General features: G+C 73.0%; 50 protein-coding genes and 1 pseudogene (1 of these 51 only partly in view). 28 read left to right on the top strand and 23 right to left on the bottom strand.

Annotation, left to right across the window (positions count from 1 at the left end):
* Together ACZ6KO_RS08595 and pgi are read left to right on the top strand one after the other, a co-directional pair.
* Positions 1–296, top strand: the 3' portion of a protein-coding gene (locus ACZ6KO_RS08595; RefSeq protein WP_007263454.1) for an RNA polymerase-binding protein RbpA. Its footprint begins 40 nt before the window's first position; the window shows 296 of its 336 coding nt (coding positions 41–336); the start codon falls outside the window, past its left edge; the stop codon is at positions 294–296.
* Positions 297–449: 153 nt separating this feature from the next.
* Entirely contained in the window at positions 450–2,102 is a 1,653-nt protein-coding gene (pgi, locus tag ACZ6KO_RS08590) for a glucose-6-phosphate isomerase (protein ID WP_469303768.1), read from the top strand.
* A gap of 10 nt (positions 2,103–2,112) precedes the next feature.
* On the opposite strand, the gene ACZ6KO_RS08585 is transcribed toward pgi, so the two are convergent.
* From ACZ6KO_RS08585 to tkt, 6 genes are all read right to left on the bottom strand, one after another.
* On the bottom strand, positions 2,113–2,409 hold the full coding sequence (locus ACZ6KO_RS08585; protein WP_469301882.1) for a LysR substrate-binding domain-containing protein: 297 nt from the start codon (positions 2,407–2,409) through the stop codon (positions 2,113–2,115).
* Between the two features lie 82 nt (positions 2,410–2,491).
* Entirely contained in the window at positions 2,492–3,274 is a 783-nt protein-coding gene (gene pgl / locus ACZ6KO_RS08580; protein ID WP_469301868.1) for a 6-phosphogluconolactonase, read from the bottom strand.
* Positions 3,275–4,087: 813 nt separating this feature from the next.
* The gene (opcA, locus tag ACZ6KO_RS08575; protein WP_469301866.1) at positions 4,088–5,125 is read right to left on the bottom strand and encodes a glucose-6-phosphate dehydrogenase assembly protein OpcA; all 1,038 of its coding nucleotides are present in this window, start codon (positions 5,123–5,125) and stop codon (positions 4,088–4,090) included.
* Positions 5,122–6,651 carry a glucose-6-phosphate dehydrogenase gene (zwf, locus tag ACZ6KO_RS08570; protein WP_469303766.1) on the bottom strand — a complete coding sequence of 510 codons (1,530 nt, stop codon included), beginning with the start codon at positions 6,649–6,651 and terminating at the stop codon, positions 5,122–5,124. The genes opcA and zwf overlap by 4 nt, the downstream gene beginning before the upstream one ends.
* Before the next feature lie 2 nt (positions 6,652–6,653).
* Positions 6,654–7,772 (bottom strand): transaldolase, encoded by a 1,119-nt coding sequence (gene tal / locus ACZ6KO_RS08565; protein ID WP_469301863.1) that lies wholly within the window; start codon positions 7,770–7,772, stop codon positions 6,654–6,656.
* Between the two features lie 33 nt (positions 7,773–7,805).
* Complete coding sequence (gene tkt / locus ACZ6KO_RS08560; RefSeq protein ID WP_469301861.1) at positions 7,806–9,893, bottom strand: transketolase; 2,088 nt, start codon at positions 9,891–9,893, stop codon at positions 7,806–7,808.
* Positions 9,894–10,191: 298 nt separating this feature from the next.
* Between tkt and ACZ6KO_RS08555 the strand changes: the two genes are divergently transcribed.
* From ACZ6KO_RS08555 to ACZ6KO_RS08545, 3 genes and pseudogenes are all read left to right on the top strand, one after another.
* A complete protein-coding gene (locus ACZ6KO_RS08555; protein WP_401448240.1) occupies positions 10,192–11,139 on the top strand; it encodes a heme o synthase in 948 nt (315 codons plus the stop codon).
* A 24-nt stretch (positions 11,140–11,163) separates the two neighbouring features.
* Positions 11,164–11,475 (top strand): annotated as a pseudogene (locus ACZ6KO_RS08550) (hypothetical protein); the annotation flags it as partial.
* A 531-nt stretch (positions 11,476–12,006) separates the two neighbouring features.
* A complete protein-coding gene (locus ACZ6KO_RS08545; RefSeq protein WP_469301859.1) occupies positions 12,007–13,161 on the top strand; it encodes an amidohydrolase family protein in 1,155 nt (384 codons plus the stop codon).
* A 43-nt stretch (positions 13,162–13,204) separates the two neighbouring features.
* Here the strand turns inward: ACZ6KO_RS08545 and ACZ6KO_RS08540 are convergent, their stop codons facing one another.
* The 4 genes from ACZ6KO_RS08540 to ACZ6KO_RS08525 all read right to left on the bottom strand — a co-directional run bounded on the left by ACZ6KO_RS08540 (position 13,205) and on the right by ACZ6KO_RS08525 (position 17,110).
* Entirely contained in the window at positions 13,205–14,194 is a 990-nt protein-coding gene (locus ACZ6KO_RS08540; protein WP_469301857.1) for a COX15/CtaA family protein, read from the bottom strand.
* Between the two features lie 4 nt (positions 14,195–14,198).
* Positions 14,199–15,347, bottom strand: a complete 1,149-nt coding sequence (locus ACZ6KO_RS08535; RefSeq protein ID WP_469301855.1) for a hypothetical protein — start codon at positions 15,345–15,347, stop codon at positions 14,199–14,201.
* 72 nt (positions 15,348–15,419) lie between these two features.
* Positions 15,420–16,187 carry an ABC transporter permease gene (locus ACZ6KO_RS08530; RefSeq protein WP_469301852.1) on the bottom strand — a complete coding sequence of 256 codons (768 nt, stop codon included), beginning with the start codon at positions 16,185–16,187 and terminating at the stop codon, positions 15,420–15,422.
* Positions 16,184–17,110 (bottom strand): ABC transporter ATP-binding protein, encoded by a 927-nt coding sequence (locus ACZ6KO_RS08525; protein WP_469301848.1) that lies wholly within the window; start codon positions 17,108–17,110, stop codon positions 16,184–16,186. Before ACZ6KO_RS08525 ends, ACZ6KO_RS08530 begins: the two co-directional genes overlap by 4 nt.
* 339 nt (positions 17,111–17,449) lie before the next feature.
* Between ACZ6KO_RS08525 and ACZ6KO_RS08520 the strand changes: the two genes are divergently transcribed.
* From ACZ6KO_RS08520 to ACZ6KO_RS08475, 10 genes are all read left to right on the top strand, one after another.
* Entirely contained in the window at positions 17,450–18,208 is a 759-nt protein-coding gene (locus ACZ6KO_RS08520) for a helix-turn-helix transcriptional regulator (RefSeq protein WP_469301845.1), read from the top strand.
* A complete protein-coding gene (gene sufB, locus ACZ6KO_RS08515; protein WP_469301842.1) occupies positions 18,205–19,620 on the top strand; it encodes a Fe-S cluster assembly protein SufB in 1,416 nt (471 codons plus the stop codon). Before ACZ6KO_RS08520 ends, sufB begins: the two co-directional genes overlap by 4 nt.
* Positions 19,621–19,697: 77 nt before the next feature.
* Positions 19,698–20,876, top strand: coding sequence for a Fe-S cluster assembly protein SufD (gene sufD, locus ACZ6KO_RS08510; protein WP_469301840.1), 1,179 nt, complete (start codon positions 19,698–19,700; stop codon positions 20,874–20,876).
* Positions 20,876–21,193 (top strand): bifunctional 3-phenylpropionate/cinnamic acid dioxygenase ferredoxin subunit, encoded by a 318-nt coding sequence (locus ACZ6KO_RS08505; protein ID WP_401447390.1) that lies wholly within the window; start codon positions 20,876–20,878, stop codon positions 21,191–21,193. Before sufD ends, ACZ6KO_RS08505 begins: the two co-directional genes overlap by 1 nt.
* A gap of 7 nt (positions 21,194–21,200) precedes the next feature.
* On the top strand, positions 21,201–21,965 hold the full coding sequence (sufC, locus tag ACZ6KO_RS08500) for a Fe-S cluster assembly ATPase SufC (RefSeq protein WP_401447388.1): 765 nt from the start codon (positions 21,201–21,203) through the stop codon (positions 21,963–21,965).
* Positions 21,962–23,218: a cysteine desulfurase gene (locus tag ACZ6KO_RS08495; protein ID WP_469301837.1), complete on the top strand. Its 1,257-nt coding sequence runs from the start codon at positions 21,962–21,964 to the stop codon at positions 23,216–23,218. Before sufC ends, ACZ6KO_RS08495 begins: the two co-directional genes overlap by 4 nt.
* A gap of 27 nt (positions 23,219–23,245) precedes the next feature.
* Positions 23,246–23,707: a Fe-S cluster assembly sulfur transfer protein SufU gene (gene sufU, locus ACZ6KO_RS08490; RefSeq protein ID WP_469301834.1), complete on the top strand. Its 462-nt coding sequence runs from the start codon at positions 23,246–23,248 to the stop codon at positions 23,705–23,707.
* Complete coding sequence (locus tag ACZ6KO_RS08485) at positions 23,704–24,075, top strand: metal-sulfur cluster assembly factor (protein WP_469301831.1); 372 nt, start codon at positions 23,704–23,706, stop codon at positions 24,073–24,075. The genes sufU and ACZ6KO_RS08485 overlap by 4 nt, the downstream gene beginning before the upstream one ends.
* 114 nt (positions 24,076–24,189) lie before the next feature.
* Positions 24,190–24,510 (top strand): DMT family transporter, encoded by a 321-nt coding sequence (locus ACZ6KO_RS08480; protein WP_469301829.1) that lies wholly within the window; start codon positions 24,190–24,192, stop codon positions 24,508–24,510.
* Positions 24,510–25,064 (top strand): TetR/AcrR family transcriptional regulator, encoded by a 555-nt coding sequence (locus ACZ6KO_RS08475; protein ID WP_469301827.1) that lies wholly within the window; start codon positions 24,510–24,512, stop codon positions 25,062–25,064. The genes ACZ6KO_RS08480 and ACZ6KO_RS08475 overlap by 1 nt, the downstream gene beginning before the upstream one ends.
* 3 nt (positions 25,065–25,067) lie before the next feature.
* On the opposite strand, the gene ACZ6KO_RS08470 is transcribed toward ACZ6KO_RS08475, so the two are convergent.
* Positions 25,068–25,955, bottom strand: a complete 888-nt coding sequence (locus tag ACZ6KO_RS08470; RefSeq protein ID WP_469301825.1) for a winged helix-turn-helix transcriptional regulator — start codon at positions 25,953–25,955, stop codon at positions 25,068–25,070.
* 93 nt (positions 25,956–26,048) lie between these two features.
* Between ACZ6KO_RS08470 and ACZ6KO_RS08465 the strand changes: the two genes are divergently transcribed.
* Together ACZ6KO_RS08465 and dapD are read left to right on the top strand one after the other, a co-directional pair.
* Entirely contained in the window at positions 26,049–27,275 is a 1,227-nt protein-coding gene (locus ACZ6KO_RS08465) for an MFS transporter (RefSeq protein ID WP_469303762.1), read from the top strand.
* Positions 27,276–27,284: 9 nt separating this feature from the next.
* Positions 27,285–28,265 (top strand): 2,3,4,5-tetrahydropyridine-2,6-dicarboxylate N-succinyltransferase, encoded by a 981-nt coding sequence (gene dapD / locus ACZ6KO_RS08460; protein ID WP_469301822.1) that lies wholly within the window; start codon positions 27,285–27,287, stop codon positions 28,263–28,265.
* 116 nt (positions 28,266–28,381) lie between these two features.
* Here the strand turns inward: dapD and ACZ6KO_RS08455 are convergent, their stop codons facing one another.
* Together ACZ6KO_RS08455 and ACZ6KO_RS08450 are read right to left on the bottom strand one after the other, a co-directional pair.
* Positions 28,382–28,639 carry a hypothetical protein gene (locus ACZ6KO_RS08455; RefSeq protein WP_469301820.1) on the bottom strand — a complete coding sequence of 86 codons (258 nt, stop codon included), beginning with the start codon at positions 28,637–28,639 and terminating at the stop codon, positions 28,382–28,384.
* Between the two features lie 255 nt (positions 28,640–28,894).
* Positions 28,895–30,739, bottom strand: coding sequence for an endonuclease/exonuclease/phosphatase family protein (locus tag ACZ6KO_RS08450; RefSeq protein ID WP_469301817.1), 1,845 nt, complete (start codon positions 30,737–30,739; stop codon positions 28,895–28,897).
* A gap of 202 nt (positions 30,740–30,941) precedes the next feature.
* Here ACZ6KO_RS08450 and ACZ6KO_RS08445 point away from each other — a divergent pair, with 202 nt between their 5' ends.
* On the top strand, positions 30,942–32,477 hold the full coding sequence (locus ACZ6KO_RS08445) for a hypothetical protein (RefSeq protein WP_469301815.1): 1,536 nt from the start codon (positions 30,942–30,944) through the stop codon (positions 32,475–32,477).
* Positions 32,478–32,624: 147 nt separating this feature from the next.
* The gene (locus tag ACZ6KO_RS08440) at positions 32,625–34,067 is read left to right on the top strand and encodes an alkaline phosphatase PhoX (RefSeq protein WP_469301811.1); all 1,443 of its coding nucleotides are present in this window, start codon (positions 32,625–32,627) and stop codon (positions 34,065–34,067) included.
* 83 nt (positions 34,068–34,150) lie between these two features.
* Here the strand turns inward: ACZ6KO_RS08440 and ACZ6KO_RS08435 are convergent, their stop codons facing one another.
* From ACZ6KO_RS08435 to ACZ6KO_RS08420, 4 genes are all read right to left on the bottom strand, one after another.
* Entirely contained in the window at positions 34,151–34,336 is a 186-nt protein-coding gene (locus ACZ6KO_RS08435) for a hypothetical protein (protein ID WP_401447363.1), read from the bottom strand.
* Positions 34,337–34,439: 103 nt separating this feature from the next.
* Positions 34,440–35,627: a TerD family protein gene (locus tag ACZ6KO_RS08430; protein WP_469301807.1), complete on the bottom strand. Its 1,188-nt coding sequence runs from the start codon at positions 35,625–35,627 to the stop codon at positions 34,440–34,442.
* Between the two features lie 61 nt (positions 35,628–35,688).
* Entirely contained in the window at positions 35,689–35,916 is a 228-nt protein-coding gene (locus ACZ6KO_RS08425; RefSeq protein ID WP_401447357.1) for a hypothetical protein, read from the bottom strand.
* Positions 35,917–36,088: 172 nt separating this feature from the next.
* Positions 36,089–37,612, bottom strand: coding sequence for an aldehyde dehydrogenase (NADP(+)) (locus tag ACZ6KO_RS08420; RefSeq protein WP_469301805.1), 1,524 nt, complete (start codon positions 37,610–37,612; stop codon positions 36,089–36,091).
* Between the two features lie 125 nt (positions 37,613–37,737).
* Here ACZ6KO_RS08420 and ACZ6KO_RS08415 point away from each other — a divergent pair, with 125 nt between their 5' ends.
* The 7 genes from ACZ6KO_RS08415 to ACZ6KO_RS08385 all read left to right on the top strand — a co-directional run bounded on the left by ACZ6KO_RS08415 (position 37,738) and on the right by ACZ6KO_RS08385 (position 45,269).
* Positions 37,738–38,574 carry an IclR family transcriptional regulator gene (locus ACZ6KO_RS08415; protein ID WP_469301803.1) on the top strand — a complete coding sequence of 279 codons (837 nt, stop codon included), beginning with the start codon at positions 37,738–37,740 and terminating at the stop codon, positions 38,572–38,574.
* A 109-nt stretch (positions 38,575–38,683) separates the two neighbouring features.
* Positions 38,684–39,715: a hypothetical protein gene (locus ACZ6KO_RS08410; RefSeq protein WP_469301801.1), complete on the top strand. Its 1,032-nt coding sequence runs from the start codon at positions 38,684–38,686 to the stop codon at positions 39,713–39,715.
* Between the two features lie 65 nt (positions 39,716–39,780).
* The gene (locus ACZ6KO_RS08405) at positions 39,781–41,022 is read left to right on the top strand and encodes a sensor histidine kinase (RefSeq protein WP_469303759.1); all 1,242 of its coding nucleotides are present in this window, start codon (positions 39,781–39,783) and stop codon (positions 41,020–41,022) included.
* Positions 41,019–41,684: a response regulator gene (locus ACZ6KO_RS08400; RefSeq protein WP_469301799.1), complete on the top strand. Its 666-nt coding sequence runs from the start codon at positions 41,019–41,021 to the stop codon at positions 41,682–41,684. Before ACZ6KO_RS08405 ends, ACZ6KO_RS08400 begins: the two co-directional genes overlap by 4 nt.
* A 62-nt stretch (positions 41,685–41,746) precedes the next feature.
* Complete coding sequence (locus tag ACZ6KO_RS08395; RefSeq protein ID WP_469301797.1) at positions 41,747–43,198, top strand: peptidoglycan D,D-transpeptidase FtsI family protein; 1,452 nt, start codon at positions 41,747–41,749, stop codon at positions 43,196–43,198.
* Between the two features lie 206 nt (positions 43,199–43,404).
* Positions 43,405–44,112 carry a DsbA family oxidoreductase gene (locus tag ACZ6KO_RS08390; protein ID WP_469301795.1) on the top strand — a complete coding sequence of 236 codons (708 nt, stop codon included), beginning with the start codon at positions 43,405–43,407 and terminating at the stop codon, positions 44,110–44,112.
* A 101-nt stretch (positions 44,113–44,213) separates the two neighbouring features.
* Positions 44,214–45,269, top strand: coding sequence for an aminotransferase class V-fold PLP-dependent enzyme (locus ACZ6KO_RS08385; RefSeq protein WP_469301793.1), 1,056 nt, complete (start codon positions 44,214–44,216; stop codon positions 45,267–45,269).
* Here ACZ6KO_RS08385 and ACZ6KO_RS08380 read toward each other — a convergent pair.
* Positions 45,259–46,392 carry a pyridoxal-phosphate-dependent aminotransferase family protein gene (locus tag ACZ6KO_RS08380; RefSeq protein ID WP_469301791.1) on the bottom strand — a complete coding sequence of 378 codons (1,134 nt, stop codon included), beginning with the start codon at positions 46,390–46,392 and terminating at the stop codon, positions 45,259–45,261. The genes ACZ6KO_RS08385 and ACZ6KO_RS08380 overlap by 11 nt on opposite strands.
* Positions 46,393–46,458: 66 nt before the next feature.
* On the opposite strand from ACZ6KO_RS08380, the gene ACZ6KO_RS08375 reads away from it, so the two are divergent.
* Positions 46,459–47,544 (top strand): amidohydrolase family protein, encoded by a 1,086-nt coding sequence (locus ACZ6KO_RS08375; RefSeq protein WP_469301788.1) that lies wholly within the window; start codon positions 46,459–46,461, stop codon positions 47,542–47,544.
* Between the two features lie 313 nt (positions 47,545–47,857).
* On the top strand, positions 47,858–48,829 hold the full coding sequence (locus tag ACZ6KO_RS08370) for an SCO1860 family LAETG-anchored protein (RefSeq protein WP_469301786.1): 972 nt from the start codon (positions 47,858–47,860) through the stop codon (positions 48,827–48,829).
* A gap of 101 nt (positions 48,830–48,930) precedes the next feature.
* On the opposite strand, the gene ACZ6KO_RS08365 is transcribed toward ACZ6KO_RS08370, so the two are convergent.
* The 5 genes from ACZ6KO_RS08365 to ACZ6KO_RS08345 form a co-directional block, all read right to left on the bottom strand.
* On the bottom strand, positions 48,931–50,148 hold the full coding sequence (locus ACZ6KO_RS08365) for a CapA family protein (RefSeq protein WP_469301783.1): 1,218 nt from the start codon (positions 50,146–50,148) through the stop codon (positions 48,931–48,933).
* Between the two features lie 183 nt (positions 50,149–50,331).
* The gene (cobC, locus tag ACZ6KO_RS08360; protein ID WP_469303757.1) at positions 50,332–51,783 is read right to left on the bottom strand and encodes an Rv2231c family pyridoxal phosphate-dependent protein CobC; all 1,452 of its coding nucleotides are present in this window, start codon (positions 51,781–51,783) and stop codon (positions 50,332–50,334) included.
* A 97-nt stretch (positions 51,784–51,880) separates the two neighbouring features.
* Positions 51,881–53,296, bottom strand: coding sequence for a cobyrinate a,c-diamide synthase (locus tag ACZ6KO_RS08355; RefSeq protein ID WP_469301781.1), 1,416 nt, complete (start codon positions 53,294–53,296; stop codon positions 51,881–51,883).
* A 5-nt stretch (positions 53,297–53,301) separates the two neighbouring features.
* A complete protein-coding gene (gene cobO / locus ACZ6KO_RS08350) occupies positions 53,302–53,901 on the bottom strand; it encodes a cob(I)yrinic acid a,c-diamide adenosyltransferase (protein ID WP_469301779.1) in 600 nt (199 codons plus the stop codon).
* A complete protein-coding gene (locus tag ACZ6KO_RS08345; RefSeq protein WP_469303755.1) occupies positions 53,901–56,030 on the bottom strand; it encodes a putative cobaltochelatase in 2,130 nt (709 codons plus the stop codon). Before ACZ6KO_RS08345 ends, cobO begins: the two co-directional genes overlap by 1 nt.
* Positions 56,031–56,289: the final 259 nt, after the last annotated feature.

Below are 56,289 nucleotides of genomic sequence, written 5' to 3'. Positions count from 1 at the left end.
CGGGGCCGATGGGCGAGGCCGAGCGCGGCGAGTCCGCGCCCCGTCTGCGCATCTCCTTCTGGTGCTCCAACGGGCACGAGACCCAGCCCAGCTTCGCCAGCGACGCGCAGGTGCCGGACACCTGGGACTGCCCGCGCTGCGGGTTCCCGGCCGGCCAGGACCGGGACAACCCCCCGGCGCCGCCGCGCACCGAGCCGTACAAGACCCACCTCGCCTATGTCCGTGAGCGGCGCACCGACGCCGACGGCGAGGCGATCCTCGCCGAGGCGCTCGCCAAGCTCCGGGGCGAGATCTAGCCACGCTGTCGCACGAGCGGACCAAGGGCCCGGCCCGTGGGAGACCATCTCCCGCGGGCCGGGCCTCTTTGTGTGCGATGCCGGGCACCGGATCCCTTAGGTTTGGTCCTTGGCGGGGCACGACAGGACGGAAGAAGTGGGTTGATGTCCGAGATGAACGCAGAAAGCCGTGTGAAGCTCAACCGGACGCCCGAGTGGCTGGCACTCGGCAAGCACCGCGAAGAGCTGGGCCGGACCCATCTGCGGGAGCTGTTCGCGGCGGACCCGGACCGCGGCGCCGGCTACACCCTGCGGGTCGGGGACCTGCACGTCGACTACTCCAAGCACCTCGTCACGGACGAGACGCTGGCGCTGCTGCGCGACCTGGCGGCGGCCACGGGCGTGGCGGAACTGCGCGACGCGATGTTCCGCGGAGACAAGATCAACACCACTGAGGACCGGGCGGTTCTGCACACCGCGCTGCGCGCCGCCCCCGAGACGGTGGTGGAGGTGGACGGCGAGAACGTCGTCCCGGACGTGCACGCCGTCCTGGACCGGATGGCCGCCTTCTCCGACCGCGTCCGGTCGGGGGAGTGGAAGGGCTTCACCGGCAAGCGCATCCGCAACGTCGTCAACATCGGCATCGGCGGCTCCGACCTCGGTCCGGCGATGGCGTACGACGCGCTGCGCGCGTTCACCGACCGGGATCTGACGGTGCGGTTCGTCTCCAACGTGGACGGCGCCGACCTGTACGAGGCCGTGCGCGACCTGGACCCGGCCGAGACGCTCTTCATCATCGCGTCGAAGACCTTCACCACCATCGAGACCATCACCAACGCGACGTCGGCGCGCACCTGGCTGCTGGCGGGCCTGGGCGGCGACGAGGCCGCCGTCGCCCGGCACTTCGTGGCCCTGTCGACGAACGCGGAGAAGGTCACCGGGTTCGGCATCGACACGGACAACATGTTCGGGTTCTGGGACTGGGTCGGCGGCCGCTACTCCTTCGACTCGGCGATCGGGCTGTCGCTGATGATCGCGATCGGCCCGGACGCGTTCCGGGAGATGCTGGCCGGCTTCCGGCTCGTGGACGAACACTTCCGTACGGCGCCGCCGCAGGAGAACGTGCCGCTGCTGATGGGCCTGTTGGGCATCTGGTACGGCGCGTTCTTCGACGCGCAGTCGCACGCCGTGCTGCCCTACAGCCACTACCTCTCGCGTTTCACCGCGTACTTGCAGCAGCTGGACATGGAGTCCAACGGCAAGTCGGTGGACCGGGACGGCAACCCGGTGGACTGGCAGACCGGCCCCGTGGTGTGGGGCACGCCCGGAACCAACGGCCAGCACGCCTACTACCAGCTGATCCACCAGGGCACGAAGGTGATCCCGGCGGACTTCATCGGCTTCGCCCGCCCGGTCACGGAGCTCTCGCCCGTCCTCGCCGCCCAGCACGACCTGCTGATGGCGAACTTCTTCGCGCAGACGCAGGCGCTGGCCTTCGGCAAGACGCCGCAGGAGGTCCGGGCGGAGGGCGTCGCCGAGGAGCTGGTCCCGCACAAGACCTTCCGCGGCAACCACCCGACCACCACGATCCTGGCGGCGGAGCTGAGCCCGTCCGTGCTGGGCCAGCTGATCGCGCTGTACGAGCACAAGGTGTTCGTGCAGGGCGCGGTGTGGAACATCGACTCCTTCGACCAGTGGGGTGTCGAGCTCGGCAAGGTCCTGGCGAAGCGGGTGGAGCCGGCACTGACCGAGGGCGCGGACGTCGAGGGACTGGACGCGTCGACGAAGGCGCTGGTGGCGAAGTACCGCGAACTGCGCGGCCGCTGACGGGGGCCTACTAGACGCGGGCCACGGACTGGAGGGTGTCCAGGAAGGCCGTGGTGAGCGGGTCCGGGTGGGGCCGGGTGTACGCGGCGAGGGTACGCCGGACCGGCGGGTCGGGGCGCAGCACCCGGCCCGCGAACCCGGGCGGCAGCAGGTTGGCCGGTACCAGGGCGGGGCCCAGACCGGCGGCGGCCAGCAGGGGCGCGGCGGCCGTCTGCTCGGTGCGCACGGCCGTACGGGGCTGGAACCCGGCCTCGGCGCAGGCGGCGTCCAGCAGTTCGGCGAGGCCGTTGCCCGGCGCGTAGTGCACCCAGTCGCGGCCGGCCAGGTCGGCGAGCCGGATGCCCTCCAGGCCGTCGGTCCGGGCCGGCCCGTCGTCGGTACGGCAGGGGCTAGGAGAGCGCCGGCGGGTACATCCCGGCCGGGAGCTTCGCGGCGGCCGTGCGGTCGAGCAGCCACAGGGTGCGGGTACGGCCGTACGCGGCGGCGGCCGGGGCCTGCACCTCGCCCGCACCGCCGAGGGCGAGGAGGACCGCGCCGGCCTTGTCCTCGCCGGCCGCCAGCAGCCACACCTCGCGGGCCGCGCGGATGGCGGGCAGGGTCAGCGAGATCCGGGTGGGCGGCGGCTTGGGCGCACCGTGCACGCCGACCACGGTGCGCTCGGTCTCCCGGGCCGCCGGGTGCTCGGGGAAGAGGCTCGCCACGTGGGTGTCCGGGCCGACGCCGAGCATCAGCACGTCGAAGCTGGGCACGGGGCCGTGGTCCTCGGGGGTCGCGGCCCTGCGCAGCTCCTCGGCGTAGGCGGCGGCGGCCGCGTCCACGTCCGCGCCGTACGGGCCGTCGGAGGCGGGCATGACGTGCACGCGGGCCGGGTCGAGGGGGACGGCGTCCAGTAGAGCCTCGCGCGCCTGCGTGTGGTTGCGCTCGGGGTCGTCGGCGGGGACGTACCGTTCGTCACCCCACCAGAGGTCGAGCCGGCTCCAGTCGACGGCGTCGCGGGCGGGGGCGGCGGCGAGGGCCGTGAGCAGGCCGTTGCCGTTGCGGCCGCCGGTGAGGACGACGGACGCGGAGCCGCGGGCCGCCTGGGCGTCGACGATCTTGGTGATGAGCCGGGCCGCGGTGGCCTGCGCCATCAGTTCCTTGTCCCGGTGGACGACGACCTGAGGAGTCGTCATACCCATGGTGGTGCCGCCTTCTGGTCGGGGGTGATGGGGTTGTCGCGGTCGCGGTCGCGGTCGCGGTCGCGGGTCCGGGTCCGGGTCCGGGTCCGGGTCCGGGTCCGGGTCCGGGTCCGGGTCCGCTGCGCGGGGCTTGTTCCCCACCCCGCCCCTTCCCGAAACCAGGGCTCCGCCCTGGACCCTTCCCTGGACTCCGTCCGGGGTCCCGCGCCTCAATCGCCGGCGGGGCTCAAAGATCGGGGGCTGCGCCCCCCGGCCCCCGTACGTGCGCTTCGCGCCCGTGCGCTCAAACGCCGCGCGGGCTGAAATACCGCCGCACGGGCTGGACATCCGCCGCACGGGCTGAACATGCCGCTGCGCGGGGCTGGACATGCGCCGTGCGGGGCTGGACATGCCGCTGCCGGCATCCCAGCCCGCGCGGCCGGCAGCCTTCCAGCCCAGCCTGGCGCATTCCAGCCCGCGGCGGGCAGCCTTCCAGCGCCGCCCGACACCATTCCAGCGCCACTCGGCACCATTCCAGCCCCGTGGCGGGCAGCCTTCCAGCGCCGCGGCGGCAGCCTTCCAGCGCCACTCGGCGCCATTCCAGCCCCGCGGCCGGCGGCCTTCCAGTGCCCACCGGGCACCATTCCAGCGCCGCCGGGCACCTAACCCAGCCCCGCCGGCGTTTGAGGCGCGGGGGTGTGGGGGCGGAGCCCCCGCAAAGCTTTGAGCCTCGCCGGCGATTGAGGCGCCGGGTGGGGGCGGGGCCCCCGAGGCGGGAAGGTCCCGTGGGGCCCGTCGCCGCGGACGGCGGGCGGCGGGCCCGTGGGGTTACTTCGTCGCCGCCTTCTTCGCCGGCTTGGCCGGCTTGGCCGCCGGCTTCGCAGCGGCCGGGGCGGCCGGCGTCTCGGCCGGGGCTGCCGGGGTCTCGGTGGCGGCCGGCCGGCCCTCCAGCCGCGCCACCCCGAACTTCAGCGCCGACTCGTACGTGTTGTCCGGGTCGAGCCGCCGCAGCTCCTCCGCCAGGAGCTCCGCCGTGTCACGCCGCTTCAGCGCCACCGCCCGGTCCGGCTGACCCGGCATGCACAGCGTCGCCAGCGAGCCGTCCGCCCGGTCCAGGACGATCACGCCGTCCTTGGTCTCCAGCCGGACCGAGGTCAGGCCGGGACCGGTCGAGACCGAACGCCGGACGGTGACCTGCAGCCGGTCCGCCAGCCACATGGCCAGCAGCTCGCAGCTCGGGTTGTCGTCCTCGCCCTCGACCGAGGCCGAGACGACCTGGACGTGCTGCTGGTCCAGGGCCGCCGCCAGCATGGAGCGCCACGGCGTGATCCGGGTCCAGGACAGGTCGGTGTCGCCCGGGGCGTACGCCCCGGCCCGCGCGGCCAGGCCCTTGACGGGGTCCTCCGACGCGTAGGTGTCCGAGATCCGCCGCTGACCGAGCGCGCCGAGCGGGTCGCCCGCCAGGTCCGCGGGGGCGCCCTCCGGCCACCAGACCACCACGGGGGCGTCGGGCAGCAGGAGGGGGAGGACGACCGACTGGGCGTGGTCGACGAGTTCACCGTGCAGACGCAGCACGACCGTCTCGCCGGTGCCCGAGTCGGCACCGACCCGGACCTCCGCGTCCAGCCGCGCGTCGCGCCGGCTGCGCGGCGAGCGGCTGACTCGCTTGATGACGACGATGATCCGCGAGGGGTGCTCGTGGGAGGCGTCCTTGGCCGACTTGAGCGCGTCGTACGCGTTCTCCTCGTCGGTCACGATGACCAGCGTCAGCACCATGCCGATGGCGGGCGTGCCGATGTCCCGGCGCGCCTGCACCAGCGCAGAGTTGATCTTGCTGGAGGTGGTCTCCGTGAGGTCGATCTTCATGGCCGGCGCCAGCTCCGTCCGTCTCGTGCGAGCATCTCGTCCGCCTCGACCGGACCCCAGGTGCCCGCCGCGTACTGCGCGGGCTTGCCGTGCTTGTCCCAGTACTCCTCGATCGGGTCGAGGATGTTCCAGGACAGTTCGACCTCCTGGTGGCGCGGGAAGAGGTTCGCGTCGCCCAGCAGGACGTCCAGGATCAGCCGCTCGTACGCCTCGGGGCTGGACTCCGTGAAGGACTCGCCGTACGCGAAGTCCATCGTGACGTCCCGGACCTCCATGGAGGTGCCCGGCACCTTGGAGCCGAACCGCACCGTGACGCCCTCGTCCGGCTGGACCCGGATGACCAGGGCGTTCTGCCCCAGCTCCTCGGTCGCACCCGACTCGAACGGCAGGTACGGCGCCCGCTTGAAGACCACCGCGATCTCCGTCACCCGGCGGCCCAGGCGCTTGCCCGTCCGCAGGTAGAAGGGGACGCCCGCCCAGCGGCGGTTGTTGATCTCCAGCCGGATGGCGGCGTACGTGTCGGTCTTCGACTTGGGGTCGATGCCGTCCTCTTCGAGGTAGCCGACGACCTTCTCGCCGCCCTGCCACGCCGAGGTGTACTGCGCGCGCACCGTGTGCTTGCCCAGGTCCTCGGGGATCTGGACCGCGCTGAGCACCTTCAGCTTCTCGGCCACCAGCGCCTTGGGGTGGAAGGAGCCGGGCTCCTCCATCGCGGTCAGCGCGAGCAGCTGGAGCAGGTGGTTCTGGATGACGTCGCGCGCGGCGCCGATGCCGTCGTAGTAGCCGGCGCGGCCGCCGATGCCGATGTCCTCGGCCATGGTGATCTGCACGTGGTCGACGTACGACCGGTTCCAGATCGGCTCGAACATCGTGTTGGCGAAGCGGAGCGCCAGGATGTTCTGGACGGTCTCCTTGCCGAGGTAGTGGTCGATCCGGAAGACCTCGTCCCGGGGGAAGACCTCGTGGACGACCTTGTTGAGCTCCTCGGCGCTCTTGAGGTCGTGGCCGAAGGGCTTCTCGATGACAGCGCGCCGCCAGGAGCCCTCCTTCTGGGCCAGCCCGTGGTCCTTGAGCTGCTGGACCACCTTGGGGAAGAACTTCGGCGGCACGGACAGGTAGAAGGCGAAGTTGCCGCCCGTCCCCTGTGCCTTGTCGAGCTCCTCCATCGTCGCCTTCAGCGTCTCGAAGGCCGCGTCGTCGTCGAAGTCGCCCTGCACGAACCGGCAGCCCTGGACGAGCTGCTGCCAGACCTCTTCGCGGAAGGGCGTGCGCGAGTGCTCCTTGACCGCGTCGTGCACCTCTCTGGCGAAGTCCTCGTGCTCCCACTCACGGCGGGCGAAACCGATCAGCGAGAAGCCCGGAGGCAGCAGGCCGCGGTTCGCCAGGTCGTAGACGGCGGGCATCAACTTCTTGCGCGACAGGTCACCCGTAACGCCGAAAATGACCAGGCCCGACGGCCCCGCGATACGCGGGAGCCGCCGGTCCTGTGCGTCACGAAGCGGGTTCGCTCCGTTCACAGACAAAATGCTCAGTCCTCCGCAGGGGCGAGGCGCTGGAGCTCCGCCTCGGTCGACTTCAGCAGGTCGTTCCAGGACGCCTCGAACTTCTCGACGCCCTCGTCCTCGAGCAGCTGCACGACATCGTCGTACGAGATGCCCAGCTTCGCGACCGCGGCCAGCTCCTCGCGGGACTGGTCGTAGGTCGCACGCACGGTGTCACCGGAGATCACGCCGTGGTCGGCGGTGGCCTCCAGGGTGGCCTCGGGCATGGTGTTCACGGTGCCCGGGGCGACCAGGTCCACCACGTACATGGTGTCCTTGTACGCCGGGTCCTTCACGCCGGTCGAGGCCCACAGCGGGCGCTGCTTGTTGGCCTGCGCCTTGTCCAGGGCCGCCCAGCGCTCACCCGCGAAGACCTGCTCGAAGGCCTCGTAGGCCAGCCGGGCGTTGGCGAGCGCCGCCTTGCCCTTGAGGGCCTTGGCCTCGTCGGTGCCCACCGCGTCCAGACGCTTGTCGATCTCGCTGTCCACGCGGGACACGAAGAAGGAGGCGACCGAGTGGATCAGGGACAGGTCCAGGCCCGCGGCCTTGGCCTTCTCCAGGCCCGCCACGTACGCGTCCATGACCTCGCGGTAGCGCTCCAGCGAGAAGATCAGCGTGACGTTGACGCTGATGCCCATGCCGATGACCTCGGTGATCGCCGGCAGGCCGGCCTTGGTCGCCGGGATCTTGATGAGCGTGTTCGGCCGGTCCACCAGCCAGGCCAGCTGCTTGGCCTCGGCGATGGTCGCCGCGGTGTCGTGGGCCAGCCGGGGGTCGACCTCGATGGAGACCCGGCCGTCCTGGCCGTCGGTCGCGTCGAAGACGGGGCGCAGGATGTCGGCGGCGTCGCGGACGTCCGCCGTGGTGATCATGCGGATGGCCTCGTCGACCGTGACCTTGCGGGTGGCGAGCTCGGTGAGCTGCTGCTCGTAGCCCTCGCCGCCGCTGATGGCCTTCTGGAAGATGGCCGGGTTGGTGGTGACACCGACCACGTGCGACTGGTCGAGGAGCTCCGCCAGGTTGCCGGACGTGATGCGCTTGCGGGACAGGTCGTCCAGCCAGATCGCCACGCCCTCGTCGGAAAGGCGCTTGAGTGCGTCTGTCATGGGATTACATCTCCTACTTGGTTCGTACCGGCGTCAGCGCGCGGCGGCGGTGATCGATTCCTTGGCTGCCGCGGTCACGGCCTCGGCGGTCAGGCCGAACTCGCGGAACAGCACGTTGCCGTCGGCGGAGGCGCCGAAGTGCTCCAGCGACACGATCCGGCCCGCGTCGCCGACATAACGGTGCCAGGTCAGGCCGATGCCCGCCTCGACCGCCACTCGCGCCGTGACGGACGGCGGCAGCACGCTGTCCTTGTACTCCTGGTCCTGCTCCTCGAACCACTCGACCGACGGCATCGAGACCACGCGGGCCGGGATGCCCTCGGCCTGCAGCGCCTCGCGCGCGGCGACGGCGAGCTGGACCTCGGAGCCGGTGCCGATGAGGACGACCTGGGCGTCGCCGCCTTCGGCCTCGAAGAGCACGTAGCCGCCCTTGGCGGCGTTCTCGTTGCGCTCGTACGTCGGCACGCCCTGACGGGTGAGGGCCAGGCCGTGCGGGGTGCCCTTGCCGAACACCTTGGTGTGACGCTTGAGGATCTCGCGCCAGGCGATCGCGGTCTCGTTCGCGTCGGCCGGGCGGACCACGCTCAGGCCCGGGATGGCGCGCAGCGAGGCGATGTGCTCGACCGGCTGGTGGGTCGGGCCGTCCTCGCCGAGGCCGATGGAGTCGTGCGTCCACACGTAGGTGACCGGCACGTGCATCAGCGCGGAGAGGCGGACGGCGTTGCGCATGTAGTCGGAGAACACCAGGAAGGTGCCGCCGTAGATACGGGTGTGGCCGTGCAGCGCGATGCCGTTCATCTCCGCGGCCATGGCGTGCTCGCGGATACCGAAGTGGATGGTGCGGCCGTACGGGTCGGCCTCCGGCAGCGGGTTGCCCTTCGGCAGGAACGAGGAGTTCTTGTCGATGGTGGTGTTGTTGGAGCCGGCGAGGTCGGCCGAACCGCCCCACAGCTCCGGGATGACCGCGCCGAGCGCCTGGAGCACCTTGCCGGAGGCGGCGCGGGTGGCGACGCCCTTGCCCGGCTCGAAGACGGGGAGCTTGTCCTCCCAGCCCGCGGGCAGCTCGCCGGCCTGGATGCGGTCGAACTCCGCGGCGCGCGCGGAGTTCGCGGTGCGCCAGGCGGAGAAGTCCTTCTCCCACGCGGCCTTGGCCTCGCGGCCCCGGTCCAGCGCCTTGCGGGTGTGCGCGATGACCTCGTCGGTGACCTCGAAGGTCTGCTCCGGGTCGAAGCCGAGGACGCGCTTGGTGGCCGCGACCTCGTCGTTGCCGAGCGCCGAGCCGTGCGCGGCCTCGGTGTTCTGGGCGTGCGGGGCCGGCCAGGCGATGATCGAGCGCATCGCGATGAAGGAGGGGCGCTCGGTCTCGGCCTTGGCGGCCGCCAGCGCCGCGTACAGCGCCTTGGGGTCGAGGTCGCCGTTGGGCTGCTGCGCGACGCGCTGCACGTGCCAGCCGTACGCCTCGTACCGCTTGAGGGTGTCCTCGGAGACGGCCGTCTCGGTGTCGCCCTCGATGGAGATGTGGTTGTCGTCCCACAGCAGCACCAGGTTGCCGAGCTTCTGGTGACCGGCCGTCGCGGACGCCTCGTGGGAGATGCCCTCCTGGAGGCAGCCGTCACCGGCGATCGCGTAGATCATGTGGTCGAAGGGCGAGGTGCCCGGGGCGGCCTCCGGGTCGAACAGACCGCGCTCGTAGCGGGCGGCCATGGCCATGCCCACCGCGTTGGCGATGCCCTGGCCCAGCGGGCCGGTGGTGGTCTCGACGCCGGCCGTGTGGCCGTACTCCGGGTGGCCGGGGGTCTTCGAGCCCCAGGTGCGGAAGGCCTTGAGGTCGTCCAGCTCCAGCCCGAAGCCGCCCAGGTACAGCTGCGTGTAGAGGGTCAGGGAGGAGTGTCCCGCGGAGAGCACGAAACGGTCACGGCCGACCCACTCCGGGTCCGCCGGGTCGTGGCGCATCACCTTCTGGAAGAGGGTGTAGGCCGCGGGGGCCAGGCTCATGGCCGTGCCGGGGTGGCCGTTCCCGACCTTCTGTACTGCGTCCGCGGCCAGGATGCGGGCGGTGTCGACGGCCCGCTGGTCCAGTTCGGTCCACTCGAGCTCTGTGCTGGTCGGCTTGGTGCTCACCGTTGGTCAGGGCTCCTCTCCACATGTCTGATGTCCCGGTGACGAACGGTGTCCCCGGCGCGATTCCGAGCCTACCCTCGCAACGGCATGCAGCTATTCGAGTGCCAGCAGCCTGTCACCACCTTGCCACGTCGGGTTTGTCCGCTCGTGGCGTTCCCGCCGGTGTTGCTTCGGTCGGCCCAACACGAGCCGACCCCCGCGCAGGGCGACCGAAGAGCAACGTCTACAGTGGCGTGGTAAGCGCAAGTGTTTACCGGGCCTTCATGCCGTCCGGCGCTTGCTGGATTCTCTGTCAGGGGTGTGCGTGACGGCCGTCGAATCCCGTCCAGCGGGGGTGCTCGGGACGAGCCCCGGTCACCGGCCGTTCGGGGCCCGGGTCATGGCTTTCGTGGCATTGACCAAGCCGCGAATCATCGAACTTCTGCTGATCACCACAGTCCCGGTGATGTTCCTCGCGGAGCAGGGTGTGCCCTCGATGTGGCTGGTCCTCGCGACCTGCATCGGCGGTTACCTGTCGGCGGGCGGCGCCAACGCGCTGAACATGTACATCGACCGCGACATCGACGCCCTGATGGACCGGACCTCCCAGCGCCCGCTGGTCACCGGCATGGTCAGCCCGCGCGAGTGCCTGGCGTTCGGCATCACCCTCGGTGTGGTCTCCACCGTCTGGTTCGGACTGCTCGTCAACTGGCTGTCGGCCGCCCTCGCCCTCGGCGCGCTCCTCTTCTACGTCGTCGTCTACACGATGCTGCTGAAGCGGCGCACCACCCAGAACATCGTCTGGGGCGGCATCGCGGGCTGCATGCCGGTGCTCATCGGCTGGTCCTCGGTCAAGAACGAGGTCTCCTGGGCCGCCGTCATCCTCTTCCTCGTCATCTTCTTCTGGACGCCGCCGCACTACTGGCCGCTGTCGATGAAGGTCAAGGACGACTACGCCCGGGTCGGCGTCCCGATGCTCCCTGTCGTGGCCGGCAACCGGGCCGTGGCCAAGCAGATCGTCCTCTACAGCTGGGTGATGGTCGCCGTCTCGCTGCTGCTGCAGCCGCTCGGCTACACCGGCTGGTTCTACACCGCGGTCGCGCTGGTCTCCGGCGGCTGGTGGCTGTGGGAGGCGCACGCGCTCCAGGCGCGGGCCAAGGCGGGCGTGACGGGCGCGAAGCTCAAGGAGATGCGGCTGTTCCACTGGTCGATCACCTACGTCTCGCTGCTGTTCGTGGCGGTGGCCGTGGATCCCTTCCTCCGTTGATTACTCGCCGGTAGCATCTGCGGTATGGCAGAAACCAAGCAGGAGCGCACCGCGGCGAAGCTCGCGAAGCAGATCGGCGCCTTCTCCCAGCAGCACGGCGGCGCCGAGGGGCAGCTCGCGTACATCGGCCAGGCCGGCACCCGGATCGTGCTCGTCGGCGCGGACGGCGGCTGGGGCGACCTGGTCGCCCCCACCCACGAGGTGGCGGAGCTGGCGGCGCGCAAGGCGGGGCTGACCCTCCAGGAGGACTTCGACGGGGAGCTGGCCGCCCGGGTCCGCACCGGCCCGTACGAGTGGACGCGCATGGCCGGCATCCAGATCGGCGGCCCGGCCAACCCGCCGGTCGCCGTGGCCGAGCCGGAGCCCGAGCCGGAGCCGGAGCCGGAGCCCGCTGCCGAGGTCACGCCGGAGCCGAAGCCCGAGGTCAAGGCCGAGGCCAAGCCCGCGCCTGAGGTCAAGGCCGAGGCCAAGCCCGCGCCTGAGGTCAAGGCCGAGGCCAAGCCCGCACCCGAGGTGAAGCCGGAGGCCAAGGCTGAGCCCGCGGCCAACGCCGAGCCGGAGATCAAGCCCGAGCCGGAGATCAAGCCCGAGCCTGAGGTCAAGGCCGAGCCGGAGATCAAGGCCAAGGCTGAGGCCAAGCCGGAGGCCAAGGACGAGCCCGCGGCGGAAGCCGAGCCCGAGACCAAGGCCGAGCCCGAGGCCAAGGTCGAGCCTGAGGCCAAGGCCGAGGCGAAGGGTGACGCGGAGAAGACCGACCCCGCGCCCGGGGACGGCTCGGTCAACAGCACGAGCAACACCTGACACCCCCGTCACCCGTTAGGACGTGTGGAAGGGCATCACGCCTCACGTCCGCAACGGGATGACCGGATGATCGAAACGCCGCCCCTGGTGGACCAGTACTGCCATGGAGTGCTCCGCACGGAGCTGGGTCTCGGCACGTTCGAGGCCCAGCTGAGCCGTTCGGGCCGGCCGGCCGCCGCCGGCACCACCTTCTTCGACACCCAGACCGGCTTCGCCGTGCGCCGCTGGTGCCCGCCGCTGCTGGGCCTGGAGCCGCACTGCCCGCCCGCCCACTACCTGGCCCGGCGCCGCGAACTCGGGGTCGCCGAGACCGGTCGCCGGCTGCTGCGCGGCTCCGGCATCTCCACCTATCTGGTCGACACCGGCCCGCCGGGCGACCTCACCGGGCCGCGCGAGCTGGCGCTGGCCGGGGACGCCGAGGCGCACGAGATCGTGCGGCTGGAGCTCCTGGCCGAACAGGTGGCCGACACCTCCGGCACGGCCGGGGCCTTCCTCACCAACCTCGCCGAGGCCCTGCACCACGCGGCCACCGAGGCGGTGGCCTTCACCTGCGGAGCGGACGCCGGGTACGGCGCCGCGCTCGCCCTCGCCCCCGAGCCGCCCGGCCCCGGCGAGGTGCGCGGCGCGGCCGGCCGGTGGCTGGCGCGGCGGGCCAAGGGGGACGCCGTACGGGATCCGGTGCTCCTGCGGCACCTGCTGTGGAGCGCGGTGGCCTCCGGGCTGCCGCTGCAACTGCACGCCGGCGCGGGGGATCCGGTCGAGCGCATCGACCGTACCGATCCGCTGCTGCTGACGGACTTCGTACGGGCGACCGCCGGCCTGGGCACGGACCTGGTCCTGCTGCACGGATACCCGTACCACCGGCACGCGGCGCACCTGGCGGCGGCCTTCCCGCACGTGTACGCCGACCTCGGTCCGGCGCTCGCGCACACCGGGGTGCGGGCCGCCGAGGTACTGGCGGAGCTGCTGGAGCTCGCGCCGTTCGGCAAGCTGCTCTTCTCCAGCGGCGGGCGGCACCTGCCCGAACTGCACGTGGTGGGCGCCCGGGTGTTCCGGGAGGCGCTGGGCCGGGTGCTGGGCGGCTGGGTCGGCGAGGGCGCCTGGTCGCTGCGGGACGCCGACCGGGTGGCCGCCATGATCGCGGCGGGCAACGCCCGGCGCGTCTACCGGCTGGACCGGCGCGCGGCGGCGCGTGCGGTCCAGCCGGTTCCGCTCGGGTGAGCGGGGAGCGGTGAGCGGGTGGCGGGGGGCGGACAGGCCCTGGCTAGGCGGCCGAGAGGGCCGGGTCGGCCTGGGCCGGGATCTCCGCCTGCTCCCGCGGCCGCTCGCGCAGGCTCAGTGCGACGCGCAGCACCGCGATCCACACCAGGCAGGAGCCGAACATGTGGGCGCCGACCAGGACCTCGGGCAGCGCGGTGAAGAACTGCACGTAGCCGATGGCGCCCTGCGCCAGCAGCACGATCAGCAGGTCGCGGGCGCGGGCCCGGGTGTCGTCCGGCGCGTCCACCACCCGCAGCACCAGCCACATGGCCACGGCCAGCGCGCACACGACCCACGCCGCGACGGCGTGCACGTGTGCGGTGGTCTCCCAGTCGAACGGCATCCGGGGCACCTCGCTGCTGTCACCGGCGTGCGGACCCGAACCGGTCACCGCCGTGCCGGCGGCGATCAGCACCAGCGTGGTGGCCACCAGCGCCCAGGACAGCTTGCGCACCGGTCCCGGCACCCGGGGCCGGGGGGCGGCGTCGCCCTCGCGGCTGCGCTGCCAGGTGAGCGTGGTCACCGTGATGAGCGCGGTGGCGAGCAGGAAGTGTCCGGCCACGCTCCACGGGTTGAGCTTGGTGTGGACGGTGATGCCGCCCAGCACCGCGTTGGCGCAGACGATCCAGAACTGCACCCAGCCGAGCCGGGTCAGCGAGCGGCGCCACGGCTTGGCGCAGCGGGACGCGAGGATGCACCAGCCCACGGCCGCGCTGACGACGTACGTCAGCATGCGGTTGCCGAACTCGATGGCGCCGTGGATGCCCTGGTCCTGAGTCGTGATCAGGCTGTCTTCGGTGCACTTGGGCCACGTGTCGCAGCCGAGGCCGGAACCGGTCAGCCGGACCGCCCCGCCGGTGATGACGATGACGACGGTCATGACGAGGGCGGCGAGTGCGGCCCGCTGGACGATCCGGGGTGACGGGGTCCAGCGCGCGGCGAGGTAGGCGAAGGGGTTAAACACGCCCCCTATCGTAGGCGGCCCCTTGTGCAAAGTTTCACGAGGGGGTGTCCAGTGGCCCCGCCGTCGTCGCTTCCGGCCCGACGGCCAGCCGGAACCTGGCCCCGGCCGGGTCGCCCTCCTCCTGCCACCAGACATGGACGCGCCAATAGCCGTGGGATCCGGGGTAGTCGGCGGACTCCAGGAAACCGGCCATGAGTTCGTCCGCTACGTCCGCCGCTGTCCTGTTTCGTACCTCCGCGGCGCTGTGCCAGGGCGCGGGGAGCGCGGACCAGGTGCCGTCGGGGCCGCGGACCTCGAAGCGCCACACCGCCAGCCACGGTGTGACGTCCAGCATGGTCTCCACGTTCTCGGGGTCCAGCCCCAGCCGGGTGGCCATCGCCCCGGGCTCCACGCCCTGGATCCGCGCGGCCACCACGGCCTGGGGCAGCAGCGGTTCGGGCAGCAGGCCCTGGGTGCGCAGGGAGACCAGGGCCTCGAAGCCGAGGAAGCGCAGCCGCAGTTGCAGCTGCCGGCCGAGGTGCTCCAGCGCCTCCTCGGCCTCCTGCCGGGCCTGGGGGTCCTCGCCGGTCACCAGCAGCCGGCGGAAGTCGCCCTCGGCGTGCACCGCCCACGCCACGGCCTCGGCCACGCTGCCCAGCTCCGCGAGCCGGTCGCCGAGGAAGACCTTGGCCTGCGCGAGTCCCCGGTGGTTGACCGGGTCGTGCTGGTCCAGGCCCGCCCAGACGTCCACGGCCGCGCGGGTCAGGTCGCGGGCCCGTTCGCCGGACGCGCGTTCCATGGGGTCCGGGCCCTCGGCGGCGGCCGCGCCCAGCGGGTACCGGGGCAGCCGCAGCTCGTCGCTGAGCGGCCAGGCCAGCCAGACCCCCTGGTTGATCAGGCCGCGGGCGTACCAGCGGGCGTACTCGGGGTGGTGGCCGGCGGCCTGCTGGGCGTGGCGCAGGCCCTCCTCGATCGCGGAGAGGGCGCCCGCCCGGTCCCCGGCCGCGAAGCGCCGGGCCGCGAGATCGCCCAGGCGCAGGCCCAGGCGGGCGGCGCACTCCGGGTCGGTCCGGGCGGGATCCCGCAAGGAGGCGATCAGCTCGTCCAGGAGCTTCTCGCGCTCCGCCGGACCGGCCTCCTCGTCCCCCGACCGGATCCTCGCCCACCGTTCGTCCAGCCGCAGAGCGGCCTCTCGCTGCGCCATGCCCGCCCCCCGGCGTCACGTCATGTGGTCAGGCGTACATCCTCCCGGCCGGGTGGCCCCGGCGGAAGGGATTCACTCCCAGCGGAAGAAGCGCGCGGCCGCGCCCAGGCCCAGCGCCGCCCACCCGGCGAGCACCGCGACATCGCCCCACGGCAGGGCGGCCCCGTGCTGGAGCACCTCGCGCAGCCCCTCGGACAGCGCCGAGATCGGCAGCAGGCCGAGGACGGACTGCACCGCCGAGGGGAACTTCTCCAGCGGAACGATCACCCCGCCGCCGACCAGCAGCAGCAGGAAGACGAGGTTCGCCGCGGCCAGGGTCACCTCGGCCTTCAGGGTCCCGGCCATCAGCAGTCCGAGTCCCGAGAAGGCCGCCGTCCCCAGCAGCAGCAGGACGGCCACGGCGAGCGGGGACCCCTGCGGCGACCAGCCCAGCCCCAGGGCGATCGCCGTCAGCAGCGCGACCTGGAGCACCTCCGTGACCAGCACCGACAGCGTCTTGGCGGTCAGCAGCGCCCAGCGCGGCAGCGGGGAGGCGCCCAGCCGCTTCAGTACGCCGTAGCGGCGGTCGAAACCGGTGGCGATGGCCTGGCCGGTGAAGGCCGTGGACATCACCGCGAGCGCGAGGACGCCGGGGGCCAGGAAGTCCACCGGCTCGCCCGCGCCGGTGTCGACGATGTCGACGGCGGAGAACAGCGTCAGCAGCAGCGCCGGGATGATCACCGTCAGCAGCAGCTGTTCCCCGTTGCGCAGCAGCATCCGGGTCTCCAGCGCCGTCTGCGCGGCGATCATCCGGGACACGGGCGCGGCCCCCGGGCGGGGGGTGAACGTACCGGCGCTCATGCGCGCAGCTCCTTACCGGTGAGCTCCAGGAAGACGTCCTCCAGGGTGTGCCGCGCCACGGAGAGGCTGTCCGGCAGGACGCCGTTCTGGGCGCACCAGGAGGCGACGGTGGCCAGCATCTGAGGGTCGACGTCGCCGGTGACCCGGTAGACGCCCGGGGTCGGCTCGGCGGCCTGGGTGCCGTCGGGCAGCGCCTTGAGCAGGGAGGCGAGGTCGAGGGCGGGGCGGCCGGTGAAGCGCAGGGTGTTCTCGGCGCCGCCGCGGCACAGCTGCTCGGGGCTGCCGTGGGCGACGACCCGGCCCGCGTCCACAATGGCGACCCGGTCGGCGAGCTGCTCGGCCTCGTCCATGTGGTGCGTGGTGAGCACGACGGTGACGCCGTCCGCGCGCAGCTCCCGCACCAGCTCCCAGGTGGCCCGGCGGGCCTGCGGGTCCAGTCCGGCGGTCGGCTCGTCCAGGAAGACCAGCTCGGGGCGGCCGACCACGGCCATGGCCAGGGAGAGCCGCTGCTGCTGGCCGCCGGAGAGCCGGCGGTAGGGGGTGCGGCCGCAGTCGCCCAGCCCGAGCCGCTCCACCAGGGGGTCCACGTCGAGCGGGTCGGCGTACAGGGAGGCCATGTGGCGCAGCATCTCGACGGCGCGGGCGCCGGAGTGGACCCCGCCGGACTGGAGCATCACACCGACCCGCGGCCGCAGGGCGGCGGCGTCGGCGACGGGGTCGAGGCCGAGGACGCGGACGGTGCCGGCGTCGGGGCGGCGGTAGCCCTCGCAGGTCTCCACCGTGGTCGTCTTGCCCGCGCCGTTGGGGCCGAGGACCGCCGTGACCGAGGACCCCGGTACGTCGAGGTCCAGGCCGTCCACCGCGGTCTTGGCGCCGTACCGCTTCACCAGTCCGCGGATCACCACGGCGGGGTCGTTGCTCATGCGGGTGAGTCTACGGAGCGGTAGCAGGGCCTCCGGGGCCCGGGGCGGAGCCCCTGTCCGTCCCCCGTACGCCGTAGTTCTTTCGCGGAGATCTTTCTCCGGAACGGAAGGTGACCGTTCCGGCACGTCCCGCGGGCCCCCGCCGGCCGGCGGGGGAGGGCGTACCCGCTCGTCGGAGGGGCTCCGCCGGTGCCGCGCGAGGCCCCTCCGACGAGTCGGCACCCCTCCCGCACCGTCACTCTGCGTCGACAGATTAGGTAACCCTTAGTGATGGATGACACCAGGAGTGGCCTCGGTCACGGCTTGTCGGGCCTCGCGTAATTACGCAACAATGGTGTTGTGAAAAACGGCGAACGGCAGACCGAGACCCCTCAGGGGGAGCTCGCACCCGGGGAGCGGTCCACCCGCAACCGGGTCGCGCGCTCCATCCTGGACCACGGTCCGTCCACCGTCGCCGACCTCGCCCAGCGTCTCGGCCTCACCCAGGCCGCCGTCCGCCGCCATCTCGACACGCTCGTCGCCGACGACGTGGTCGCACCCCGTGAGCAGCGCGTGTACGGAGCGCGTACCCGGGGCCGGCCCGCCAAGGTGTTCGCGCTGACCGACTGCGGCCGTGACGCCTTCGACCAGTCGTACGACACGCTCGCCGCCGACGCCCTGCGCTGGATCGCGCAGGCCGCGGGCGGCGGGGAGCGGGGCGAGGCCGCGGTGGCCGCGTTCGCCCGGGCGCGACTGGCGGCACCGGCCGAGACCTACCGGGAAGCGGTCGAGGCCGCGGACCCCGCGCAGCGCACCGAGGCCCTTGCCAAGGCGTTGACCGTGGACGGGTACGCTGCTACGGCGAAGAGCGCTCCCGGTCCGCACAGCGGTGAACAGCTCTGCCAGCACCACTGCCCGGTCGCGCATGTCGCCGAGCAGTTCCCGCAGCTCTGCGAGGCGGAGACCGAGGTCTTCTCCCGCCTGCTCGGGACCCATGTGCAGCGTCTCGCCACGATCGCCCACGGCGACGGGGTGTGCACCACCTTCATCCCGCGAAGCGCCGCACCACAGACCAACACATCAGCATCTGCAAGCACGGCCGGGAGGAACCCCGCATGACCACGGAGACTGCTCACCCTGAGCTCGAGGGTCTGGGCAACTACGAGTACGGCTGGGCCGACTCCGACGCGGCCGGTGCCGCTGCCAAGCGCGGTCTGAGCGAGGACGTCGTCCGCGACATCTCCGCGAAGAAGAACGAGCCCGAGTGGATGCTGAAGCTCCGCCTCAAGGGCCTGAAGCTCTTCGACAAGAAGCCCATGCCCACCTGGGGCTCCGACCTCTCGGGCATCGACTTCGACAACATCAAGTACTTCGTGCGGTCCACCGAGAAGCAGGCCGAGTCCTGGGAGGACCTGCCGGAGGACATCAAGAACACGTACGACAAGCTCGGCATCCCGGAGGCGGAGAAGCAGCGCCTCGTCGCCGGTGTCGCGGCCCAGTACGAGTCCGAGGTCGTCTACCACCAGATCCGCGAGGACCTGGAGCAGCAGGGCGTCATCTTCCTGGACACCGACACCGCGCTCAAGGAGCACCCGGAGCTGTTCCAGGAGTACTTCGGCACGGTCATCCCGGTCGGCGACAACAAGTTCGCCTCGCTGAACAGCGCCGTGTGGTCGGGCGGCTCCTTCATCTACGTCCCCAAGGGCGTCCAGGTGGACATCCCGCTCCAGGCCTACTTCCGTATCAACACGGAGAACATGGGCCAGTTCGAGCGGACGCTGATCATCGTCGACGAGGACGCCTACGTCCACTACGTCGAGGGCTGCACCGCCCCGATCTACTCCTCGGACTCGCTGCACTCCGCGGTGGTCGAGATCATCGTCAAGAAGGGCGGCCGCTGCCGCTACACGACGATCCAGAACTGGTCGAACAACGTCTACAACCTGGTCACCAAGCGCGCCGTGGCGTACGAGGGCGCGACCATGGAGTGGATCGACGGCAACATCGGTTCCAAGGTCACCATGAAGTACCCGGCCGTCTACCTGATGGGCGAGCACGCCAAGGGCGAGACCCTGTCCATCGCCTTCGCGGGCGAGGGCCAGCACCAGGACGCCGGCTCCAAGATGGTCCACATGGCGCCGAACACCTCCTCGAACATCGTCTCCAAGTCGGTGGCGCGGGGCGGCGGCCGCACCTCGTACCGCGGTCTGGTCGAGATCGGCGAGGGTGCCGCGGGCTCGAAGAGCAACGTGCTGTGCGACGCCCTGCTCGTCGACACCATCTCCCGCTCGGACACCTACCCCTACGTCGACGTCCGCGAGGACGATGTGACGATGGGCCACGAGGCGACCGTCTCCAAGGTCTCCGACGACCAGCTCTTCTACCTGATGGCCCGCGGCCTCTCGGAGTTCGAGGCCATGGCCATGATCGTGCGCGGCTTCGTCGAGCCGATCGCGAAGGAGCTGCCCATGGAGTACGCGCTGGAGCTCAACCGGCTGATCGAGCTGCAGATGGAGGGCTCGGTCGGCTAGTCCGGCCGCCGCCCCGTTCCGCAGCGCATTCCTTGACGTAGACGTGTTCTTTTAAGAGAGCGAGCAAGACGACAGCCATGGCTGAGGCTCAGAACATCCCGACGGGTTCCACCACCGCCGGCTCGATCGCGGTGGCCGCGGAGTCCACCGTCGCCACCCGGATGAGCGCGCCCCCGTCCTTCGACGTGGCGGACTTCCCCGTGCCGCACGGCCGCGAGGAGGAGTGGCGTTTCACCCCGCTGGAGCGGCTGCGCGGCCTCGCCGACGGCACCGCGGTCGCCAACGGCACGATGAAGGCCCAGATCGACGCGCCGGACGGCGTCACGGTCGAGTCCGTCGACCGCGGCGACGAGCGCGTCGGCAAGGCGGGCACCCCGGTCGACCGGGTCTCCGCGCAGGCGTTCTCGTCGTTCGCCAAGGCCACGGTCGTCACGGTGCCCAAGGAGACCGTGCTCGCCGAGCCGATCCGCGTCGCCCTGCACGGCGAGGGCGGCACGACCTTCGGTCACACCGTCTTCGACATCAAGCCGTTCGCCGAGGCGATCATCGTGATCGACCACACCGGTGACGGCGTGCGCGCCGCCAACGTCGACGTCCTCGTCGGCGACGGCGCCAAGGTCACCTTCGTGTCCGTGCAGGACTGGGACGACACCGCCGTCCACACCTCCCAGCACAACGCGCTGCTCGGCCGCGACGCCAGCTTCAAGTCCGTCGTGGTCACCTTCGGCGGCGACGTCGTACGCATCCACCCGCGCGTGCGCTACGCCGGCCCCGGCGGCGAGGCCGAGATGCTCGGCCTGTACTTCACCGACGCGGGCCAGCACCAGGAGCACCGCCTCCTGGTCACCCACGACGCACCGCACTGCAAGTCCCACGTGGTCTACAAGGGCGCGCTGCAGGGCGAGGGCGCGCACGCGGTCTGGATCGGCGACGTCCTGATCGAGAAGTCCGCCGAGGGCACCGACACGTACGAGATGAACCGCAACCTCGTCCTGACGGACGGCGCCCGGGTCGACTCGGTGCCGAACCTGGAGATCGAGACCGGCGAGATCGTCGGCGCCGGCCACGCCTCGGCGACCGGCCGCTTCGACGACGAGCAGCTCTTCTACCTGCAGGCCCGTGGTATCCCGGCCGACGAGGCCCGCCGTCTGGTCGTGCGCGGCTTCTTCGCCGAGCTCGTCCAGCAGATCGGCGTCGAGGACATCGAGGAGCGGCTGATCTCCAGGATCGAGTCCGAGCTCGAGGCGTCCGTCTGATGTCCTACGTCAAGGCCTGCGCGCTGAGCGAGCTGGAGGAGAACACCCCCAAGCGGGTGGAGATCGACGGCACGCCGGTGTCCATCGTCCACACCGAGGGCGAGGTGTTCGCGATCAACGACATCTGCTCGCACGCGAACGTGTCGCTCTCGGAGGGCGAGGTCGACGACTGTGCGATCGAGTGCTGGCTGCACGGCTCGGCGTTCGACCTGCGTACCGGCAAGCCGTCCGGGCTCCCCGCGACGCGCCCCGTACCCGTATACCCCGTAAAGATCGAAGGGGACGATGTGCTCGTCTCCCTCACCCAGGAGTCCTGAGGCACCCATGGCAACGCTTGAAATCCACGACCTGCACGTCTCCGTCGAGGCCGAGAACGGAGCCCGCGAGATCCTCAAGGGCGTCGACCTCACCGTCAAGCAGGGTGAGACGCACGCCATCATGGGCCCCAACGGCTCGGGCAAGTCCACCCTGGCGTACTCGCTGGCCGGTCACCCGAAGTACACCATCACCGGTGGCACCGTGACCCTCGACGGCGAGGACGTCCTGGAGATGTCCGTCGACGAGCGCGCCCGCGCCGGTGTCTTCCTCGCCATGCAGTACCCGGTCGAGGTCCCCGGTGTCTCGGTCTCCAACTTCCTGCGCACCTCCGCCACGGCGATCCGCGGCGAGGCCCCCAAGCTGCGCACCTGGGTGAAGGAGGTCAAGGAGGCCATGGCGCGTCTCCAGATGGACCCGGCCTTCGCCGAGCGCAACGTCAACGAGGGCTTCTCCGGCGGTGAGAAGAAGCGCCACGAGATCCTCCAGCTGGAGCTCCTCAAGCCGAAGATCGCGATCCTCGACGAGACCGACTCCGGCCTGGACGTCGACGCCCTGCGCATCGTCTCCGAGGGCGTCAACCGCGTCCGCGAGACCGGTGAGGTCGGCACCCTGCTGATCACCCACTACACGCGCATCCTGCGCTACATCAAGCCCGACTTCGTGCACGTGTTCGCGAACGGCCGCATCGCCGAGTCCGGCGGCGCCGAGCTCGCCGACCAGCTGGAGGCCGAGGGCTACGACAAGTACGTGAAGGGTGGCGCGACCGCGTGACACAGCTGCCTGGCCTCCTCGACATCGAGGCGATCCGCAAGGACTTCCCCCTGCTGGATCGTGTGGTCCACGACGGGAAGAAGATCGTTTACCTGGACAACGCGGCGACCTCCCAGAAGCCGCGCCAGGTGCTCGACGCGCTGAACGAGTACTACGAGCGGCACAACGCCAACGTCCACCGCGGCGTGCACGTGCTCGCCGAGGAGGCCACGGCGCTGTACGAGGGCGCCCGCGACAAGGTCGCCGCCTTCATCAACGCGCCGAGCCGCGACGAGGTGATCTTCACCAAGAACGCCTCGGAGTCGCTCAACCTGGTCGCGAACATGCTCGGCTGGGCGGACGACCCCTACCGGGTCGACCGCGAGACCGAGATCGCCATCACGGAGATGGAGCACCACTCCAACATCGTCCCGTGGCAGCTGCTCTCGCAGCGCACCGGCGCGAAGCTGAAGTGGTTCGGCCTCACCGACGACGGCCGCCTCGACCTGTCCAACATCGAAGAGGTCATCACGGAGAAGACGAAGATCGTCTCCTTCACGCTGGTCTCCAACATCATGGGCACGATCAACCCGGTCGAGGCGATCGTCCGGCGCGCGCAGGAGGTCGGCGCGCTGGTGCTGATCGACGCCTCGCAGGCCGCTCCGCACATGCCGCTGGACGTGCAGGAGCTCGGCGCCGACTTCGTGGCCTTCACCGGCCACAAGATGTGCGGCCCGACCGGCATCGGCGTGCTCTGGGGCCGCCAGGAGCTCCTGGAGGACCTGCCTCCGTTCCTCGGCGGCGGCGAGATGATCGAGACCGTGTCGATGCACGCCTCGACGTACGCCCCGGCGCCCCACAAGTTCGAGGCGGGTACGCCCCCGATCGCCCAGGCCGTCGGCCTCGGCGCGGCCGTGGACTACCTGACCGCGATCGGCATGGACAAGATCGCCGCGCACGAGCACGCGATCACCGAGTACGCGGTCAGGCGCCTGCAGGAGGTTCCCGACCTGCGGATCATCGGCCCCACCACGGCCGAGGACCGCGGCGCCGCGATCTCCTTCGTGCTCGGTGACATCCACCCGCACGACGTCGGCCAGGTCCTGGACGAGCAGGGCATCGCGGTCCGCGTGGGCCACCACTGCGCCCGCCCGGTCTGCCTGCGGTACGGAATTCCCGCGACCACGCGAGCGTCGTTCTACCTGTACTCCTCTCCGGCCGATGTCGACGCGCTGATCGACGGGCTGGAGCACGTACGGAACTTCTTCGGATAACGAGGGCGACGAGGCGACGAGGCCGCTGTGAAGCTGGATTCGATGTACCAGGAACTGATCCTGGACCACTACAAGCACCCGCACGGGCGAGGCCTGCGCGACGGCGACGCCGAGGTGCACCACGTCAACCCGACGTGTGGTGACGAGATCACGCTGCGCGTGAAGTACGACGGCCAGACGCTGACGGACGTCAGCTACGAGGGCCAGGGCTGCTCGATCAGCCAGGCCAGCGCGTCCGTGCTGAACGAGCTGCTGGTCGGCAAGGAACTGTCCGAGGCGCAGAAGATCCAGGCTGTGTTCCTGGAGCTGATGCAGTCCAAGGGCAAGATCGAGCCGGACGAGGCCATGGAGGAGGTGCTGGAGGACGCGGTCGCGTTCGCCGGCGTCTCCAAGTACCCGGCCCGTGTGAAGTGTGCTCTGCTGAGCTGGATGGCGTGGAAGGACGCGACCGCCCAGGCACTGGGCGACGCGGAGAGGAAGACGGCATGACCGAGAACGCGACGCCCGCAGCGGCCGGGGAGCCGGAGACGGCGGCGGTGGCCCTCAAGCCGGCCACCGAGGAGGAGGTCCGCGAGGCCCTCTACGACGTGGTCGACCCCGAGCTGGGGATCGACGTCGTCAACCTGGGGCTGATCTACGGCATCCACATCGACGACGCCAACATCGCCACCCTGGACATGACCCTCACGTCGGCGGCCTGCCCGCTGACGGACGTCATCGAGGACCAGGCGAAGTCGGCGACGGAGGGCATCGTCAACGAGCTCCGCATCAACTGGGTCTGGATGCCCCCGTGGGGCCCGGACAAGATCACGGACGACGGCCGCGAGCAGCTGCGCGCCCTGGGCTTCAACGTCTGAGCCCGACGGACACCCCGAAGGGGCCCGGCACCTGTGGGTGCCGGGCCCCTTCGCGTGCGGTGCGCACATCTGTTCTGTGTACAGGTGTACGCATCGTTGTGTACGCTCGTACACATGCCCTACGCACTCCTTGCCGCCGCCATAGCCGCCGAGGTCGCCGGGACGACCGCGATGAAGTACAGCGACGGGTTCACCAAGCTGTGGCCCTCGCTGGGGACGCTGCTCGGCTACGTCGTCGCCTTCACCCTCCTCGCCCAGACGCTGAAGTCGATGTCGGTCGGCACCGCCTACGCGATCTGGGCCGGGGTCGGCACCGCCGCCATCGCCGCGATCGGGATGGTCTTCCTCGGTGAGGCGGCCACCGCCGCCAAGATCGCCGGGATCGTGCTGGTGATCGCCGGGGTGGTGCTGCTCAACCTCGGCGGGGCGCACTGATGGCCTCCCGTGCGGTGCGGCGCTACGACCCCGACCGGCGCCAGCGCATCATCGACGCGGCGATCCGGGTGGTCGGCGCCAAGGGGATCGCGGGGCTCAGTCACCGCACCGTGGCCGCGGAGGCCGACGTACCGCTGGGCTCGACCACGTACCACTTCACGACCCTCGACGAGCTGCTGGTCGCCGCCCTGCGGCAGGCGAACGCCGCCTTCGCCGAGACCGTCGCCGCCTCGCCCGCCCTCGCGGACGCGGCCGGCGACCTCGCGGGCGCGCTGGCCCGGCTGCTGGGCGAGGTGTTCGAGGCCGACCGGGGGCGGGCGGAGCTGGAGTACGAGCTGTACCTGGCCGCCCTGCGCCGCCCGGCCCTGCGCCCCGTCGCGGCCGAGTGGTGCGAGGCCATGGTCCTGGCCCTGGCCGGCCGCACGGACCCGGTCACCGCCCGCGCCCTGGTGGCGGTCATGGACGGCATCTGCCTCCAGGTCCTGCTCACCGACGCACCGTACGACGAGGCCTACGCGCGGGAGATCCTCGCCCGCGTGCTCAGGGCCGCGTAGGCCCTACGCGTCGCCGGCCGTCGTGGCGCGGGCCGCGGCCAGGGCGGTGGCCACGCTCGCCTCGATGTCCTGGACCGGGTAGATCACCTCGCGCACCGTACGGTCCCGCCCGATCACCAGCGTCAGCCGCTTGAGCCGGCTCGTGCCGGACGCGCGGAACGTCGGCAGCCGCAGGGCCGCCGTCAGGGCGAGGTCGGCGTCCGAGAGGAGGGGGAAGCGCAGGCCCTCCCGCTCGGCGAACTCGCGCTGTTCGTCCGGGCGCTGGGTGGAGACGCCGTGCACGGTCGCGCCCGCCGCCGTGAAGGCGGCGAGCTGGTCGCGGTACGTGCACGACTCGAGCGTGCAGCCGCGCGCGCCCGGGATCCGGGCCCACCCCGGCGGGTAGGACTCGGCCCGGGCGTAGGCGCCGGGGAAGCAGTACAGGACGGTGGACGCGGTGTCCGCGACCGGGTCGCGGACCGTGCCGTCGGCGGCCGCGAGCCCGAGCTCCGGCAGCCGCGTCCCCTTCAGCGCGTGTACCCGTTCCGCCTCGCGCGAGGCCTCCGTCGTGGTCGCCGTCATCTCTCCCTCTCCCAGGATCCAGGTGTCACCCCAGTCCTGGAGGGCCACCAGGACCGGGAGCAGTGCCCGCCCGCGCGGGGTCAGCCGGTACGCGTGCCGCACCGGTCGTTCCTGGTACGGCTCGCGCGTGAGCACTCCCGCCTCGACGAGCAGTCGCAGCCGCTCCGCCAGCACCTTGCGGGAGACCCCCAGCTCCCGCTGGAACTCGTCGAACCGGTGCAGGCCGCGCGCCGCGTCGCGCACGATCAGCAGCGTCCACCAGTCGCCGACCACGTCGAGTGCCTGGGCGATGGCGCAGTCGGCGTCACCGAGTTGCGTGCGCTGGGCCATGGGAACCGTCCTTACGTCCGTTGACCCGAGGCTGCCATGCTGACATAGTCAGTTCCCAAAAGGAACTGACTCGTGAGCGCAGGGGGCGCGGTGCTGCAAGCGTTCAAGGACGTACCCAGAGCGGTCTGGCTGCTGGCCGGCGGCGGCTTCGTCAACGCCGTCGTCAGCTTCACCTTCGTTTTCGTCTTCGTGTACCTGACCGGGCCGCGCGGCCTGGGCGTCGCGGAGGCGGGCCTGGTCGTCGGCATCGGCGGCGTCGGCCTGGTCGCCGGGAACTTCACCGGCGGCTGGTACGGCGACCGCTTCGGCCACCGGCGCGTGCTGCTCACCGCCTCCGCACTCGGCGGCGCGGTCCTGCTCTGCCTGCCCGTCCTGCCGACCGCCCTGCTGTACGTCGCCCTGCCACTGGCCCAGTACGCCTCCGGGGTGATCCGCGCCGCCAACTCCGCGCTGGTCGCCGTCACCGTCCCCGAGGGCTCCCGGCGCCAGGCGTTCGCCGTCATCCGCTGCCTGGCCAACGGCGGGTTCACCGTGGGCCCGCCGCTCGGGGCGCTGGTCGCGACCTGGCTCTCGTACGACTGGCTCTTCGTCGCGGACGGCGTCGGCACCCTCTTCCTCGCCTTCTGGACCGCCCGGGCCGTACCGGCCCGCGGTGCCGGACGCGCCGCGGTCCCGGACGGGGGACGGGACCGCGGCGGGGTCTGGCGCGAGCTGCGCGCGCGGCCCGCCGTCCTGGTGCTGCTGGCCGCGATCGTCGTCATCGACATCGTCTACCGGCAGCAGTACTCCACCTTCCCCGTGTACCTCGCCGACCAGGGCCTGGACACCCGCGCGTACGGCCTGCTCATCGCCATCAACGGCGGTGTCATCCTGCTGCTGGAGCTGCCCGTCGCCCTCGCCCTGCGCCGGCGCTCCCCGCTGCGCGTCATCGGTTCCGGGCTGCTGCTGGTCGGGACCGGCTACGCGGCGCTGCTGCTGGGCGCCGGCATCGCCACCGCCGTCGTGATGATGGTCCTGGTCAGTCTCGGGGAGATCCTCTACAAGACCACCGCCACCGCGTACGTCGCCGACGAGGCCCCCGAGCACGCGGTGGGCCGCTTCCAGAGCCTGTACGCGGGCGTCTCCGTCACCGGTGTGGTCCTCGCCGCGCCGCTGGGCGGGGCCCTGTACGCGGCGGCGCCCGGCCTGCTGTGGCCGGTGTGCGCGGGCCTCGGCGCGGCGGCCGGGGCGACCGTGCTGGCGATGGGCGCGCGGGCGGCCCGGGAACACGGGCGACCGGCACATGAGACCGGTTCGCCCGCACCCGCCGTCGTTGGTTAGGTTTCAGGCATGACTGCTACGCGTACCACCGGCGCCGTCGCCGCCGGCCTTGCCACCCTCACCCCCGACGGCACCGTCCTCGACACCTGGTTCCCGGCCCCCGCGCTGGCCGACGAGCCCGGCCCGGCCGGCACCGAGCGCCTGACCGCCGAGCAGGCCGTGGAGCTCCTCGGCCCGGCCGCCGCCAAGGCCCTGCGCACGGACGCGGTCCGCGGCGTCGAGGTCGTGGCCGTCCGTACGGTGATCTCCTCCCTCGAGGACAAGCCGCTGGACGCCCACGACGCGTACCTGCGCCTGCACCTGCTGAGCACCCGCCTGGTCAAGCCGCACGGCCAGAACCTGGACGGCGTCTTCGGCCTCCTGACCAACGTCGCCTGGACCTCGCTGGGCCCGGTCGCCGTCGACCAGGTCGAGACCGTCCGGCTGAACGCCCGCGCCGAGGGCCTGCACCTCCAGGTCACCTCGATCGACAAGTTCCCGCGGATGACCGACTACGTCGCCCCCAAGGGCGTGCGCATCGCCGACGCCGACCGCGTCCGCCTCGGCGCGCACCTCGCCGAGGGCACCACGGTCATGCACGAGGGCTTCGTCAACTTCAACGCCGGCACCCTCGGCGTCTCCATGGTCGAGGGCCGCATCTCCGCGGGCGTCGTCGTGGGCGACGGCTCCGACATCGGCGGCGGCGCCTCCACCATGGGCACCCTGTCCGGCGGCGGCAAGCAGATCATCTCGATCGGCGAGCGCTGCCTGGTGGGCGCCGAGGCGGGCGTCGGCATCGCGCTCGGCGACGAGTGCATCGTCGAGGCGGGCCTGTACGTGACCGCGGGCACCCGGGTCACCCTGCCGGACGGCCAGGTCGTCAAGGCACTGGAGCTCTCGGGCGCCAGCAACATCCTCTTCCGCCGCAACTCGGTCACCGGCGCCGTCGAGGCCCGCCCGAACAACGCGGTCTGGGGCGGCCTGAACGAGGTCCTGCACAGCCACAACTGACGCCCGCCGGGCTGACGTACGCGAAGGCCCCCGCCCGGGATCCCGGGCGGGGGCCTTCGCGTACGTGTGCGGGGTCTTCGCGTGCGTGTGCTGTCGGCTGCCGTGCGTGCCCGGCGTCAGTGCGGGGCGATCGTGCGGATGAGGCCCGCGAAGGCGCGTTCCTCGGCCTCCGTCAGTTCCACCGTCTCCATCGGGTGGGAGGCGGCGCCGCGCTGGGCCGGGATGGCCTTGAGGCCCTGCTCGTAGGCGCTGGGCTCCGGGCGGTGGGAGCGGTTGCCCCGCATCATGTGGCCGAGGCCGACGAACCAGACGAGAGCGACGGCCACCAGCACGGCGAGGCCGATCTCCTGGGCGAGGGAGATGGAGGGGAACACGCGGGTCCTCCAAGCGCGAGTACGGGCGATGCGGGCGCGGGCGTGCAGATACTGAAGCACCACATCGGGGGGTTTGCGCGCAGATGTGGTGAGGATCACGCAAGGTCCCGCCAGGGCCGAAAGTCCCCTTCTTGGGGGTAAAGGGCCCCTGACCCGGCCCGGAGGCGTCCGCGGTCAGCCGCTCGTGGGCCGGGAGCATGGCAGGGGGCCCGGCCGGGACGGCGGTCGGGCCCCCTGGTGTTCCACCCGTCGTGACTACGGGCGGAAGCGCAGGACCTGCGGGTCGTGGTCGCTGTTCTGGTCGGCGAACTCCGCGTTGATGTGCACGCTGTCGTACGTGAAGTTCTTGATCGCCGGGCTGGTCAGGATCTGGTCCAGCACCTGCGAGTTGCCCTGGAAGACGTACGAGTAGCGCTCCGACTTCGGCAGCGAGGTGATCGCCGGGAAGAGGGCCCCGCCGTCGGCCAGCGCCTTCGTCGTCGCCGAGAACTCGAAGTCGTTGATGTCACCGAGGACGATGACGTTCGCGTTGTTCTGGGCGGCCAGGATCTGCTTGACGAAACCATTCACCGACTGCGCCTGGAGCAGTCGCTTGGCCTCGGAGGAGCGCACCGGCGGCTGGTGGTGCGAGGTGAGGCCCTCGTCGCCGCCCTTGGAACCGAAGTGGTTGGCGATGACGAAGACCGTCTTGCCACGGAAGACGAACTCGCCCGCCAGCGGCTTGCGGCTGTCGTTCCACGCCGGGTTCGCCGGGTCGATGCGGCCGGGGGAGTGGGTGAGGGCGGCCTTGCCGGCCTCCGCGCTCACGCCGGTCGCGGTGGCGGCGTCGCCGGCGGCGCGGTCGGTGAAGGAGACCCGGGCCGGGTTGAAGAGGAAGACCTGGCGGATGTTGCCGCCGGGCTCACCGCCGTCCTTGTTGTTCACCGGGTTGATGGTGCGCCACTGGTAGGCCGGGCCGCCCGCGGCGGCGATGGCGGCGGTGAACTTCGTCAGCGTCTGCTCGGCCGAGACGGTGCCGTCGTTCTTGGCGCCGTTGTCGTCCTGGATCTCCTCCAGGGCGAGGATGTCGGGGGCGGCCAGGTTCTCGACGACCGCCTTGGCGAGCGCGTCGAACTTCTCCTGCGAGTCGGTCGGGTCGAGGTTCTCGACGTTGTACGTCGCGACCGCGAGCTCCTGGGCCGCCTGCGGCTTGGTCTTCTCGCGCGCCAGTCCCTTGGACTCGACGGTGCCCAGCGTGCGGGCCACCAGCGTGTAGCCGCCGAACTGGTTGAAGTCCAGCGGGCCCTCGGTGGTGCCGGTCAGACGGTCGCCGACGTTGGCCACGGGGAACGGCTTCTCGGCGATCGGGGCCAGCTGCTGGATCTGGAGCCGGCCGGTGTTCTGGGACTCGTAGGAGCCGTAGAGCGTGCCGCCGCGCCGGGTGTTGTTCTCCCAGCCCTTCACCGTGACCCACAGCTCCGAGTACGGGTCCGTGGCGCCGACCACCCGCGAGGTGCCGATCGCGACGTTCATGCCCTCCAGGGACTCGTAGTAGTCCAGGGCGTAGCGGGAGGGGTCCAGGGTGAGGCCGTTGATGCTGCCGCCCGCGGCCGGGTCGCCGGCGGGCGCGTACGCGGCGGGCACCGTGTACTCGTTGACGGCGGCCGCCTCGGGCAGCGCGTTGCCCGAGGAGACCACGGTGACGGTCGGCTTGGAGATCTGGGTGGCCGACTGGTTGCCCGAGTTCAGCCCGCCGGGCACGTACTCGCCGACCAGGCCCGAGACCTTGACCGCGTCGCCCACGGCGACGGTGGGGGCGGAGCCGGTGAAGACGAAGACGCCCTCGCTGGTCGCGGCGTTGTCGTCGGCGTCGGGGTCCTGGATCCAGAAGCCGCGCGAGCCGTAGGTACGGACGCCGGTCACGATGCCCGCGACGTCGGCGACCTGCTTGCCGACCAGGGGCGATATCCGGGTGGTTCCCTGGATGTCGTGAATGCGTACCGGCTCGGCGGCGGCCGCGTCGTTCTCGGCCGCGCCGGCCGAACCCGCGAGGAGGCCGCCGGCCAGGGCGGTGGCCACGACGGCCGCGACGGCGGCGGAGCGGGGAAGCGAGGAGCGCATGGGCAGGACTCCGGTGTGGTGGTGAGGGTCAGGAAGATCTACGCGCGTCAATCTCCTTCTTTGTCAGCGAAGTTGTCAAGGTCTCCAGGGAATACGGTGAGTGTCTGTGGGATGAACCAAAGACATCGGCTCCTCGGGGGCCGCCCGATTGCGTCTACGCTGGGCCCCGCCGTCCGCTCAAGTCCGCGAGGAGAACCACCCCATGTCGCCTGAGCCGCGCCCCACGCTGCCGCCGGTACGGCTGCACTCCGATGCGGAACTGGCCCGCGACGCGCTCGCCGCCCCGCTGTTCGCGCGGGCCGTCCGGCTGGCGCGCTGGGCCGGGCCGCGGACCCGGGTCGGAGCGGGCGGTGAACTGGCCGCCGAGCAGCTGCCGGAGGCCGCCGCGCTGCTGGGGCTGCCCGCCGGCGCGGAGGGGGAGGCGAGCGCGAGCGAGGCCTGGCGGGTGGCGCTGGACACCGGCCTGGTGGATGTGACGGAGCCGGACGAGGACGGGTCGGAGGCGGGCACGGCGGCAGGCGCGGCGTCGGGCTCGGCGGGTGCGGCGTCGGGTGCGTCGGATGACGCCGACGGCGAGGAGTACGGCACCGCCACGCCGGGCGCCGACCTCGCGCTGGTCACCGGCGGCGCGCCCGGCGACGTACTGGACCTGTGGCTGGCGGCGCTGGACACCGTCCTCGCGGACGCGACCGTGCCCGACCTCGACGACCTCGTCGATGCCCTCGACGCGGGCGGCGAGATCGACTTCGACCAGCTGGACTGGGACCCGCAGCGCGAGGCGGACTTCCTCGACGGCGTGCTCGCCAACCTCTACCTGCTGACCGTCGCCGAGGGCGGGGCGGGCGGGGGTCAGGTGCCGCTGCCGGTGCTGGCCGCCTCGATGGTGGTGCCCGACGACATGGGCGACCCGACCGACGAGGTGCTGGAGCGGGTCTCGGACGCGATGATGCGGCTGGACGACCAGTTCCGGCAGCTGGAGCCGATCGGGCTGGTGGAGTTCCGTCCGCTCGACGAGGAACTCATGGCGGAGACGGACGACGAGGAGTTCACCGGGGCGGCCGTCGCCGACGACGAGGACGTCTCCCGGTACGGGCTGGTCCGGCTGACCCCGCTCGGCCTGTACGGGATCCGGGCCCGGATGCTGGAGGCGGGCGTCGAGGCCCCGGCCGTCGGCGACCTGGCGGACAAGGGCGCGGAGATGCTGCTCGACGTCGTCTCCGGCTACCCGGAGGCCGCCGCGCAGGGCGAGATCGAGCAGTGGCTGGCCGCCCGCGACCTGTCCGCGGCGGTCGCGGAGCTGCTGGCCGCGGCGCGCGGCGGCGACGAGGGCGGCCCGCTGCGCCGGCTGCGCTGCCAGCAGGCCCTCGCACTGGCCGGCCCGGCGGCCGAACCCGTGGTCCGCGACGTGCTGGACGACGCCGAGCTGGGCGGCCTGGCCCGGGTCTGGCTGGCCGAGCACGGCGCGGCGGACGTGCCGCCGCCCGGCGAGGCGCTGGTGTTCTGGCTGACCGTGGACACCATCGCGGCGCAGCTCGCCGCCGACGGCGAGACCGAGGAACTGCCCGCGCTGATGGAGAGCCTGACCGCCCACCACACCGGCTTCTTCGACACGGCCTGGCGGGTGGAGCACCCGGCGACGGCCTATGTGCTGGAGGCCATGGGCCGGCTGCACCCGGACAGGAAGGCCGCCAAGGAGGCGCGCAAGGCGGCGTTCAAGGCCCGGTCCCGGCATTCCTAACGCGCCGTTTACGGACAGGAGTTGGCCATTCCGGCCGGACGCAAGCGGTCAGAAGGCGGTCGGGGGGAATTCAGCCGCCGTTCACGTGGGGCCGGGAACCTGTCGGCCGACCCCACTCAGGCGAAACCTCCCCACCCTGGAGAACAGATGCCGCTCAGCCGTAGAGACTTCACCGCCCGCTCCGTCCTGGCCGGAGCGGGCGTCGCGCTCACCGGGACGGTCGGCGCCCTCGCCACCGCGCCGGGGGCGCTCGCGGCGGAGGACACCACGCGGCGCGACGAGCACGGCCGGCCCTGCGAGCCCGGCTACGGCGCGCTGGTCCCGGACCCCGACGGGATCCTCGCCCTCCCGGCCGGGTTCACGTACCGCGTCATCACCCACAGCGGTGTCACGAAGCTGGACTCGGGCGAGTTCACCCCCTCCAACCACGACGGGACGGCCGCCTTCGAGGGCCACCGCGGCGTCACCCTGCTGGTCAACAACCACGAGCTCAAGGGCGCCCGGACCAAGTGGAAGCACCCGGTTCCGCTCGCCGAGGGCCTGGTCTACGACCCGGCCGCGGCCGGCGGCTGCACGGTCGTCGAGGTCCGCCGCGGCGGCGAGATCGCCGAGTGGGTCGGCATCGCCGGTACGTCGACCAACTGCGCCGGCGGCGCCACCGCCTGGGGCACCTGGCTGACCTGCGAGGAGAACTCCGACCTCGCCGGCAAGAACGGCATGACCAAGGACCACGGCTACGTCTTCGAGGTGGACCCGCACGACCGCCGGGCCAACCGCGACCCCAAGCCGCTCAAGGCGTTCGGCCGCTACGACCACGAGGCCGTCGTCATCGACCCCAAGCAGGGCCACGCCTACCTGACGGAGGACGCTTCCGGCCCCAACGGCCTGCTCTACCGCTGGACGCCGCCGCAGGGCTTCCGGCACGGGCGCGGCAAGTTGCGCACCCTGTCCGACACCGCCGGCGCGCTGCACGCCGCCAAGTGCTTCGACAAGGCCGGCCGGTTCGTGGACGACCTCTCGCGCGCGACGAAGATCGGCACGGTGTACGGGGTCGACTGGGTCGAGGTGAGCGACCGCGACGCCCGTACGGTGCCCACGCGCAAGCAGTTCGCCGAGGGCGGCGTCACGCGCGGCCGCAAGCTGGAGGGCATGTGGTGGGCCGACGGGGGCGCGTACTTCGTCTCCTCCTACGCACGCGAGGAGAGCCCGGGCGCCCCGCACGACGGCGCCGTCTGGTTCTACGACCCCAAGCGGCGCACGATGCGGCTGACCGTGCTCATCGGGGTGAACGCCGACCCGTCGGCGGAGGGCGGCTACGACGGCCCGGACAACATCACGGTCTCCCCGTACGGCGGCCTGATCATCGCCGAGGACGGTTCGGGGCTCCAGCACCTGTTCGGCGCGACCGAGTCGGGCCGCACCTACCCGCTGGCGCGCAACGAGCTGAACATCGGCAGCGCCGAGGAGCCGGAGTACTCGGAGTTCACGGGTGTCTGCTTCTCCCCGGACGGGCGCACGCTGTTCGCCTGCATCCAGAACCCGGGCATCATGCTGGCGATCAAGGGCCCGTGGCGCCGCAAGCACGGCTGATACGTGGGCTGATACGCGTCGACGCACGCTGATGAGCGTGCGGGACGGCTCCCAGGGCAGGGACCGAGCCCTGGGAGCGGAGCCTACGAGTGGGCGGCGGCGCGGAGTTCTTCCTCCTGGGTCGCCGCGGCCCACTGCCCGAGCAGGAACTCGTACGCCTCGGCGGGCCACTCGCCGTCCACGCGGGTCTCGACGAGACGCCGTATCGCCTCGTTCGCCTCGGCGGCGGAGGGGCGGGCGGGACCCGCGAGCGGAAGTGTCTCGGACATAGGTACAAGGCTACGGGCGGGCACGGACAGCCTCCTTCGATTTCAAGGGTGGCCTGGATCACCCGGATAGGAACCGCAGGGCTGTCCCGGCCCGCCCACCTGCTCAGAGAGCCTGGGACGCGGGCTTGACCATGCCGCGCACTGTGCGGGACTTCACAAACTCGCCCATGGCCGTCATCTCCCATTCGCCCGAGAACTGCTTGATCAGCTTCGCCATCATGACGCCCGTCTGCGGCTCGGCACCGGTGAGGTCGAAGCGGACCAGCTCCTCGCCGCTGGCCGCGTCGATCAGACGGCAGTAGGCCTTGGCGACCTCGGTGAACTTCTGGCCCGAGAACGAGTTGACCGTGAAGACCAGGCCGGTGGCCTCGGCGGGCAGCCGCCCCAGGTCCACGACGATGACCTCGTCGTCCCCGGCGCCCTCGCCGGTCAGGTTGTCGCCCGAGTGCTTGACGGCACCGTTCAGGATGGACAGCTTGCCGAAGTAGCAGCTGTCGATGTGGTTGCGTTGCGGGCCGTACGCGATGACGGACGCGTCGAGGTCGATGTCCGCGCCGCGGAACGCGGGCTCCCAGCCCAGACCCATCTTGACCTGGGACAGCAGCGGGCGGCCGCCCTTGACCAGGGACACGGTCTGGTTCTTCTGGAGGCTGACCCGGCCCTTGTCCAGGTTGATCTTCCCCGGGGCGGGGGCGGGGGCGGCCGGGGCGGCGACCGGCGCGGCGGCGACCGGAGCCGGGGTGACCGGAGCCTGGGCGACGGGCGCGGGGGCCGGCGCGGGGACCGGCTCCTCCTCCACGCTGACGCCGAAGTCGGTCGCGATGCCGGCCAGCCCGTTGGCGTAGCCCTGGCCGACGGCGCGGACCTTCCACGCGCCGCCGCGCTGGTAGACCTCGACGACGACGAGCGCGGTCTCGGTGCCCAGCTGGGGCGGGGTGAAGGTGGCGATGACCGCCCCGCCGTCCGCGTCGCGCACGGTGGCGGTGGGCTCGATGCCCTGGAAGGTCTGCCCGGCGGCGTCGGGGCTGGCCGTGACGACGATCCGCTCGATGCCCGGGGGCAGCGCGGCGGTGTCCACCGTGATGGAGTCGGGTGCCGTGCCGCCGCCGGACCGGTAGCTGACACCGGGGCCGGACGGCTGGTTGTAGAAGATGAAGTCGTCGTCCGAACGCACCTTGCCGTTCGCAGTGAGCAGCAGTCCCGATACGTCGAGCCGTACCGGAGCGGCCACGTCCACCGTCACGCGCGCGGTGTTGAGCGGCAGGTTCGAACCTGGGGTCATAGCGGTCATGCCAGGTCAACGACCGAGGTGCCTTTGCCGTTCCCTTACATTCCGGGTCGGCCGGTACCGGTCAGCGGCGGCGGGCGTTGCGGGGGTGGTTCTTCGCGGTGCGCTCGTTCCCGAACTTGTACGAACCGGTCCAGCGCGCCATCACCAGCTGGGCATCACCGGATTCCACTTCGGCCAGGAACGCCTCCGCCCGGCCGCCCCGCAGGGTGCCGGCCGCCCGGCCGTGGTGGGTGAGGACGACGCTGCCGTCGGCACGCCGTTCGTAGCTGAATCCATGGGGTCTCGGCATGGGCCGCAGCCTGCCCGGCACGGGACCGGGCGGGCAACGGATTTACGGGCCGGCCGCCGGGCGACGGCGACGGGTCCACCGGGCTCCTGGCCCGGAGTGGCACACGGCCCGGAGTGGCACACGGCCCGGAGTGGCGCCGGCGGGCCCGGAGCGCGCCGGGCCCGACGGGCTGCTACGGCGTGACCCGGCGCGGCAGGCCCAGCGGGTTGGCCTCGCGCAGCTCGGGCGGGAGCAGCGCCTCCGGCACCGACTGGTAGGCCACCGGCCGCAGCCAGCGCTCGATCGCCGTCCCGCCGACGGAGGTGGAGTGCGAGGTCGCGGCCGGGTACGGGCCGCCGTGGTGCTGGGCCGGGGCCACCGCCACCCCGGTCGGCCAGCCGTTGACCACGACCCGGCCCGCCAGCGCCGTGACCGTGCCGATCAGCTCCGCCGCCGGCCCCGGGGCACCCTCGCCCTCGGCGGCGGACACCTGGAGGGTCGCGCTCAGGTTGCCGGGCAGCCGCTCCAGCACGGCGCCCGCCTCCCGCGGGTCCGCGTACCGCGCGACGACCGTCACCGGACCGAAGCACTCCTCCAGCAGCACCTCGTACCGCTCCGGCTCCTCGACCAGGCTGCGCGCGGAGACGGTCAGGAAGCCCGCGCCGACGGTGTGCTCCCCGCCGGCTCCGGGCGTGACGGGCGCGGCGACCCCGGGCAGGGCCGTGCGCTCGCGCACGCCGGCGACGAAGTTCTCGCGCATCCGGTGGTCGAGCAGCACCCCCGGCTCGGTCTCGCCGAGCCCCTTGGCGAGCGCGCCGGTCAGCCGGTCGCCGCCGGCGCCCTCGGGTACGAGGACCAGGCCGGGCTTGACGCAGAACTGGCCGACGCCGAGCGCGACCGAGCCCGCCAGCCCCGCGCCGATCTCCTCGGCACGCTCGGCGGCGGCGGCCTCGGTGACCACGACGGGGTTGAGGGAGCCGAGTTCGCCGTGGAAGGGGATCGGGACGGGCCGGGCGGCGGCCGCGTCGAACAGGGCCCGCCCGCCGCGGATCGAACCGGTGAATCCGGCGGCGCTCACCAGGGGGTGGCGGATCAGCTCCAGGCCCGCGTCGAACCCGTGGACGACGGCGACCACGTCGGCCGGGAGCCCGGACCGCTCGGCGGCCCGGCGCAGCAGCGACGCGCACAGCTCGGAGGTGGCCGGGTGGTCGGGGTGGGCCTTGACGACGACCGGGCAGCCTGCGGCCAGGGCACTGGCGGTGTCGCCGCCGGGGACGGAGAAGGCGAGCGGGAAGTTGGAGGCGGCGTAGACCGCGACCACGCCCAGCGGGATCTTGTAGCGGCGCAGTTCGGGGCGCGGCGGGGTGAGGGCCGGGTCGGCGCGGTCGATGCGGATGTCGAGGTAGGTGCCCTCCTCGACGGCGTCGGCGAAGGCGCGCAGCTGGTAGCCGGTGCGGGCCAGCTCGCCGGTCAGCCGGCCCGGTCCGAGCGCGGTCTCGGCGTCGGCGGTCTCGACCACGGCGCCGGCGGCCTCGTCGAGGAGGGCGGCGGCGGTGCGCAGGAAGGCGATGCGGGCGCCGCGGTCGGCGAGGGCCTCGCGGGTGGCGTGGGCCGCCCGTACGGCACGGTCCACCTCCTGGGGTGTGGCCTCGACCGCAACCTGTTCGCGCTGCTTCCCGGTGCGGGGGTCCACACTCCAGACTGGTGTCGCTGCCATGACCCGCTGCCTCCTGGATCGTTCAGTATTCTGAACGCCGTTCCGGTGGATGAATGATCAGTTCTGCTGCGGACTCTATTTCCGGGTCCACCGCGTGACAAGAGGCGATCAGAGGGGAAGCGGCGATGACGACAGCCGAGCCGATGGCGGGCGCGGGCGCGGACGCGGACGCGGGGCGGGGCGGTCCGGTGGACGCGGCCGCGGGACAGGCGGTGGCGCCGGTCAAGTCGGCGGTGCGCACCGTACTCCTGCTGGAGCACTTCGCGGCCCGGCCCGGCCTGCACAGCCTGGCCGACATCCAGGGCGACCTGGGCCTGCCCAAGTCCAGCCTCTACATGCTGCTGCGCACCCTGGTGAGCCTGGGCTGGGTGGAGACGGACGCCACCGGCACCCGCTACGGGATCGGCGTCCGGGCGCTGCTCGTCGGCAGTTCGTACATCGACGGCGACGAGGTCGTGGCCGCCGCCCGGCCCACCCTGGACCTGCTCTCCGACACGACCACCGAGACCATCCACCTCGCCCGGCTCGACGGCACCAGCGTGGTCTACCTGGCGACCCGTCAGTCCCAGCACTATCTGCGCCCCTTCACCCGGGTCGGGCGGCGGCTGCCGGTGCATTCGACGGCGCTCGGCAAGGCGCTGCTGGCCACCCACACCGACGACGAGGTACGGCGGCTGCTGCCGCAGCGGCTGGAGGCGGTCACCCAGCACACGGTCACCGACCGCGAGGCGCTGATCGAGGAGCTGGCGCTGGTGCGGGAGCAGGGGTACGCGGTGGACCGCGAGGAGAACACCCTGGGCCTGCGCTGCTTCGGGGTGGCCCTGCCGTACCGGACGCCGGCGCGGGACGCGGTGAGCTGTTCGGTGCCGGTGGCCCGGCTGACGCCGGGACACGCCCAGACGATCAAGGCGGCGCTGTTCGAGGCGCGCGACCGGCTGGCCGTGGTGACGCGGCGCATGTGAGGGGGAGGCGGTTCACCCCTGGACGGGGGAGGACCCCTCCCCCGGACGGGGGAGGCGGTTCACCGTCACGGGGGAGGCGGCGGCCGGGCCGGGGCGGGACCGTTGTCCCATGACCACGGGACACGTGAACCTGCCGCACTCGACCCACCCGCCCCACTCGCCGCACCCGGCGCCCTCGTCGCCCTCGTCGCCGGGACCCGTCCGACGGGCCCTGCGCATCGTCGCCGTCGCCGCCACCCTGCCCTACCTCGCACTGAAGGCGATGTGGGTGGCGGGGAGCCACGTCGGCATACCCGAGGGGAGCATCCTGCGCGAGGGCACCCTCTTCTTCGCCGTGGCCAACGGCGCCACCCTCCTCATGGACGCCTTCCTCGTCGTGCTCGTCCTGGCGCTGACCCAGCCCTGGGGCCTGCGCATACCGTCCTGGCTGATGGCCGTGCCGGCGTTCGTCGCCATGGGCCTGCTGACCCCGATCCTCACCGCGTTCCCGCTCCAGCAGCTCCTGCGGCTCTTCGGCGCCGCACCGGACGCCGCCGAGCGGGCCGTGAGCGAACCGTTCCTCGACTCCTGGGTGTTCAACGTCGTCTACACCGGCTTCTCCATACAGGCGCTGGCGCTCGCCGCGCTGTTCGTGCCGTATGCGCGGCAGCGCTGGGGGCACCTGTGGCGGCAGGGGGCCGGACCGGTCCGCGGGGCGCGGGCGGTGGCGGTGCCGGCGGCGGCCGCAGCGCTGGCGTTCGCCGCGATACAGGCGTACTGGGCCTTCGGCGGCACGGTCGGGCTGACCGCGGCGATGCTCGCGCAGCGTTCGGCGGACACCGTGATGATCGGGGCCGTGCACGCGGCGTGCGCCCTCGCGGGCGGGGCCGGAGCGCTGCTGCTGGCCTTCGGCGGCGGTCAGGACGGTGGCGGTGGCAGCCGGCCCGCCCGGGGACCGCTCGCCCTGGCCTGGGTGGGCGGCGCGGCGGCGGCGAGCTGGGGCGCATGGCTGTCCCTGGCCGTGCTGGCGCCCCCGCCGGGCGGCGATCCGGAAAAGGCCCCCACCGGGGTGCTGCAGCTCGCCTACGCTGGCCAGATGATCACCGGACTGCTCGTCGCCGTCGTCGTCACGCGGTTCCTGACCGCCCGCCGCCCGGGGTGAGCCGGTTCCCGGTGCGCCGGGCCGGGCTGCGCTGGGTGCACCTGATCCTCGGCGGGGCCCTGCTGATGCCGTACTTCCTGCTCGCCTCGGTCCTGGTCGGGATGCTGGGGCAGGGGGGCAACTCCTTCTCCTCCCTGCGGCTGCTGCTCCTGGCCTACGCCATCGCCCTGCCGATGGCGGCCGTCAGCGCGCTGCTGTTCCCGCTGGCCCGGCCGCTGTCGGCGGCGGCCGTCCGGGCCCTGTGCGGGGTGCCGGGGGAGCGGCTGGCACGGGGACCGGCCCGGACCTGGGCCACGCGAGGGCGGGCCGCGGCCTGGTGGACCCTGCACCTGGGGGCCGGGGCGGTGCTCAGCGGGCTGAGCCTGGCGGTGCCACCCATGGCCCTGGTGCTGATGGCGGTGCCGTTCCTCGGCGAGCGGCGGCGGGCCTGGCTGGGGATGGAGTGGTTCGCGCGCGGAGCCGGGGTCTACGCGGCCGTCCTCGCCGGCCTCGCGCTGCTGGCCCTGCTCGCACTGTGCGCGGTTGGGGCCGGGGCGCTGCTGGCCCGGGCGGCGCCCGTGTTGCTCGGGCCCAGCACCGCCGACCGGCTGGCGGCGGCCGAGGAGCGGGCCGCCGACCTGGCGGTGCGCAACCGGCTGGCGCGGGAGCTGCACGACGCCGTGGGGCACGCGCTGAGCGCCGTCACCCTCCAGGCGGCGGCCGCCCGGCGGGTGCTGGACCACGATCCCGGATTCGTCCGGGAGGCGCTCGCCGCGATCGAGGACACCACGCGGCGGACGGTGGGCGAGCTGGACGCCGTGCTGGGCCTGCTGCGGGACGGGGACGCCGCCCGGCCGGACGCGGCGCCCGCTCCGACACTGGCCGCCGACCTGGAGGGGCTGCTCGCCCGGACCCGGGCCGCCGGGACGGTGCTCACCGTGCGGCAGCGGCCGGGGCCCGCCGGCGGCTGGGACCGGCTCCCGGCGATCGTCTCCCGCGAGGCGTACCGGATCGTCCAGGAAGGGCTGAGCAACGCGCTGCGCCACGGGGTGGGCCCGGTGGAGCTGCGGATCGCCGTCCGGGAGGACTCCCGGCCGGGCGAGGAGAAGACACACGAACTGGAGATCGACATGACCAACCCCCGGTCCCCGGAGGGAACCCGGCCCGCACGCACCACCGGCGGGCGCGGGCTGCGCGGCACCGCCGAGCGGGCCGCCCTGCTCGGCGGCAGCGTGGAAGCGGGCCCGGAGGACGCCCCGGAGGGCGGCCCGGAAGCGGGCCGGTGGCGGCTGCGGGCCGTCCTGCCGGTCGGCGGAGGTGCCCGGTGAGCCGCCCGCCGCTGCGGATCGTCGTCGCCGACGACGAGCGGATGGTGCGCACCGCCCTGCGCGTCATCCTCGCCGCCGAACCGGATCTGGAAGTCGTCGGCGAGGCCGCCACCGGCGCCGAGGCCGTCTCCCTGGTCCGCTCGCTGGCGCCCGACATCGTCCTCATGGACGTCCGGATGCCCGAGATCGACGGGATCCGCGCCACCGAGCAGATCCTGGCGACGATGGCCCGGGCGCCCCGGATCCTGGTGGTCACCACCTTCGACAACGACTCCTACGTCTACGACGCGCTGCGCGCCGGAGCCGCCGGCTTCCTGCTCAAGCGGGCCGACCCCGAGGAGCTGATCGGCGCGGTCCGGCTGGTGGCCCGCGGCGACTGCCTGCTCTTCCCGGCCGCCGTGCGCACCCTGGCGACCGCCCATGCCGCCACCGCCGCGCCCGCCGCCGCGCCCTGGGTGGCCCGGCTCACCGAGCGGGAGGCGGACGTCCTGCGGCTGATGGCCACCGGACTGTCCAACCAGGAGATGAGCGAGCGCCTGGGCGTCGGGCCGCAGACCGTCAAGACCCATGTGGCCGGCGTGCTCGCCAAGACCGGTTCGCGCGACCGCACCCAGGCGGTGATCGCCGCGTACGAGGGAGGCTTTCTCATGAAGAAAAGCTGAGAACCCGGCCACAATCCGGTCAGAAAGGAACGGAAGAGGCACCTGGGACGTCCTCCAGGGGGATGAACAAAACGATCAGGCGTGCGTCGGTCTTCTGTCTGCTTCTGGTGCTGGCCCTGCTGGTGCGGGTCACCTGGGTGCAGGCATACCAAGGCCAGGCCCTCGCAGACGACAAGAACAACCGACGGAACACGATCGCCAAGTACGCGAACCCGCTCGGGAACATCATCGTGGGCGGTCAGGCCATCACCGGCTCGGTCGCGACCGGCGGCAAGGACTTCGCGTACAAGCGGACGTACACCGACGGGCCGCTGTACGCGCCGGTCACCGGGTACAGCTCGCAGGCCTTCGGCGCGAAGGGACTGGAGGGTGTCTACGAGGACATCCTCAACGGCAGCGACAGCCGGCTGAAGACGTTCATGGACATGGTCACGGACAAGCGGGCCGAGCCCGGCAACGTGCTGACCACGATCGACAAGGACGTCCAGAAGGCCGGTTACGACGCGCTCCAGGGCAAGCAGGGCGCGGCCGCCGCCCTCGACCCGGCCACCGGGGAGATCCTCGCCCTCGTCAACAACCCGTCCTTCGACCCGGGCCGCATCACCGGCGCCAACGACAAGGACGCCTGGCAGGAGCTCTCCGCCGACCAGGGCAAGGCCATGGACAACGTGGCACTGCGCAAGCCGCAGGCACCGGGCTCCACGTTCAAGCTGGTCACCATGGCGGCGGCGCTGGAGAACGGGCTGTTCTCGTCCATCGACACCCCCACCGGCGTCAAGGATCCGTACATCATCCCCGGCACCACGACCCCGCTGAGGAGCGAGGCGCCGACGCCGGCCTGCGACAACGTCTCGCTGCGCACCGCGCTGCGGCTGTCGTGCAACAACGTGTTCGCGGACCTCGCCTACCGGCTGGGCCAGGACAAGATGCGGGCGATGGCCGAGAAGTTCGGCTTCAACATGAAGATCGACACCCCGGTCCGCACCGACCCGCCGAGCCGCTACCCGTCCAAGAAGATGTCGATCGACCAGGTCGCGCAGACGGGTATCGGCCAGTTCGACGTCCAGGCCACCCCGCTCCAGATGGCCATGGTCTCCGCCGCCATCCAGAACGGCGGCAAGCTCGTCGCCCCGCACATGGTCTCCGACGTCACCGACTCGGCCGGCAACGTGCTGGAGAGCATGCGCAACCCCGGCTCCAAGCAGGTCGTCAGCGAGCGCACCGCCTCGATGCTGCGCGACGCGATGCGGACGGTGGCCACCGAGGGCGGCGGCAAGCCCGCCCAGGTCAGCGGCGCGGAGGTGGGCGGCAAGACCGGTACCGCGCAGCGCGGCGTCAACAACAGCCTGCCGCCGCTCGCCTGGTTCACCTCCTACGGCCAGGTGAAGGGCAAGCAGATCGTGGTGGCCGTCGTGATCGAGAACTCGGACACCGACCGCTCCGAGATCGGCGGCGGCAAGCTGGCCGCGCCGGTCGCCCAGAAGATGATGGAGGCGTGGCTGAAGAAGAAGTAGCCGCCCCCAGCCGCGCCCGCACCGCCGACGCGCCGGGAACCCCGCACGGGGCCCGGCGCGTTTGCCTTCCCGTGATCCGGACCGCGCTCCCCGCCGATCTCGGCGCCCTCGCCGCCCCGCACGTCGGGGGAATGACACACTCCGGCCCGGTGTTGTCCACGGAACCGTCCCCGAACCTCCCCCGAACCCGCTGAGAAAGAAGGATCATGCGCGTAGAGATCTGGAGCGACATAGCCTGTCCGTGGTGCTACATCGGCAAGGCCCGCTTCACCAAGGGACTGGCCGCCTTCGCGCACCGCGACGAGGTCGAGGTCGTCTTCCGGTCGTTCGAGCTCGACCCCCACAGCGCCAAGGGCGATGCGGTGCCGGTCGTGGAGATGCTGGCCAGGAAGTACGGCCGCACGCTCGAGGAAGCGCGCGGCATGGAGGCGCACGTCGCGGTCAACGCCCGCTCCGAGGGCCTCGCGTACCGCACCGAGGGACGGCTGCACGGCAACACCTTCGACATCCACCGGCTGCTGCACCTGGCCGCCGTGCGCGGGCGCCAGGAGGAGCTGCTCGACCTCGCCTTCCGCGCCAACTTCGCCGAGGACCGGTCCGTCTTCGACCCCGCGACGCTGGTCGCGCTCGCCGTCGAGGCCGGGCTGGACGAGGCCGAGGCCCGCGAGGTCGTCGCCGACGGCACCGCCTACGCCGAGGCCGTACGGGCCGACGAGCGCGCGGCGTCCGAACTGGGCGTCAACGCCGTGCCGTTCTTCGTTCTCGACCGCCGCTACGGCATCTCCGGCGGCCAGCCCGCCGAGGTGTTCACGCAGGCGCTGGAGCAGGCGTGGGCCGGTCGCGAGGCCGACCGGCCGGTGCCCGCGGCGGACGCGTGCGAGCCCGACGGGACGTGTGCGGTTCCCCAGGCGTAGCCCGGGGAGCGGCTACGGCCCCCAGGTATAAGGCATCCTTGGATTTGGCATGTAAAACTACTCAATGGACTTGGGGTCCTCGCTGAGTCAGAGTGGACGGCATGGATCTTCTTGCCGATATCGCGCGTGCCGAGTTCACCCACACCACCACCTACGCCAACACCGCCACCTGCGGCATCCTCCCGCGCGGCGCGGCGGCCGCCGTACGGGAACTGATCGACGCGGCCGGGGCCGGAGCCCCGGCCGGTTTCGGCGACTTCGCGCGGGTCGAGCACGTGCGCGAGCGCTTCGCCCGCCTGGTGTCGGTGGCGCCGGCGCGGGTGGCGGTCGGTTCCGCGGTGGCCACCCACGTCGGGCTGATCGCCGCCGGCCTGCCCGCCGGCGCGGAAGTCCTGTGCGCCGAAGGCGAGTTCGCCTCCGTGATCAACCCCTTCGTGGTCCGCGGCGACCTGAAGGTGCGGTTCGCCCCGCTGGAGGCCCTGGCCGAGGCGGTCGGCCCGGCCACCGCGCTGGTGGCCGTCTCGGCCGTCCAGTCCGCCGACGGCCGGGCCGTGGACCTGGCGGCGGTGCGCGCGGCGGCGTCCTCGGCCGGGGCCCGGATGCTGGTCGACGCGACCCAGGCCGCCGGCTGGCTCCCCTTCGACGCGGCGCCCTACGACTACACGGTCACCGCGGGCTACAAGTGGCTGCTCGCCCTGCGCGGGGTCTCGTTCCTGACGGTGTCCGAGGAAGCCCAGGAGCACCTGGTCCCGCTGCACGCCGGCTGGGTGGCCGCCGAGTCGATGTGGGACGCCACGTACGGCCCGATGCCGCAACTGGCCCACGACGCCCGCCGGTTCGACGAGTCGCCGGCCTTCGTCGCCTACCATGCCGCCGAGTTCTCCCTCGGCCTGCTGGAACGGGCCGGCATCGACGCCGTCCACGCCCACGACACCGCGCTCGCCGCCCGCTACCGCGCGGGCCTGGCCCGCCTCGGCCTCGACCCCGTCCCGGGCACGGCCCCCATCGTCTCCGTCCCCGGCCTCGCCCACCGCCAGCCGGCCCTCGCGGCGGCCGGCGTCCACACCGCCGCCCGCGCGGGCTCCCTGCGGGCCTCGTTCCACCTGTACAACACCGAGGCCGACGTCGACCGCCTCCTCGACGCCCTCACCGCCTAGCGTCCGCCCCTTCGCGGCCCTGGCCACCGGAGGCCGCCCATGCCGCGTCCGCCGCCGCCAGGGCGGCGGCCGTGGTGTCGGCGTCCGTGTCCAGGGCCGCGGCCAGGGCCGACAGGGCCGCGGTGACCGCGGCCGGCGAGGCCGCCGGTCCGTAGTGGTTGACGCGGACCATCTCGCGGGCCAGTGCGCCGCCGCCCGCCGCCAGTACGGCCGCCGGGTCGGCGGCGAGCGCCTTGGCGACGACCAGGGAGGCGTCCGCGACGCGCAGGGTGGTCGCCACGGGGGCCGCCTCCGCCGCGCGCGGCACGTACGCGGCGGCACCCAGCACCGCCGCGCCCGCCCGGCTGGCGGCCGCGGCCGCCGCGTGCCGTGCCATGACCGCCGCCGGCCCCTCGGCCGCGATCCGGTCCAGGCAGGCCTCGAGCGCCAGCATCTCCAACTGGGCCGGGGCGTGCGGCAGCGCCGCGCGCCCGCCGTCGATCCAGCGTTCCTTCCAGTCCAGGAGGGAGAGGTACGAGCGCCTCGGTGCGGCCGGGTTCGCGGCGAAGCGGTCCCACGCCCGCCCCGACACCGACACCGCCGAGACCCCCGCCGGGCCGCCCATCGCCTTCTGCGCCCCGATCACGCACAGGTCCACGCCCCACGCGTCCGGCAGCAGCGGCTCCGCGCCCACCGACGCCACCGCGTCGAGCATGAACAGCGCGCCGTGCGCCCGGACGACCTCGCCGATCTCCGCCACCGGGTTGGTGTTGCCCGTCGCCGCCTCCGCGTGCACCAGCGAGACGAAGTCGATCTCCGGGTGGCGGGCCAGCGCGTCGGCGACCGCGCCGGCGGTGACCGCCGTGTCGAAGGGCACCGCCAGGTCGACCACCCGCGCGCCGCAGTCCCGCAGCCAGTCGCCGAACGTGGTCCCGTACGGGCCCGTCACGATGTTCAGCGCCGTCGAGCCGGGCCGCGCCCCCGAGCGGATGCAGCCCTCCAGCGGCAGCAACGCCTCGCCCTGCGTGATCACCACGTCGTGCCGGGTGCCGAGCAGCTCCGCGACTCCCCGTTCGATCGACGCGAACCGCTCCGCCGTGAGCGGCGGCAGGTCGAGCAGCGGGTGGGGCGCGGGCTGGGTCACGGTCGTGCTCTCTTCGTTCCGGAGGTAGGGGGCAGAGCCTACCGATCACGTCAGTACAGTGCGGGCATGAGCGATGTGCTGCATGTGAGGGGCCGCATCCTGGTCGGCCCGGACGACGTCCGCGACGAGCTGTGGGTGGTCGGCGGCCGGGTCTCGTACGAGCGCCCGCGCACCGCCGGGGACGTCACCACCGTGTCCGGCTGGGCGCTGCCCGGCCTCGTCGACGCGCACTGTCACGTGGGACTCGACGCCCACGGCCCGGTCGACGCCGCCACCAGTGAGAAGCAGGCGCTCACCGACCGCGACGCCGGCACGCTGCTGATCCGGGACGCCGGTTCGCCGTCCGACACCCGCTGGATCGACGACCGCGAGGACCTCCCGAAGATCATCCGGGCCGGGCGGCACATCGCCCGCACGCGGCGCTACATCCGCAACTACGCCCACGAGATCGAGCCCGACGAACTCGTCGCGTACGTCGGCCGCGAGGCGCGCCGCGGCGACGGCTGGGTGAAGCTGGTCGGCGACTGGATCGAGCGCGGGGCGGGCGACCTCACCCCCTGCTGGCCGCGCGAGGCGGTCGAAGCCGCCATCGCCGAGGCCCACCGGCTCGGTGCCCGCGTCACCGCCCACTGCTTCGCCGAGGACTCGCTGCGCGACCTCGTCGAGGCCGGGATCGACTGCATCGAGCACGCGACCGGCCTGACCGAGGACACCATTCCGCTCTTCGCCGAGCGGGGCGTGGCGATCGTGCCGACGCTCGTGAACATCGCCACCTTCCCCCGGCTCGCGGCGGGCGGCGAGGCCAAGTTCCCGCGCTGGTCGGCGCATATGCGGCGGCTGTACGAGCGGCGCTACGACACGGTCCGCTCGGCCTACGACGCGGGCGTGCCCGTGTACGTCGGCACGGATGCCGGCGGCTCGCTGCCGCACGGGCTGGTCGCGCAGGAGGTCGCGGAACTGGTGAAGGCCGGCATCCCGGTGCTCGACGCGCTGTCCGCGACGGCGTGGGGCGCGCGCCGGTGGCTGGGCCGGCCGGGCCTGGAGGAGGGGGCCCCGGCGGACCTCGTGGTCTACGCCGAGGACCCGCGCGCGGACGTCCGCGCGCTGGCCGATCCGCTCCGGGTGGTGCTGCGCGGCCGGGTCCTCGCCTGACGCGGCGCGGGATTGACGCGGCGCGGGATTGACGCCCCGTGACATCGGCGCCCGGCCGCTCGTTGTTCTGGGCCCTGTCGTCGAAGTCCCGCCCTGCGGGCGTCCCGGGTGGGGTGTGGGGCAACTCCCGTTCCCTGTGGGGCGAGACGATTCGAATAGGTGCGCGGAAATCCCTCTTTGGGGTGAACTCACGCCGGGTTGCCACCCGTTCACTCTCAGTGCGTAAAGATTCCGGGGTCGAGGCCGTCGGCGCGCGCCATGTCCCCCCATGGGCGGCGCGGCGGTCACCCTTCTCCCTGGGGGTTCCACCACCTTGAACAGCAACACCTTCCGCATGCCCGCGGCCGCCCTGCTCGCCACGGGAGCGGTGGCCCTGCTCAGCGCGCCGCCCGTCCACGCCACCCCGGGTCCGGGCGGCGGCGCCGGCGGCACCGACGGCCGGGCGAGCGCGGTCGTCCTGCGCACGGGCCTGGACGTCGGCCTGCTCAACAAGGCCGTCCACGTCCCGCTCAAGGCCACCCTGAACGAGGTCAGCGCCCCCGCCGACGCCGCGAAGACGGCCCTGACCGTCACCCTGGACGGCGTGGACCAGGGCAGGCCGGTCAGCGTCCTGCGCGCCGACGTGGCCACCTCGAAGGCGACGGCCGACGCGGCGCGTGCGCAGGCGGAGGCCAAGCTGGTCAACGCGAAGGTCCACGTCCCCGGACTGCCGCTGCTCTCGCTGATCCAGGTCGAGAACGTCACCTCCAAGGCCGTCTGCGAGGCCGGCCGGAAGCCCGTGGCCGACGCCAGCGTGCTGGGCGCGGTGACCGTCCTGGGCAAGAAGGTCACCCTGACGCCCGGCGGCCCCACCCGCGTCGCCGTCCCGGGCGTCGGCGAGGTGAACCTGGAGCTCTCCGGTACGGAGGCCACCTCGACCACCGCCGCCGCGGCCGCCCTCCGCCTGAAGGTGACGGTGAACCCGCTCGACCTGAACGTCGCCCAGGTCGAGGGCGAGGTGGTCCTGGCCGAGTCGCGGTGCACGTCACCCGCGACACCCTCCGCCGCGCCGGCGCCCAAGCCGGACGTCAAGCCGCAGTCCGGCGGCGCCGCGATCACCACGAACAACGGCACGGGCACGGGCGCGGGCACGAACACCACCGCCACCAGGGCGAGTTCGACGCAGGGCGGCCTGGCCGAGACCGGCGGCAGCTCGACGACCCCGTACGTCGCGGGCGGCGGGCTGCTGCTGCTCGGCATCGGCGGGTGCGCGCTCTACCTCGGCCGCGGCCGCGGCCGGGCCTGAATCCGGCACCGGAAGGCCTGAATCCGGCACCGGAAGGCCTGAATCCGGCACCGGAAGGCCTGAATCCGGCACCGGAAGCCGCCGGGGCCCGGCCCCCGCGGTCAGGGCGCGGTGGCCTTCACCAGCCCCTGCTCGCCCGCCTTCCGCGTCAGGACGGCCTCGCTGATCTGCTTGTCGACGGCGGCGTACTCGCTCTTCTTGCCGGCCGGCAGGGAGCCGTCCGAGGCGGCGCACGACGCGCACACCACGCGGAACGGCGGTCCCATGTCGGAGTACTGCGTGAAGTACTCCGCCTTCACCACCTCCCAGCGGCCCGGCCGCGCGGCCGACGGGCCGAAGGTGAAGCGGGGGACGGAGGACATGTTGCCGCGCTTCTTGTCCGCGGGCACGAAGCTGGCGACCTGGTCGCCCATCCCGAAGACCACCCAGGTGCCGTTGATCTTCTCGTAGGGCTGCGGCACGTGGTTGTGGGTGCCGATGATCAGGTCGATGTCGGGCAGCCCGTCGGTCTTCGACGCGGTCAGCGCCCGTGCCAGCTCGAGCTGCTGCTGGTCGGGCGCGGTCTGCCACTCGGTGCCCCAGTGGACGCTGAGGACGACGACGTGCGCGCCCGCCTTCCGGGCGGCGCGGGCGTCGGCGATGATCCGGTCCCGGTCGGTGAGGTTGACCGACCAGGGCTTGTCCTGGGGCAGCGGTATCCCGTTCGTGCCGTACGTGTACGACAGCTGCGCGATCTTCGCGCCACCGGCCGCCAGCAGCGCCGGGGCCTTGGCCTCCTCGGCGCTGCGGGCCGAGCCCACGTGCTTGATGCCGACGCGGTCGAGGTGTTCGAGGGTGCGGACGAGGCCGTCGTACCCGGCGTCCAGCGTGTGGTTCGACGCCGTCGAGCAGCCGTCGTACCCGGCGTCCTTCAGGGCGTCGGCCAGTTGGTGCGGGGCCTTGAAGGTCGGGTAGCCCGTGTAGGGGCCACCGGCGGGGCCGTACGGTATCTCGTGGTGGCAGATCGCCACGTCGGCCGCGGAGACGATGGGCTTGACGCCCGCGAGTATCTTGCGGAAGTCGTGGCCCTTGCCGCCCGCGTCGTCCGCCGCCCGCTGGATGATCGACGGGTACGGGATGATGTCGCCGGTCGCGACCAGGGTGAACGGACGGGCGTCGGCGGGCGCCGTCGCCCCGCCGGGCGTGGCCGAGGAGTCGCCCCCGAGCCGCTGCTCGCCGGCCCGGCTGCCGTTGTCCAGCAGCCGTGGCGCCGCGTAGACGCCGCCCGCGACCACCGCCAGCACCGCCACGGCCACACCTATCCTGGCCGGTGTCCTCATGCCGGTCCCCCCTGACCTCGTATGTTCTTGAATTGTTGACGCCGGGATACTTTCGCACGTCACAGCCGTGCGGCGGTCGGCGGTCCACCTGGGGGACGCGGAGCCGGGGCCCGCCGGTTTCACGGACCGCCGCCCGGCGCCGGTCCATGACACCGGCCGGCGGTCAGCGACACCGGTCGGCGGTCAGCGGGCGGTCAGGGCCAGCGCGTGGTCCAGGGCCTGGAGCAGCCGTCCCGTCGTCGCCCGGTCCCGTACCGCCAGCCGCAGCCAGGAGCGGTCCAGACCCGGGAAGGTGTCCCCGCGCCGCACCGCGAAGCCCAGCGCGCGCAGCCGGGTGCGTACCTCCGCCGCGCCCTCCACCCGGATCAGCACGAACGGCCCCTCCGCCACCCCGGCCACCGAGATCTCCTCGAACTCGGCCAGCCCGGCCAGCAGATGGGCCCGGTCCACCGCGATCTGCCGGGCCGCCGCCTCCGCCTCCGCCAGCGCGGCCGGCGCCACGCACGCCTCGGCCGCCGCCAGCGCCGGCGCCGACACCGGCCACAGCGGCTGCGCCGCCGCCAGCTTCGCGATCACCTCCGGCTCCGCCAGCACGTACCCGATCCGCAGCCCCGCCAGCCCCCACGTCTTGGTCAGGCTGCGCAGCACCACGAGCCCCGGCACGTCCGTCCGCCCGGCCAGCGCCTCGCGCTCGCCCGGCACCGCGTCCATGAAGGCCTCGTCCACCACCAGCGTCCGCCCCGGCCGGGCCAGTGCGGCCAGCGCCGCCGCCGGGTGCAGCACGGAGGTCGGGTTGGTCGGATTGCCGACGATCACCAGGTCGGCGTCGTGCGGTACGGCCGCCGGGTCCAGCCGGAAGCCGTCCGCCGCCCGCAGCAGCACCCGCTCCACCCGGTGCCCGGCATCGCGCAGCGCCGCCTCCGGCTCGGTGAACTGCGGGTGCACCACCACCGGCCGTACGGCGCCCAGCGCCCGCGCGATCAGGACGAACGCCTCCGCGGCACCGGCCGTCAGCAGCACCCGCTCCACCGGCAGGCCGTGCCGCGCGGCGACCGCCGTCCGGGCCGCGCGCCCGTCCGGATAGGCGGCCAGGGAGTCCAGACTGGCCGCGATCCGCTCCTTGAGCCAGGCCGGCGGGGTGCCGGAGCGGACGTTGACGGCGAGGTCCACCAGGCCGGCCCCGGCACCGGCCACCTCGGCGTCCCCGTGGTGGCGCAGATCGTGCTCGCACGCCGCCGTCACGGCCACCGCGCAGGTCGCCGCCGCCGACTTCCGCTTGGGGACGAGGAGGGTGCCGCCGCCGGCCGGCGCCGCCGCCTCGGCCACCCCCGCCAGCGCCGCCGCCTCGGCCACCGACGGGGTGCCGGCCGCCTCCCGTACCGCCTCGCGGGGATGCGGGACGGGAACCCGCGCCAACTGCTCGGCGGTGTAGGTGCGCACGGGTACGCCGAAACGTTCCGCCACCTCCGCGATCCCCGCCTCCCCGGCCTTCGACTCCACCGTGGCCAGCGCCGTCACCGCCCCCGGCACCAGCCCGGCCAGGGCCAGCGTCTCCTCGACCAGCGCGCGGACCTCCGCCGCGGACACGCCCGCGCGGGCGCCGACGCCGACCACCACCTGCTCGTACTCGCCCATCCGGGAGCCTCTCTCAGTCGTCAACCTGTGCCACCGGTCCGCCCCGCGCACGGGGTGGAACGGCTGCCGACGATACGGCGAGCCGCGCGCGGTGAGCTCATGGGGCGCTCTCGTACCCCCGGGCCGCCGCGGTGAAGCGGGCGGCGACGGACGGCTGCGCCGCCCAGTGCGTGTGCAGGTAACTGGCGTGCACACCGCCCCGTACGAACCCCTCGACGCGCCGCTCGGGATGCGTGAACCCCCAGGCGGGGCTCGCCCCGGCGCCGGGCTCGACCACCGTGCGGTGGAACTCGTGCCCGCGCAGCCGCGTGCCGGCGGCCGCGAGCGCACTGTCCGACACGGCGACCGCCTCGCGGTAGCCGAGCGTGAGCCGCTCCGACATCCGCGCGTCGGCGTCCAGCACCCCGCACATGGGCCGGCCGTCGAGGGACCGGGCCAGGTAGAGCAGCCCGGCGCACTCGGCGGCGACCGGCGCCCCCGCCGCCGCGAGCCCGGCGACGGCCTTGCGCAGCGGTTCGTTGGCGGCCAGCTCGGGGGCGTACACCTCGGGGAACCCGCCGCCGATGACGAGCCCGGCGGTCCCGTCGGGGAGCGCCTCGTCGTGCAGCGGGTCGAAGGGAACGACGTCCGCGCCGGCCGCGGTCAGCAGCTCGGCGTGCTCGGCGTAGGAGAAGGTGAACGCGGGCCCGCCGGCGACGGCGACCACCGGCCGTCGGCCGGGCCCCGCCGGCCCGCCCGGCGTCCGGGCGCCGGGGTACGGGGCGGAGCCGCCCGCGCCCGCCAGGGCGGCCGGCGCCGACCACGGTTCGCAGTCCAGCGCCGGGGCGGTCCGCGCGAGGGCCAGCAGCCCGTCCAGGTCGCAGCCGGCCCGGACCTGCTCGGCCAGCGCGGCCACGGCCTCGACCGCGTCCGCGCGCCGCTCGGCCACCGGCACCAGCCCCAGGTGCCGCGACGGCGCCGACACCTGCGGCACCCGCCGCAGTACGCCGAGGACCGGCATCCCGGCCTCCTCCAGCGCCTCCCGCAGCATCGCCTCGTGCCGGTCCGAGCCGACCTTGTTCAGGATCACGCCACCGAGGCGCACCTGCGGATCGAACGACGCGAAGCCGTGCACCAGCGCCGCCACCGACCGCGACTGCGAGGACGCGTCCACGACCAGCACCACCGGCGCCCGCAGCAGCTTCGCCACGTGCGCCGTCGAGGCCAGCTCGCCGCGTCCGGCCGCGCCGTCGTACAGGCCCATCACGCCCTCGACCACGGCCAGGTCGCACCCGGCGGACCCGTGCGCGAACAGCGGGGCCACCAGCTCCGGCCCGCACAGGAACGCGTCCAGGTTCCGGCCCGGCCGGCCGGTCGCCAGCGCGTGGTAGCCGGGGTCGATGTAGTCGGGCCCGGCCTTGTGCGGGGACACGGCCAGCCCGCGCCCGGCGAAGGCCGCCATCAGGCCGGTCGCGACCGTGGTCTTGCCACTGCCCGACGACGGCGCCGCGACGACCAGGCGCGGGATGCGCACGGATGTCACCACTCGATGCCCTTCTGGCCCTTCTGGCCACTGTCCATGGGGTGCTTGACCTTGGTCATCTCGGTGACCAGGTCCGCGAACTCGATCAGCTTCTCCGGCGCGTTGCGACCGGTGATCACCACGTGCTGGGTGCCGGGGCGCTCCCGCAGCACCTCGATCACCTCGTCCACGTCGATCCAGCCCCAGTGCATCGGGTACGCGAACTCGTCCAGCACGTACAGCCGGTGGGTCTGCGCCGCGAGGTCCCGCTTGACCTGCTCCCAGCCTTCCTTGGCGGCCTGCTCGTTGTCGAGCTGCGCGTCGCGCTGGACCCAGGACCAGCCCTCGCCCATCTTGTGCCAGGCGACCGGGCCGCCCTCGCCCGAGGCGCCGAGCACCTTGAGCGCGTTCTCCTCGCCGACCTTCCACTTCGCCGACTTCACGAACTGGAACACCCCGATCGACCAGCCCTGGTTCCAGGCGCGCAGCGCCAGGCCGAAGGCGGCGGTCGACTTGCCCTTGCCGGGGCCGGTGTGGACGAAGACCAGCGGGCGGTTGCGGCGCTGGCGGGTGGTGAGTCCGTCGTCCGGAACGACGGACGGCTGTCCCTGAGGCATTACGCGACCCTCCTGTGGGTGTGGTGCGACGGGGAAGCCGTCGCCGCGGTACGTACGTCCTTCACGAGCCCGGCCAGCGAGTCGGCCCGCAGCCCGTCGAGCGTCACGGCGGGCGCGCCGAGGTCGGCGGCGAGCGCGGCCGCCAGGCCCAGGCGGACGTGGCCCGACTCGCAGTCCACGACCACCGAGGCGATGCCCTCGCCGCGCAGCAGCCGGGCGGCGCGCGCCGCCAGGGCGCGCGGGTCCCCGCCGTCGCTGCCGGCCGGGGCGGCCCGGCCGCCGGTGCCCGCCGAGGTGGCCCGGCCGTCGGTGACCACGACCAGCAGCGGCCGCCGCGAGGGGTCCCGCAGCCGTTCGACGCGCAGCACCTCGTGGGCCCTGAGCAGGCCGGCGGCCAGTGGCGTGCGTCCGCCGGTCGGCAACTGCTCCAGCCGGGCGGCGGCGGTGTCCACCGACGAGGTCGGGGGCAGCGCGAGGTCGGCGGCGGCGCCGCGGAAGGTGATCAGCCCGACCTTGTCGCGCCGCTGGTAGGCGTCCAGCAGCAGGGACAGCACGGCGCCCTTGACGGCGCTCATGCGGCGGCGCGCCGCCATCGACCCGGACGCGTCGACGACGAAGAGGACCAGATTGCCCTCGCGGCCCTCCCGGACCGCCTGGCGCAGGTCGTCCTTGCGGATCACCAGCCCGCGCCCCGTGCGCCCGCGCGCCTTCTGGTGCGGGGCGGCCGCCCCGACCGTCGCCGCGAGGTGCAGCTTGGTCAGGTGCCCGCGGGGGCGCTGGGCGGCGGTGGTCCGGCCGTGGGCGGTACGGGCGCGCGAGCGGCGGCCGCTCGCGCCCTCGCCGAGGCCGGGCACGCTGAGCGTCTTGGTGCGGAAGGGGTCGGCGGCGGCGACGGCGGCCTGTTCGGGGGCGTCGGAGCCGGCGGCCGGAGCGGGTTCGCCCGCGCCGGGCGCCTCCTGGGGGCCGCCCTCGGGCGCGGGGTCCGGCGGTGTCTCCCGCTGTCCGTCGGGCTGCCGCGGCCCGTCGCCCTGCGGGGGCACGCCACCGCCGTCGGGGCCGTCACCCTCGGGCCCGGGGTCGGGTTCGGGCTCGGGGTCGGGCTCCGGTTCCGGCTCGTCGTCCGGGAACCGGTCCAGGATCTCGTCGAGCCGGTCCTCGTCCAGGCCGGGCGCGTCGAAGGGGTTGCGGCGGCGGCGGTGGGGGAGGGCCAGCAGCGCGGCCCGGCGCACGTCCTCCTTGCGTACGTCGGTACGGCCGGCCCACGCGGCCAGCGCCGTCGCGGTGCGGGCCATCACGATGTCGGCCCGCATCCCGTCGACCTCGAACCCGGCGCAGGTCGCGGCGATCTGGAGCAGCGCGACGTCGCCGAGCACGACCTGGGGCAGCAGGGCGCGCGCGGCGACGACCCGGGCGCGGACGTCGGCCTCGTCACGGGCCCAGCGGGCGGCGAAGGCGGCGGAGTCGTCCTCGTACGCGAGCCGGCGGCGCACCACCTCGACGCGCTGCTCCGGCTCGCGCGAGGCGGCGACCTCGACGGTGAGCCCGAACCGGTCGAGCAACTGCGGGCGCAGCTCGCCCTCTTCGGGGTTCATGGTGCCGACGAGGAGGAACCGGGCGGCGTGCCGGACGGAGACGCCCTCGCGCTCGACGTACGAGGCACCCATCGCGGCGGCGTCGAGGAGCACGTCCACCAGGTGGTCGTGGAGGAGGTTCACCTCGTCGACGTAGAGGATGCCGCGGTGGGCGTCGGCCAGCAGGCCGGGCTCGAAGGCCTTCACGCCTTCGGCGAGGGCCCGTTCGATGTCCAGGGCACCGACGAGCCGGTCCTCGGAGGCTCCGACGGGCAGTTCGACCATGCGGGCGGGCCGGTCGGCGCCGGGGCCCGGCTCGTGCGGGCCGTCGGGGCAGACCGGGTCGGGCGTGGCGGGCGCGCACGAGAACCGGCAGCCGGGGATGACGTCCACGGCCGGCAGCAGCGCGGACAGCGCGCGCACGGCGGTGGACTTGGCGGTCCCCTTCTCGCCGCGCACGAGCACGCCGCCGACCGCGGGGCTCACGGCGTTGAGCAGCAGCGCCAGCCGGAGGTCGGTCTGGCCGACCACCGCGGTGAACGGGTAGGGCGTGCTCATCGGTCTCCTTCTGGACGGACGTGGTGGTGGGTAGCGATGGGGCGCGGCGCGCCCGGTGCGCTCGAACGCCGCGCGGGCTGGAGTGGCGGGCGGGGGGGCCCCCCCCGGGGGCCCCCGGCCCCCCCCCCCCCCCCCCCCCGCGGGGGGGGGGGGGGGGGGGGGGGGGGGGCCCCCCCCCGGGGGGGGGGGCGGGGGCCCCCCCCGGGTTCCGGGAAGGGGCGGGGTGGGGAAAGAGCCGCCCGCAGGGCGCCCGGCCACC

It is taken from the genome of Streptomyces sp. NPDC042102 (assembly GCF_055582305.1).
This window is presented reverse-complemented; position numbering and strand designations above follow the sequence as displayed.

Coding starts and splice junctions, on each gene's coding strand:
- pgi (WP_469303768.1), top strand. CDS start 450: ATGAACGCAGAAAGCCGTGTGAAGCTCAACCGGACGCCCGAGTGGCTG.
- pgl (WP_469301868.1), bottom strand. CDS start 3,274: ATGACGACTCCTCAGGTCGTCGTCCACCGGGACAAGGAACTGATGGCG.
- opcA (WP_469301866.1), bottom strand. CDS start 5,125: ATGAAGATCGACCTCACGGAGACCACCTCCAGCAAGATCAACTCTGCG.
- tal (WP_469301863.1), bottom strand. CDS start 7,772: ATGACAGACGCACTCAAGCGCCTTTCCGACGAGGGCGTGGCGATCTGG.
- ACZ6KO_RS08545 (WP_469301859.1), top strand. CDS start 12,007: ATGATCGAAACGCCGCCCCTGGTGGACCAGTACTGCCATGGAGTGCTC.
- ACZ6KO_RS08535 (WP_469301855.1), bottom strand. CDS start 15,347: ATGGCGCAGCGAGAGGCCGCTCTGCGGCTGGACGAACGGTGGGCGAGG.
- ACZ6KO_RS08530 (WP_469301852.1), bottom strand. CDS start 16,187: ATGAGCGCCGGTACGTTCACCCCCCGCCCGGGGGCCGCGCCCGTGTCC.
- ACZ6KO_RS08525 (WP_469301848.1), bottom strand. CDS start 17,110: ATGAGCAACGACCCCGCCGTGGTGATCCGCGGACTGGTGAAGCGGTAC.
- sufB (WP_469301842.1), top strand. CDS start 18,205: ATGACCACGGAGACTGCTCACCCTGAGCTCGAGGGTCTGGGCAACTAC.
- sufD (WP_469301840.1), top strand. CDS start 19,698: ATGGCTGAGGCTCAGAACATCCCGACGGGTTCCACCACCGCCGGCTCG.
- ACZ6KO_RS08505 (WP_401447390.1), top strand. CDS start 20,876: ATGTCCTACGTCAAGGCCTGCGCGCTGAGCGAGCTGGAGGAGAACACC.
- sufC (WP_401447388.1), top strand. CDS start 21,201: ATGGCAACGCTTGAAATCCACGACCTGCACGTCTCCGTCGAGGCCGAG.
- ACZ6KO_RS08485 (WP_469301831.1), top strand. CDS start 23,704: ATGACCGAGAACGCGACGCCCGCAGCGGCCGGGGAGCCGGAGACGGCG.
- ACZ6KO_RS08480 (WP_469301829.1), top strand. CDS start 24,190: ATGCCCTACGCACTCCTTGCCGCCGCCATAGCCGCCGAGGTCGCCGGG.
- ACZ6KO_RS08475 (WP_469301827.1), top strand. CDS start 24,510: ATGGCCTCCCGTGCGGTGCGGCGCTACGACCCCGACCGGCGCCAGCGC.
- ACZ6KO_RS08470 (WP_469301825.1), bottom strand. CDS start 25,955: ATGGCCCAGCGCACGCAACTCGGTGACGCCGACTGCGCCATCGCCCAG.
- dapD (WP_469301822.1), top strand. CDS start 27,285: ATGACTGCTACGCGTACCACCGGCGCCGTCGCCGCCGGCCTTGCCACC.
- ACZ6KO_RS08450 (WP_469301817.1), bottom strand. CDS start 30,739: ATGCGCTCCTCGCTTCCCCGCTCCGCCGCCGTCGCGGCCGTCGTGGCC.
- ACZ6KO_RS08445 (WP_469301815.1), top strand. CDS start 30,942: ATGTCGCCTGAGCCGCGCCCCACGCTGCCGCCGGTACGGCTGCACTCC.
- ACZ6KO_RS08440 (WP_469301811.1), top strand. CDS start 32,625: ATGCCGCTCAGCCGTAGAGACTTCACCGCCCGCTCCGTCCTGGCCGGA.
- ACZ6KO_RS08435 (WP_401447363.1), bottom strand. CDS start 34,336: ATGTCCGAGACACTTCCGCTCGCGGGTCCCGCCCGCCCCTCCGCCGCC.
- ACZ6KO_RS08430 (WP_469301807.1), bottom strand. CDS start 35,627: ATGACCGCTATGACCCCAGGTTCGAACCTGCCGCTCAACACCGCGCGC.
- ACZ6KO_RS08425 (WP_401447357.1), bottom strand. CDS start 35,916: ATGCCGAGACCCCATGGATTCAGCTACGAACGGCGTGCCGACGGCAGC.
- ACZ6KO_RS08420 (WP_469301805.1), bottom strand. CDS start 37,612: ATGGCAGCGACACCAGTCTGGAGTGTGGACCCCCGCACCGGGAAGCAG.
- ACZ6KO_RS08415 (WP_469301803.1), top strand. CDS start 37,738: ATGACGACAGCCGAGCCGATGGCGGGCGCGGGCGCGGACGCGGACGCG.
- ACZ6KO_RS08410 (WP_469301801.1), top strand. CDS start 38,684: ATGACCACGGGACACGTGAACCTGCCGCACTCGACCCACCCGCCCCAC.
- ACZ6KO_RS08405 (WP_469303759.1), top strand. CDS start 39,781: ATGCCGTACTTCCTGCTCGCCTCGGTCCTGGTCGGGATGCTGGGGCAG.
- ACZ6KO_RS08395 (WP_469301797.1), top strand. CDS start 41,747: ATGAACAAAACGATCAGGCGTGCGTCGGTCTTCTGTCTGCTTCTGGTG.
- ACZ6KO_RS08390 (WP_469301795.1), top strand. CDS start 43,405: ATGCGCGTAGAGATCTGGAGCGACATAGCCTGTCCGTGGTGCTACATC.
- ACZ6KO_RS08385 (WP_469301793.1), top strand. CDS start 44,214: ATGGATCTTCTTGCCGATATCGCGCGTGCCGAGTTCACCCACACCACC.
- ACZ6KO_RS08375 (WP_469301788.1), top strand. CDS start 46,459: ATGAGCGATGTGCTGCATGTGAGGGGCCGCATCCTGGTCGGCCCGGAC.
- ACZ6KO_RS08365 (WP_469301783.1), bottom strand. CDS start 50,148: ATGAGGACACCGGCCAGGATAGGTGTGGCCGTGGCGGTGCTGGCGGTG.
- cobC (WP_469303757.1), bottom strand. CDS start 51,783: ATGGGCGAGTACGAGCAGGTGGTGGTCGGCGTCGGCGCCCGCGCGGGC.
- cobO (WP_469301779.1), bottom strand. CDS start 53,901: ATGCCTCAGGGACAGCCGTCCGTCGTTCCGGACGACGGACTCACCACC.
- ACZ6KO_RS08345 (WP_469303755.1), bottom strand. CDS start 56,030: ATGAGCACGCCCTACCCGTTCACCGCGGTGGTCGGCCAGACCGACCTC.